At 51.6% G+C, this 57,671-nt stretch carries 46 protein-coding genes (1 of these 46 cut by a window edge); 27 read left to right on the top strand and 19 right to left on the bottom strand.

Features of this window, described 5'->3' with window-relative positions; all coding sequences use genetic code 11:
* Positions 1-848, top strand: partial view of an RNA-directed DNA polymerase gene (locus MKY12_RS23815; protein ID WP_339311185.1) — the end only. It extends 976 nt beyond the left edge of the window; 848 of the gene's 1,824 nt are visible here — the last part of the coding sequence; the start codon falls outside the window, past its left edge; the stop codon is at positions 846-848.
* A 621-nt stretch (positions 849-1,469) separates the two neighbouring features.
* Here MKY12_RS23815 and MKY12_RS23810 read toward each other — a convergent pair.
* Entirely contained in the window at positions 1,470-1,820 is a 351-nt protein-coding gene (locus MKY12_RS23810; protein ID WP_339311183.1) for a helix-turn-helix transcriptional regulator, read from the bottom strand.
* A gap of 142 nt (positions 1,821-1,962) precedes the next feature.
* On the opposite strand from MKY12_RS23810, the gene MKY12_RS23805 reads away from it, so the two are divergent.
* Positions 1,963-2,955 (top strand): DGQHR domain-containing protein, encoded by a 993-nt coding sequence (locus tag MKY12_RS23805; protein WP_339311182.1) that lies wholly within the window; start codon positions 1,963-1,965, stop codon positions 2,953-2,955.
* Between the two features lie 40 nt (positions 2,956-2,995).
* On the opposite strand, the gene MKY12_RS23800 is transcribed toward MKY12_RS23805, so the two are convergent.
* The 5 genes from MKY12_RS23800 to MKY12_RS23780 all read right to left on the bottom strand — a co-directional run bounded on the left by MKY12_RS23800 (position 2,996) and on the right by MKY12_RS23780 (position 8,953).
* Positions 2,996-4,144, bottom strand: coding sequence for an SAVED domain-containing protein (locus tag MKY12_RS23800; RefSeq protein ID WP_339311181.1), 1,149 nt, complete (start codon positions 4,142-4,144; stop codon positions 2,996-2,998).
* On the bottom strand, positions 4,137-4,817 hold the full coding sequence (locus tag MKY12_RS23795; RefSeq protein WP_339311180.1) for an SEC-C domain-containing protein: 681 nt from the start codon (positions 4,815-4,817) through the stop codon (positions 4,137-4,139). Before MKY12_RS23795 ends, MKY12_RS23800 begins: the two co-directional genes overlap by 8 nt.
* Positions 4,817-6,052 carry a nucleotidyltransferase gene (locus MKY12_RS23790; protein ID WP_339311179.1) on the bottom strand — a complete coding sequence of 412 codons (1,236 nt, stop codon included), beginning with the start codon at positions 6,050-6,052 and terminating at the stop codon, positions 4,817-4,819. The genes MKY12_RS23795 and MKY12_RS23790 overlap by 1 nt, the downstream gene beginning before the upstream one ends.
* Before the next feature lie 990 nt (positions 6,053-7,042).
* On the bottom strand, positions 7,043-8,134 hold the full coding sequence (locus MKY12_RS23785) for an SEC-C domain-containing protein (RefSeq protein ID WP_339311177.1): 1,092 nt from the start codon (positions 8,132-8,134) through the stop codon (positions 7,043-7,045).
* A 246-nt stretch (positions 8,135-8,380) separates the two neighbouring features.
* Positions 8,381-8,953 carry an AbiH family protein gene (locus MKY12_RS23780; RefSeq protein ID WP_339311175.1) on the bottom strand — a complete coding sequence of 191 codons (573 nt, stop codon included), beginning with the start codon at positions 8,951-8,953 and terminating at the stop codon, positions 8,381-8,383.
* 24 nt (positions 8,954-8,977) lie between these two features.
* Between MKY12_RS23780 and MKY12_RS23775 the strand changes: the two genes are divergently transcribed.
* A complete protein-coding gene (locus MKY12_RS23775) occupies positions 8,978-10,108 on the top strand; it encodes an IS4 family transposase (protein ID WP_339250465.1) in 1,131 nt (376 codons plus the stop codon).
* On the opposite strand, the gene MKY12_RS23770 is transcribed toward MKY12_RS23775, so the two are convergent.
* Positions 10,098-10,550: an AbiH family protein gene (locus MKY12_RS23770; protein WP_339311174.1), complete on the bottom strand. Its 453-nt coding sequence runs from the start codon at positions 10,548-10,550 to the stop codon at positions 10,098-10,100. The genes MKY12_RS23775 and MKY12_RS23770 overlap by 11 nt on opposite strands.
* A gap of 283 nt (positions 10,551-10,833) precedes the next feature.
* Between MKY12_RS23770 and MKY12_RS23765 the strand changes: the two genes are divergently transcribed.
* Positions 10,834-11,328: a hypothetical protein gene (locus MKY12_RS23765; protein ID WP_339311173.1), complete on the top strand. Its 495-nt coding sequence runs from the start codon at positions 10,834-10,836 to the stop codon at positions 11,326-11,328.
* Positions 11,325-11,804: a hypothetical protein gene (locus tag MKY12_RS23760; RefSeq protein WP_036732304.1), complete on the top strand. Its 480-nt coding sequence runs from the start codon at positions 11,325-11,327 to the stop codon at positions 11,802-11,804. Before MKY12_RS23765 ends, MKY12_RS23760 begins: the two co-directional genes overlap by 4 nt.
* Before the next feature lie 6 nt (positions 11,805-11,810).
* On the opposite strand, the gene MKY12_RS23755 is transcribed toward MKY12_RS23760, so the two are convergent.
* The 3 genes from MKY12_RS23755 to MKY12_RS23745 all read right to left on the bottom strand — a co-directional run bounded on the left by MKY12_RS23755 (position 11,811) and on the right by MKY12_RS23745 (position 15,232).
* Entirely contained in the window at positions 11,811-12,215 is a 405-nt protein-coding gene (locus MKY12_RS23755) for a GNAT family N-acetyltransferase (protein WP_339311171.1), read from the bottom strand.
* A 393-nt stretch (positions 12,216-12,608) separates the two neighbouring features.
* On the bottom strand, positions 12,609-14,423 hold the full coding sequence (locus MKY12_RS23750; RefSeq protein WP_339311170.1) for an alpha-glycosidase: 1,815 nt from the start codon (positions 14,421-14,423) through the stop codon (positions 12,609-12,611).
* A gap of 110 nt (positions 14,424-14,533) precedes the next feature.
* The gene (locus MKY12_RS23745; protein ID WP_339311168.1) at positions 14,534-15,232 is read right to left on the bottom strand and encodes an SOS response-associated peptidase; all 699 of its coding nucleotides are present in this window, start codon (positions 15,230-15,232) and stop codon (positions 14,534-14,536) included.
* A 113-nt stretch (positions 15,233-15,345) separates the two neighbouring features.
* Here MKY12_RS23745 and MKY12_RS23740 point away from each other — a divergent pair, with 113 nt between their 5' ends.
* From MKY12_RS23740 to MKY12_RS23710, 7 genes are all read left to right on the top strand, one after another.
* Complete coding sequence (locus tag MKY12_RS23740) at positions 15,346-15,816, top strand: DUF523 domain-containing protein (RefSeq protein WP_036732298.1); 471 nt, start codon at positions 15,346-15,348, stop codon at positions 15,814-15,816.
* 229 nt (positions 15,817-16,045) lie between these two features.
* On the top strand, positions 16,046-17,197 hold the full coding sequence (locus MKY12_RS23735) for a cysteine desulfurase family protein (RefSeq protein WP_339311166.1): 1,152 nt from the start codon (positions 16,046-16,048) through the stop codon (positions 17,195-17,197).
* An 87-nt stretch (positions 17,198-17,284) separates the two neighbouring features.
* Positions 17,285-17,806, top strand: a complete 522-nt coding sequence (locus MKY12_RS23730; protein ID WP_036732295.1) for a PRC-barrel domain-containing protein — start codon at positions 17,285-17,287, stop codon at positions 17,804-17,806.
* Positions 17,807-17,820: 14 nt separating this feature from the next.
* Complete coding sequence (locus MKY12_RS23725; RefSeq protein ID WP_036690502.1) at positions 17,821-18,030, top strand: hypothetical protein; 210 nt, start codon at positions 17,821-17,823, stop codon at positions 18,028-18,030.
* 314 nt (positions 18,031-18,344) lie between these two features.
* Positions 18,345-18,599 (top strand): hypothetical protein, encoded by a 255-nt coding sequence (locus tag MKY12_RS23720; protein ID WP_339311164.1) that lies wholly within the window; start codon positions 18,345-18,347, stop codon positions 18,597-18,599.
* 105 nt (positions 18,600-18,704) lie between these two features.
* Positions 18,705-23,258 carry a carbohydrate binding domain-containing protein gene (locus tag MKY12_RS23715; protein ID WP_339311163.1) on the top strand — a complete coding sequence of 1,518 codons (4,554 nt, stop codon included), beginning with the start codon at positions 18,705-18,707 and terminating at the stop codon, positions 23,256-23,258.
* Between the two features lie 208 nt (positions 23,259-23,466).
* Positions 23,467-26,439, top strand: coding sequence for a hypothetical protein (locus MKY12_RS23710; RefSeq protein ID WP_339311162.1), 2,973 nt, complete (start codon positions 23,467-23,469; stop codon positions 26,437-26,439).
* A 5-nt stretch (positions 26,440-26,444) separates the two neighbouring features.
* On the opposite strand, the gene MKY12_RS23705 is transcribed toward MKY12_RS23710, so the two are convergent.
* Together MKY12_RS23705 and MKY12_RS23700 are read right to left on the bottom strand one after the other, a co-directional pair.
* Positions 26,445-28,052: a response regulator gene (locus tag MKY12_RS23705; RefSeq protein ID WP_036732293.1), complete on the bottom strand. Its 1,608-nt coding sequence runs from the start codon at positions 28,050-28,052 to the stop codon at positions 26,445-26,447.
* Positions 28,030-29,778, bottom strand: coding sequence for a sensor histidine kinase (locus tag MKY12_RS23700; RefSeq protein ID WP_339311160.1), 1,749 nt, complete (start codon positions 29,776-29,778; stop codon positions 28,030-28,032). Before MKY12_RS23700 ends, MKY12_RS23705 begins: the two co-directional genes overlap by 23 nt.
* An 84-nt stretch (positions 29,779-29,862) precedes the next feature.
* Between MKY12_RS23700 and MKY12_RS23695 the strand changes: the two genes are divergently transcribed.
* Positions 29,863-31,452: an extracellular solute-binding protein gene (locus MKY12_RS23695; RefSeq protein WP_339311158.1), complete on the top strand. Its 1,590-nt coding sequence runs from the start codon at positions 29,863-29,865 to the stop codon at positions 31,450-31,452.
* 280 nt (positions 31,453-31,732) lie between these two features.
* Here the strand turns inward: MKY12_RS23695 and MKY12_RS23690 are convergent, their stop codons facing one another.
* Positions 31,733-32,422, bottom strand: coding sequence for a glycoside hydrolase family 16 protein (locus MKY12_RS23690; RefSeq protein ID WP_076082211.1), 690 nt, complete (start codon positions 32,420-32,422; stop codon positions 31,733-31,735).
* Positions 32,423-32,650: 228 nt separating this feature from the next.
* Between MKY12_RS23690 and MKY12_RS23685 the strand changes: the two genes are divergently transcribed.
* Positions 32,651-33,718, top strand: coding sequence for an AI-2E family transporter (locus MKY12_RS23685; protein WP_036732291.1), 1,068 nt, complete (start codon positions 32,651-32,653; stop codon positions 33,716-33,718).
* A gap of 783 nt (positions 33,719-34,501) precedes the next feature.
* Complete coding sequence (leuS, locus tag MKY12_RS23680) at positions 34,502-36,931, top strand: leucine--tRNA ligase (protein ID WP_036732290.1); 2,430 nt, start codon at positions 34,502-34,504, stop codon at positions 36,929-36,931.
* A 139-nt stretch (positions 36,932-37,070) separates the two neighbouring features.
* Here the strand turns inward: leuS and comER are convergent, their stop codons facing one another.
* On the bottom strand, positions 37,071-37,922 hold the full coding sequence (gene comER, locus MKY12_RS23675) for a late competence protein ComER (RefSeq protein WP_076082109.1): 852 nt from the start codon (positions 37,920-37,922) through the stop codon (positions 37,071-37,073).
* Positions 37,923-38,060: 138 nt separating this feature from the next.
* Between comER and MKY12_RS23670 the strand changes: the two genes are divergently transcribed.
* The 7 genes from MKY12_RS23670 to MKY12_RS23640 all read left to right on the top strand — a co-directional run bounded on the left by MKY12_RS23670 (position 38,061) and on the right by MKY12_RS23640 (position 46,567).
* Positions 38,061-39,041, top strand: coding sequence for a helix-hairpin-helix domain-containing protein (locus MKY12_RS23670; protein ID WP_339311155.1), 981 nt, complete (start codon positions 38,061-38,063; stop codon positions 39,039-39,041).
* 629 nt (positions 39,042-39,670) lie between these two features.
* The gene (locus MKY12_RS23665; protein WP_076082103.1) at positions 39,671-40,189 is read left to right on the top strand and encodes a dCMP deaminase family protein; all 519 of its coding nucleotides are present in this window, start codon (positions 39,671-39,673) and stop codon (positions 40,187-40,189) included.
* A gap of 159 nt (positions 40,190-40,348) precedes the next feature.
* Positions 40,349-43,147, top strand: a complete 2,799-nt coding sequence (locus MKY12_RS23660; RefSeq protein WP_339311153.1) for a ComEC/Rec2 family competence protein — start codon at positions 40,349-40,351, stop codon at positions 43,145-43,147.
* Positions 43,148-43,176: 29 nt separating this feature from the next.
* The gene (locus MKY12_RS23655; protein WP_339311151.1) at positions 43,177-44,124 is read left to right on the top strand and encodes a HAMP domain-containing sensor histidine kinase; all 948 of its coding nucleotides are present in this window, start codon (positions 43,177-43,179) and stop codon (positions 44,122-44,124) included.
* Positions 44,105-44,806 carry a response regulator transcription factor gene (locus tag MKY12_RS23650; protein WP_339311149.1) on the top strand — a complete coding sequence of 234 codons (702 nt, stop codon included), beginning with the start codon at positions 44,105-44,107 and terminating at the stop codon, positions 44,804-44,806. The genes MKY12_RS23655 and MKY12_RS23650 overlap by 20 nt, the downstream gene beginning before the upstream one ends.
* An 80-nt stretch (positions 44,807-44,886) precedes the next feature.
* Entirely contained in the window at positions 44,887-45,813 is a 927-nt protein-coding gene (locus MKY12_RS23645) for an ATP-binding cassette domain-containing protein (RefSeq protein ID WP_339311147.1), read from the top strand.
* Entirely contained in the window at positions 45,806-46,567 is a 762-nt protein-coding gene (locus tag MKY12_RS23640; RefSeq protein WP_339311146.1) for an ABC transporter permease, read from the top strand. The genes MKY12_RS23645 and MKY12_RS23640 overlap by 8 nt, the downstream gene beginning before the upstream one ends.
* A gap of 22 nt (positions 46,568-46,589) precedes the next feature.
* On the opposite strand, the gene MKY12_RS23635 is transcribed toward MKY12_RS23640, so the two are convergent.
* From MKY12_RS23635 to nrdI, 4 genes are all read right to left on the bottom strand, one after another.
* Positions 46,590-47,369, bottom strand: coding sequence for an alpha/beta hydrolase (locus MKY12_RS23635; RefSeq protein ID WP_339311145.1), 780 nt, complete (start codon positions 47,367-47,369; stop codon positions 46,590-46,592).
* Positions 47,370-47,819: 450 nt separating this feature from the next.
* A complete protein-coding gene (gene nrdF / locus MKY12_RS23630; RefSeq protein WP_339311144.1) occupies positions 47,820-48,779 on the bottom strand; it encodes a class 1b ribonucleoside-diphosphate reductase subunit beta in 960 nt (319 codons plus the stop codon).
* Positions 48,780-48,815: 36 nt separating this feature from the next.
* A complete protein-coding gene (nrdE, locus tag MKY12_RS23625; RefSeq protein WP_036732267.1) occupies positions 48,816-50,900 on the bottom strand; it encodes a class 1b ribonucleoside-diphosphate reductase subunit alpha in 2,085 nt (694 codons plus the stop codon).
* Positions 50,887-51,246, bottom strand: coding sequence for a class Ib ribonucleoside-diphosphate reductase assembly flavoprotein NrdI (gene nrdI, locus MKY12_RS23620; protein WP_036732265.1), 360 nt, complete (start codon positions 51,244-51,246; stop codon positions 50,887-50,889). The genes nrdE and nrdI overlap by 14 nt, the downstream gene beginning before the upstream one ends.
* Positions 51,247-51,861: 615 nt before the next feature.
* On the opposite strand from nrdI, the gene MKY12_RS23615 reads away from it, so the two are divergent.
* The 3 genes from MKY12_RS23615 to MKY12_RS23605 all read left to right on the top strand — a co-directional run bounded on the left by MKY12_RS23615 (position 51,862) and on the right by MKY12_RS23605 (position 54,712).
* A complete protein-coding gene (locus MKY12_RS23615) occupies positions 51,862-52,398 on the top strand; it encodes a sigma-70 family RNA polymerase sigma factor (RefSeq protein WP_051478639.1) in 537 nt (178 codons plus the stop codon).
* Positions 52,395-53,552, top strand: coding sequence for a hypothetical protein (locus MKY12_RS23610; RefSeq protein WP_339311141.1), 1,158 nt, complete (start codon positions 52,395-52,397; stop codon positions 53,550-53,552). Before MKY12_RS23615 ends, MKY12_RS23610 begins: the two co-directional genes overlap by 4 nt.
* Positions 53,553-53,686: 134 nt before the next feature.
* Positions 53,687-54,712 (top strand): LacI family DNA-binding transcriptional regulator, encoded by a 1,026-nt coding sequence (locus tag MKY12_RS23605; protein WP_036732257.1) that lies wholly within the window; start codon positions 53,687-53,689, stop codon positions 54,710-54,712.
* Between the two features lie 569 nt (positions 54,713-55,281).
* On the opposite strand, the gene MKY12_RS23600 is transcribed toward MKY12_RS23605, so the two are convergent.
* On the bottom strand, positions 55,282-56,235 hold the full coding sequence (locus tag MKY12_RS23600) for a sugar kinase (RefSeq protein ID WP_339250324.1): 954 nt from the start codon (positions 56,233-56,235) through the stop codon (positions 55,282-55,284).
* 339 nt (positions 56,236-56,574) lie between these two features.
* On the opposite strand from MKY12_RS23600, the gene MKY12_RS23595 reads away from it, so the two are divergent.
* Positions 56,575-57,216, top strand: coding sequence for a bifunctional 2-keto-4-hydroxyglutarate aldolase/2-keto-3-deoxy-6-phosphogluconate aldolase (locus MKY12_RS23595; RefSeq protein ID WP_036732253.1), 642 nt, complete (start codon positions 56,575-56,577; stop codon positions 57,214-57,216).
* A 168-nt stretch (positions 57,217-57,384) separates the two neighbouring features.
* Positions 57,385-57,645 carry a hypothetical protein gene (locus MKY12_RS23590; RefSeq protein WP_339311139.1) on the top strand — a complete coding sequence of 87 codons (261 nt, stop codon included), beginning with the start codon at positions 57,385-57,387 and terminating at the stop codon, positions 57,643-57,645.
* Positions 57,646-57,671: the final 26 nt, after the last annotated feature.

Here is a 57,671-nt window from a genome sequence, read left to right as displayed (position 1 = left end):
CGGGAAATTCAATTGATGATGAAAAAAGAAGAATTAGGAGAAGATTTAGAGACTTTAATAAAAAACAGAAGGTTGGACGTTGGGATAAAATCTTAGGTAGATACTTCTCATTATCATCAATCACCAATGATAATTTTTTGCAAAAACTTGTGCCTGATCTGTTATGTAATCAGCCAGGATTAAGAAATCAAATATTTAGATATTATAAGAGACTTGGTCCAGGTAAAAAAAGCTTTCAACATCTGTCGGAATTCTTAAGAAGCCAAGATTGCTTTGATGATCCATCTATTTTTGGAGTCGCTAAGGTCCTTGTTGATTGGAAGCTAACACCTGGTCATAGTATGAGAAGAGAATTTGTACATTTAGCTCAAAGCACTGCTGGAAAATCAGCAACTAATTTTATTGCAGGTCTTTGGATAATAGCCAAATACGGAAGTTCTCAAGAATTAGCCTCCTATATTAATAGATACTCAAACATATGGAAAAATTCAAGTTTTCTTTCACGTCAAGTTGCTGCAGTCTTACCAAGAATAAAAAGTATAGTTGGGCAATACGATATTTTTAAGAAGACAATAAGTGATTGTGGTCAATTAGATGCTTTAAGAGTATTAGATAATTTAAATGAACTTTGTTCGAATCAACCCTTAAGTAGCGCTGATAAACTTTTTATTTTGCATGGTCAAACTGATTACGAAGTCTATCCACTTTCAAAATACTTAATAGCGTATCAGATATTGAGTTTTGAAAATCTTGATCAAACATATCGTCAAGATTTAAGAAATGAGATAGTTGCCAGAATTAATGACCCAATATATAGAAGTGAATTAAACAAGATATTAATACAATGAGAAGAGGCCATAAGGTTAATCTGCTCCCTATAATATCCAGAATTATGCATAAACCCTCGGTTTGACAGGTGAATTTCGGAAGAGTAAAACCAGATACATTCGACTTCGTCGTATGTAGTGAATACAGAAATGTTATATTACATAATTTTACTATCTACGCCGTAGCGGACAATCCTGCACATCAAACTGCGAAAGAACAGCCGCCTCTTAGGATTAAGCCAGTGAGCATTTGTGAATGCGAGACGTTACTCATATGAGCATTTTGATAAGTCATTACGCCAACAGGAAACGTTAGTTTAAAGAAAACAGCGACAGTCTAGGATTTTATTTTCTTGTCCATGGCAGTCGCAGTTTCAATTTCAAGGATTAGTCTAAAACTAATAAGGAGACTGCCGGTACGGCAACTCGAAAATCCGAGTGGAATATAGAATTACTGAGTAGTGAAATTCGAAGAAGTCCAGAAAGAGAAGGAAGCTGCTGTACTTCAAGAGGCGCTTGAATACTGCTTAGTGAGGCAGAGGACTGTTGTTGCATGAAGCGGTCCTGGAGGTCTTTAGAATCGCTCTAGAAGCCTACAGGAGGTTTTGAGCGGAGTAAGAAGCAGCCCATTGAAGCTGCTTCTTATCTCAAATCAGAGTCGAGCATCTTAATCAGATTCCCAATTAATTTTGAGAGAGCCCTAATTTCATTTGTCGATCGTTTTTGAAGGGAAATACTAATCGATTCAATTAACTTGTCTTTTTCATTTTGCTCTACTGGAAAAGGGGCTTCCAGTAAATCACCAGGTTTAATCCCTAAAGCTAAACAGAACTTTTCAAGTGTATCTAAAGAAATGTTCTTTTCTCCTCTTTCAATCCCACCAATATAAGACTGCGGCTGTTGAACACGTTCCCCAAGTTGCTCCTGAGATAAACCTCTTTTTTTTCGATAGACTCTTACATTCGAACCTACATAAACGGCTAATTTAGGCAAGTGTTTATCACCTCTTTAAAAGATTAGGCAAATAAACACTAAAGTTGAATATACTTAAAGCATATATATTTCCATTTGTAATTAGATCTTAAAGGAACTATATTTATATACATGACCATTTTGTTGAGGAGATTTATACACCATGAATATGCTACCGAATCAAGTTGTTATTGAAAATGTACTCCAGTGCAAAATGCGCGGCCGAGTTGCCTATCAAAGTTATTTTCCGGCTTCTATCGGGGTGCAGCTAACTTATGTAAAGCCGTTTGATCTGCCCTCTGGAAAAGGATATCAGCGTCCAGTAGATTCCAAAAGATGCGACGACTTTGCATTGTATTTATCTAAAGGGCAAGATGCCCTATTTACTCCGATTTTGCTCAATGCAGCATCGCAGTGGGAGTTCGCCCCCTATGATAGTCAACGTCCTACATATGGGCGACTTCTTTGTAAAGGGAAGGCTTCATTAATGGATGGGCAACACCGGATGGGTGGAATCCAGAAGTATATCGGGGAGACTCAATCGGATCTCAATATTCCTTTCCTGGCATTTCATTCTTTGGATGAAGATGAAGAAATCAAGTTGTTTGATACAATTAATACAAAGGCTAAAGGGATTGGCCCATCCCTTAGTAAATTTTTGAGACGAGATTCTGATGATATAAGTTGGATTGCAACGGAACTAATGGTACGTAAAGAGAGCCCATTTTACAGCATCGGGACGATTATTGGTAAGCGGAGCAAAGGGCGACATGTGACGCTACAAAATCTATACCGAACTCTTCATTTGTTAACTGCTGACTACCGGATATCCAGTCTGTCAAAGGAAGAAAAACTCATTATTGCGTTAACCTATTACGAGGCAATCCAGAAGAGATTTTCAGATGAATGGTCGGATTATAAGGAATATCGATTGACGCATATTGTTTGTCTTGATGCACTTTCTATGGCTGGCCATGAAGTACTCCTCAAGTGCATGAAGGAAGGGAAAAAGCACGTTGATCTTTCAGCCATTCCAAAATATATTCAAAAGCTTTCTGTGGACTGGTCTGCGCAAGGAGCGTTGAGATATTTGAAAGGCATGAGTGGCTCCAGAACACTTGCCATTGATCTCAAAGAACAAATGCTTCCTCGATGAAAGGAAGCATTTGTTCTTTGTCACTCAAGGATTGTGGTTACTAAGGAACCAACGCAATTTCCTTTTTGATTTCAATTGTTTTAATAAACTTATTTGTTTTTTTACTTTGATCATATAGCACAAGCGGTAAATCGGCTTTTGGCATCCAAACTCTTCCTAATTCAACAGCAGTAGAAGCGGCTGTTACTGGAAAAACATGAATACAATTATCTTGTCCATGAGTCAGTTTAATTTGATCAAATAACCCTCTCAGCGTTTGCCGGAACAACATAAGCTGTTCTTTTGTCTTTATGAAGTCATTGTTGGGTATAGTCATTGTCACTGTCCAAATAGATGTTTCTTCGCCCAGAATTTCAATGATCCTGGAGGGCTCAATAGAACCACTTAAAGACAAGTTTAACGCAACAGTCGGGTATATTTTTTGCGGTGGATATATATTGAAATCAAGTAAAGTATCATCGGCCACCCAGCCCCACCTTTGTTCAGGTTCCCTTTGAAGTTGGTAAACATCCATAGGAAATATATCCGATAACATAGTTCCCAAGAAGGTTAACAAAGGCTGAGGAGCGAGTGCGAAAAGTGAGGCATGTTTGTATTTTCCGGAACTTAGATGAGGCATGAGTTGCAACTTTACTTGCCGCTTGAGATTCTCATGTTCCATTTTCCAAAAGTCCTCTTCGTAATCGTAAAATGAACTGTTCTTCCAACTCAATTCAATAGCCCTCGATTCAGCCGGATAGCGATGTGGAAATAGCGCAGGAACTACCTGTTCAAAGGAAATAGGATAATTGTGCTCACCAATATTGGAACCGTATAGCACCACCAAGCTTTGCTGTTCGGGTTGTATACTTGTAACCAGTTCTATGCGTTCTTCATGTTCTTTTTTCATTTTTTGAAGGAGCGAGGTAGGGTGGCCGGCGACATCCGTCACGTCAATCATTCGATGATGTGCATCGCATAATAGCATTAAGTTTTCAATCGCTTTTGCTAATTTTGGCGAAAGTTCTTCATCCCCTCTCGGTCCATTCGGACTATCTGCAATGATATGCGCGACGTAAGAACGGTTCATCAGCTTTTTTGTTGTGAGGTCAATATGCAGGGGCTCATTGCAGCCTCTGTATTGGCAACGGCCGGCTGTTTTTCCCCAAAGCATATGAATGATATGTGGAGGAACTGAGGTTTTAGACATGAAATCTTCGCTCCTTAATATGGTTTTTGTAAAATAGATGACAATCAATTAAATCAGATTGAAATTCTTCTGGAGTTTGATACCCTTGTATTTCCAAGAGAGAAGAACCGTGGCAGCTTCTTAATTTATTGCCACTTCCACATGGGCATGGTATGTGTCCGCGGTATTTTCGAAAAGCCAAGATTTTCAAAAAATTTAGAACTGCTACTGGTTGGCTGGTTTCAAATAGCCCCATGTAATAATTCATGAGGCCACTTCCACCATGTGAGAGTTCTCCGTACGGCAAATTTCCTTGATGAGTTATTTTAAAGGAGAAGGTGTATAAATAAGGAATTAGAAGTGAGTTAACAAACCCCAATAAGGTGGGATTGTTTGCAAATGTCATCTTCACTGCAAGTGGTGCTCCAAGACAAAAACTTCCGTCTACGAAAGTGTGAAATGATTGAGGAATCCGTTCCCCCAGATCTCTTGCAACGGGAGGAACAGATGGGTAAGTTTCGGGTATCTCAATTTCGATATGAAATATATCTTCGATGGATTCATGTCCAGAGTATTGGGCTCGAAAATGTATATTCCCTCGAATAAAGAACTTATTTTCTTCAGGGGTCAGTATAAGATCCGGAAAATCATCGGACAGCTCGTAAAAATGTTCCCATATCAGAGAGCTTTCCATTATAGAGAGCCCCATGGCCGATTTGGATTAGATAACTGAACGGTTGGAACAACAATAGACGCAGGTGCCGTGGCAAACCCCAAAGATTTTGCCGCTGTATTGGAAATTTGACCAAGCGTGGATTCGAAGGACTTGACGACTTTCCCAATATCGTTTGTTCCTGTAATTTGAATAAGATCTTTCTTGACCCATTGTGTCCACTGAAAAAAGAGCATGGCTTTGCGGTGATCATTTTCATGCCAGCGATCTGCAAAGTTTTCTTCTGGATTTACAGGATTTAAGATTGACCAAGTTCCATCATCATTTCGTGAGATTAGGTCTTGTTGCATAAGAGAAATATTTTGTTTGTAGCTAGGCTGTAAGAGTCCACCAAGCGCATCTAATTGATCTACAATATTAGATAGTGCAGCATAGACGTTGTTTTCGCCATTGTAAAGTTGGGCAGCAAGAGTGGTAATAATCATGGAGATGGGTTTATCAAAAGGAAACTTGTGGTTGATAAAACGAACATCACGATGCCGTTTCAGGATTTGAATAGCTCGTTGCAAGGGGGTCTTGATGAGGGCATCAGGAACTTCTTCAATGCGTGCATAAATGTCCTGATTGTTTTCGAAGATACTGCGTTGTTGGGTTGACTTCACTTGCTCAAACGCAGTTTTATTTGTGTCGCTGAACCACTGAGCATATCCGCTTGGATTGCTGGAACACCATTTGTAGGTCCGATCCTCATTTTTGTGGGTAATCGCAATCGCTGTTTGTTTATATTCCGGACGGGCTGGGGGATTGGTCGCCGAGAACTCTTCAGGTACGGCGGGCAGAACATCTAAATGAAATCCTACCCCGTCCTCTTCTGCGTACAGTAAAGTCCAGCATCGTCTTCCTTCCTCATCGAGCATTTTAAGATATTTTTTATTCTCCATAATTTGGTGTCCGATTGCCTGCTTAATTACTTGAGGTGTGGTGTCTGACTTTCTAATCTGGGCTTCACACACTAAATCAATATCGTATTCCGCATCCTTTCCACCGCGGATCGGTCGAATTACCGTTCCAAATCTGAAGGATCCCTGAGGATAAAAATTAATCTCCTCAATGCCCTCTATTTGGCCTTCAGCAATCCAACTGCTTACAGCCGTATACCGTTCAACAGCTTGTTTGTATTTGGAAGGTGAAAGGTCTAGTCTAGATGCAATTTCGTCTAATAGCGCTGATACGTTTAACAATAAATGAGAGTTCATAGGATCATCCTTCTTTTAAAATTTTTTTGGAAAATAGAAGGATATACATCGCTGATGACGTATCTTATATAATATAGTTATGGAGCTATACATATATCTTGAGTTGTGATCCCCACGATCACAACTCAAACCTTCTTTTTCGGGTTTGAATGAAAGTTAGGCCGACTTTGATATGATAGGTCCCCAATGAGTTATCTTTTTATATAATTCCTCCTTTCATAAAGGTTGTTAGCACTTGCGTTCCTTGAGTGCCAACTATATCCATTATACCCATTTGGTGCTCCACATTTCAATAGATTTTGAGATCGTTTGTTCTGATTTTTTTTGAATTGGAATATGTATAACAATAATAGTCATGAAACTGGAAACCGAGAAAAACAACAGCGACCAACTTGGGGAAGTATCCTAAGTTAGTCGCTGTTTTCTTTCTTTATGCTACTTTATCAACGCCAAGGAATTAAGTAAGATCAAGTAGATAATTGCCAGAAGAAAAAATGAAGCAAATTGAGAAAATAAAGTTGTAGGATGTTGTGTCAGATAAAGTAGCAACTGTGCATACTCTTGGTGTTGAAAATGCATTTTGGCAGTCAAATGAATCTCTAGCGTCAGGGTTACTATTTTTTTTCACAGAACCGTAGCGGTGACACCTAAAACTTTTGAACTAATTCATATCCATTCTTACCTCGCTGAAGCTTTGGTGAATTAAAATAATGTTGATTCACAGCCGCACAGAACTCTAACTTAGTAGACGCTTTGAAAGCAGTCACTAAGCTACACGGTTTTAAGCTGGGGTAGGAGCATTAATAGAGAATTGTAACCAATTTTATAAGGAGTGGGAGCGATTTGAGTCTACTACTTTATTATTCAGTCTAACACTCTATTTTTTCATAATAATGGAAGCGCCTTCTCGCAATGTGGCCTCTCTTCTCATCTATAAAACAAACGAACAGCGGCAAATGAAGATATCAATTCTTCTTTGCCGCTGTTCGTTTAAGTTTGAAGGTCTGGGAAAAGATTATATCTCGTCTTATTTAGTAAAGATGCTCTTATATGTGTATCAGAGATAAGTCCTGTTGCCGAGCCTTCAAATATCCACAAGTATTGTCGCTTTTCTCGTTCGCTCCAAGCATCTATAAATGATGGATTATAGACGGTGTTTTCCGAATAGACGGGTATCATATTATTGAGAACCTGTAATTGTGCAATTTTGGAAAGGGAAAGCAACTGATACTTGAACCCTTGATATGTTGGTGCATCTTCTCTAAGCCAACTGAATAATACATACAACTTATCGTCTTGTGGAAATAAATTCAACAAAAGGATTTTCATGATTATCGCTGGATCATCAATTGGATTCACTTGATTTCCTTCAATATCGTATTCAAGAAAGAAACCGGAACATAATGCGATATTAGCCTGTCCGTCAAATGACAATTCAACGGTTTCAATTATGTCATAATTATTGGTAAGGAGTGCATCATCCAGGATTGCTTTATGTCGTGTAATATCGTTCAATCCGAGTTCGTATCCTTCCCCGCGTTCTAAGTGTTGGTTACTCTTTAGTAAACTTGGTTTGACATCAGCGAGTTTCTTATAGACATTTTGAGCCTCAAGTTTTTTGTGGTATTCAAAAGAAAAGGCCCGATAAGCAAACATGAATTTCTGTTGATCCGTTCCGTTGTAGCTTACAGTTTCAATTGGCAAGAACAGGTTGGTGTCATGTGTACCACAGAAGCCGGTAAATGTTGTTGCAGCTGCTCGTCCGACACGTTTAAAGATGTACTGCAGTCTTGTTTTGTTTCCTATAGATTTTACCATGTACACTACACCATTATCACTAATGTGGCTTAAGATTCTATTATTTTGGATCGCATGAGCTTTGATTATCTTGCCGGAACACTCCGCTTGATTGGGATGGATACAATGTTTTATTCGTGCTTCATTCATTCTCTTGTTCATTGCTGATTCTAAGGGGATTTGTGGATCAAGAATCGGTGTATCCTTCATTGTTCCATGGCAATTTTTATATTTCTGTCCGGATTTACAGGGGCAAGGTTCGTTTCTGCCGATTTTTTTACTCATCTGACAACCTCCTTTACAGTTGCACTTTTAGGGTCAACATGAATATTACTATAGTGAGTAGATTATTTACTTGAAATGAACATCAATTTTTGTGTGCCTAAACTCCGTCAGTCGCAAAGTCGTTCGAAACGCTCGGCAAATTTGGAATCACTAGCTGTTGCAACAGTCTATTATTTCTGGTTTAAATAGGAGAGAAAAGAACAATTAGAAGAGCAGACGTGGTATTGAACTAACTTCATGGAGATTTTATTTATTGTAGAACTCAGGTGCATGAATCATTTCAATTCTTTCAGAATCAATTTCACAGCTAACTAATCTTTCTAACATTGGTTGCAACTCGTATTTATTGAAATAATATACCTTCCATTTCGCATTTCCCTTTGTAAGAGTATCAATACTTTGGAAATAAGGAATATCAACGCCTGCAAGAGAGTGACCCAAGATAATAATTTCATCGATCTCTTTTTCCATCAAACGGCGCAGTTTATACATATATAAATTTATATCTTTAAAGGTTTGGTTGTAATATTGTTCCACAACCCTGCAAATACTAATTCCTTTTTCATCAAATACCCGTTCTGCTTCCTCGCGTTTTTCCTGGATATCATTAATTCTCATTTTATTACCATGCCCTAATACAGGTTCATCATCATGTTGTCGTAAAGATCCGTGGATATGTATTATTTTATGGTTGCTCACCTTGTAAACCGTTTCTAATACAGCTGTGTAGTTGAATGTTATATACATTGTAAGCGTGTTGATTTCCCAAAAAAAGGGACAAGAAAGGCCGCCATTTCGGGTAATGGTAAGTACGACCAAACCAAACCGAAATGAGGCGACCTCATGAATAATAATACCCCATTCCTGGCCGTGTTCAAACAAGTATTAACTCCGGAAGAAGTCGAAATGGTGACTGGGCAAACCAAGAACTACGAGGATACAGGAATCAAAATGACTGTCGGTGTGTTGTTCGACTACTTTATCCAAGCCTGCTACCACAAATGGGATGGCTTTCGTCAAAGTGCTCGGGTGGGCTCGAACTACGATTTGCCCAAGGTTCATTACTCCACTCTTTCGGGCAAAGCCGGTGAAGTGCCTTACGATATCTTCAAGCGTTTGTTTCAAATGCTCGTCCAGAAATGTAACCGGCAAACCCGGCGGCACCTGAATCTGCCTAAAGATCTTCTGCTTATTGACTCTACGACGGTTACGGCGGCAAACTCCCGTATGTCTTGGGCTCCGTATAAAAAATTCAGAGGAGGTATCAAGCTGCATGTGGCCTTCTCGCATGGACAGCATTCACCCGTGAAGGTGGTCGAATCGATTGCCCGGCGCAATGACGCTCCATTTGGAGAAGTCTTGGCCGATAAGGACTACCTTCTAGTCCAGGATCGGGCATATGGAAAAATCGGTCGATTGGATCAATATGTGCAGCAAGGTCAGTCCTTTGTGATTCGTTTGAAAGACAATCTCCACTTGGTGTTGCCGCGAAAACGTCAGCGACCGGCAGAGGGAGACAGCAAAATTGTACGCGATATCACCTGTTATATCGGTCAAGGGAAACACCGATCCGCCCAGCGCCACCGCGTCGTTGAATTTGAAAATGACCGGGGCGAAGTCGTACGGGTCGTCACTGATTTGAGAAAAGAGTCCGCTCACGTGATTGCTGAAATTTACAAAGCACGCTGGGAGATTGAAGTCTTTTTCCGCTGGGTGAAACAGCATTTGAATGTCCCTTGTCTGTTTGGAACCACCGAAAATGCAGTGTATAGCCAATTGTTTGTGGCCCTTACCGCGTATGTGCTTCTGAAATACATTTTTGATGAAATTCATCCGAAGGTACCGGTCTTTGCTAAGCTGACTCTATGGGAATTTATGCAGTACTGGCGTATATTTAATCTTCCGCTGGAGTGGCAGGTTCAGCTTAATCAGCTCAGGCGTAAAGAACATTTAGGTGTTTTTGTCATCCCATAATATGGGTAATCAACACGCCTGTATACATTGCGTCATTGTCTTTTTCAATAAAAGTAGTTCTAGGTTGAACATCTCTGATTCGAATAGTTCTTACCCACCGCTTTAAATGTGTCGCTAACTGATCAATGTATTGATATTGGTTTGTAAAGTAGTCATGCAAGGTGTCTTCAATGCCCACATCACCGCTTTCCAAACCCATCTCTATATTGACAGCATTGTCAATTATGTCATCCTGGTCAATGTTAGCAAGGTTTGTCTCAAGTTCATTCCAAAGCATTTCCTGCTTTGCGTTTATATCATTTCTTGGATAAATGTAGTAATGCTCCTCAAATGAATGAAGGAAATGAGGTTCTACATTCTCTAAATAAGTTCTGAAATCCCAATAATTTGTGGGTAATCCATGTCCTCTGTCAAACCCATTTCCCAATATAAAAAGCTTCACTTATATTCACCCTCACATCGATTTCCTTATGATAATTAAGTAAATTCAAAGTTGATTATAACATGATTCGAAGGGTGAATTCTTCATCTCACCTGTTAAAAGATACTCCTAAGGATTTGCTGCTGAGTTGCCTACCGCCGATCCCTACAAAATTGCAAAAGTTATACAGCAACGATGCTGAATATAAAATATCCAGTGAATTAAATATGTACAATTTAATTATGCACACTATTTTGCTGATACCATCGATCCCAGCCCGGTGGTGACCGGGATACGCCATGAGATGAAGTCCGTCGGCCACGGGAAGGCGCTGCGCTGGAATCTGTATACCCGGCTGCCAGAGATTGAGGTGGTGCTGCTGGAGCTGGTGATTGAGGTCTGCCGGCGGGCGCGGAAGTACCGATACATGGGAGCTGTGGTGTCCGTTGCGGTAGTGGAGACAGACGGCAACACCTCGAATGCCTACAGCCGGCAGACGACACTGCCGGAGCCTTCGTCGTTAACCCATGAGGTGGCAGCGGCTGCCTACCGTCTATTCGTAGATCATTGGAGCGGCTTGCCGATTAGCCGGTTGGCTATCTCTATATCCCAGCTCACGGATGACAGCGTGATGCAGCTGACCTTGTTCGACGACCGGATACGAAGCAGTAGCAGAGAACGGGCTATTGATCAGATCAAGAACCGGTACGGAAGCGGGGCGCTGATCCGCGCGTCTTCTTTGCTGGAGTCTGGGGTTGCTCTGGAACGGGCGCAGCAGATTGGGGGGCACTATAAATGAGCAAGCTAGACGGAAACGAGCGGTGGAAATCCAAAATGTTAATGACAGAGCATGTCCAGCAGTATGAGCAGAAGCAGGGGACAGAGGGCAGGAAAATGATTACGGTAGAGGAGCGGACAATGGTGCGTGACCTCATTCTGCTTCCTTACCTCGATACGATGGTCAGCAAAAGTCTGAAGGAGCTTGAGCTGTCCAATAGTATTCTTAAGCGGGCTTTCATGCTCGCCGGCCAGGCGATTCAGCAGCGTATTATGCAGGATACCTACCAGCTCCAGAAGGAGCTGAAGCAGCATAATATCCGGGTGCTGGCCGATGAGCAGGAGGAGTTCCTTGTGTATTACAAAATCTTTTGCCGGGGCTATCAGGAACGCTTCGGACTTACCCGGGATGTGATGCGCACCGAGATCAGCCTGCGGCTGACCAGGTACACGGCGGAGCTTGGAGCCGGTCTGAAAAACCAGCATTTGAGCAGTTAGTATCAGCTACAGTGCTTTGGTGAAGAAAATCTCTAGCGGCTCATTATCCGGCAGCAGGCAGCCTGAGTCCCGGTAGCCCAGTTTCCGGTAGAAATGCTGTGCCTCTTCACTCGCCATCGAGGAGGTCATAACCTGCTTATGGCCCATGGCATGCATCGCTTGCTCCCAGTGCTGCACCGCCTGTCTGCCGAAGCCTGCGCCGCGATAAGGCTCATCAATCCACAGCAGATTCATGAAGGGGATCTGGTCCCAGAAATACCCGTACCGCAGCCAGCCAATGTCCAGGCTACCCTCGCTCAGAATGTAAATCTCCTGCTGGTTTATTTTAGAGAGAAGAAGTGAGTTCAGGATATGGCGGTCACGGCTTGCGAGATAATCATAATCGGCTTCAGTTGCGGTTCTGATGTTCATAGGGCGATTCTCCTGTCATTGTATAGTGTGTGAAGAACGATTGTCCTTACAAAAGTCTACCACCTCTGGTTGTCTGGTTCGGTGTAACAAACAGCTATAAACAAACAAGCCCCTTCCCGGGGCTTGTCTTTGATTGGCCCGAATGTATGCCAAAAACAGCATACATTGTGCCGGTGCGCAGGCACATGGCCCAAATGTATGCCAAAAACAGCATACATTCTGCTGGTGCGCAGGCGCATGGCCCGAATGTATGCCAAAAATAGCATACATTGTGCTGGTGCGCAGGCGCATGGCTCGAATGTATGCCAAAAACAGCATACATTGTGGTGGTGCGCAGGCGCATGGCCCGAATGTATGCCAAAAACAGCATACATTGTGGTGGTGCGCAGGTAATCAGGCTTCGCCGCCAGCTTGTCCACTATACAGTATGCGGTATCCTAGCGGCTCCAGCGTCATGCGGATTTTCTCCCCATCCTGCTCCACAGGCTCGCCGCTCAAGGCATCCTGCCAAGTGCCCTCACCCAGGGATTGCGTAAGCGTCAGCGGTTCAGCGGAATTATTCATCCAGACTGTGAAGCGGGTGTGCTCATTCCAGCGTTCATACACTAGGGCCCGGCTGCCCGGATCACTCCGCAGGAAGCGGAACTGGCCGGTGCGCAGCACCTCGTGCTCTTTGCGCAGGGCAATGAGGCTCTGATAAAAGCGCAGCAGCTCACGGTCCTGCCGGTCCTCTTCCCAGATCATACATTTGCGGCAGTCCGGGTCGTCTCCGCCGGTAATCCCGATCTCATCTCCATAGAAAATACACGGCGTACCGGTGAATGTGAACAGGAAGGTGATGGCCAGCTTCAGCCGCCCCTTGTCTCCGCCCAGCCGGGTGAGCACTCTCGGGGTATCATGGCTTGCCAGAAGATTGAACAGCACCTCATTCGCCTGCCGGGGATAACGCATGAGCAGCCCGTAGATTTGAGCAGCGAAGGTTCCGGGATCAACCTCCTCGTCGGTCCCGAAGAACTTCAGCAGCCGGTCAGAGAAGGGATAGTTCATTACCGAATCGAACTGGTCGCCCTGCAGCCAGCTGAGGGAGTCGCTCCACACCTCGCCGATGATGAACGCTTCCGGGTTAATTTCTTTGACCGCCTTGCGGAAATCCCGCCAGAATACATGGTCCACCTCATTGGCTACATCCAGCCGCCAGCCGTCGATGTGTACCTCCTTGAGCCAGAATTTGGTGATATCCAGCAGATAATCTCTGGCTTCCGGATGGGCAGTGTTGAGCTTGGGCATTCCGCTGAAGAAGCCGAAGGTATCATAGTTGGCCTTGCCGTCCAGCACCTGAACGGGATAATCATGGACATGGAACCAGCCTGCGTATTTGGAATCCGCTCCATGCTCCAGCACATCCTTGAACGGTGCGAACTCGGAGCTGGTATGATTGAAGACGGCATCGAGGACCACCTTAAGCCCTTTGGAATGGGCGAGATCAACCAGTTGCTTGAGCTTATCAAGATCCCCGAAGCTGGCGTCAATCGTTCCGTAGTCAACGGTGTCATATTTATGGTTGCTGGGAGCCTTGAAGATCGGGGTCAGATACAGCGCCGTTACGCCAAGCTCGGCAATATAATCCAGATGGTCAATCATCCCCTGCAAGTCTCCGCCAAAATAGCTGTCGTGGGTGGGCGGTGCCCCCCATTCGAGCGTCCCTTCGGGGTCATTCGCCCGATCTCCGTTAGCGAACCGGTCCGGCATAATCTGATAGAAGACCGCAGATTTCGCCCATTCGGGAACCTGGAGCAGGTCGGCCTCATGAAGGTAAGGCATTTCGTAGTAGCCTCCGGCAGGCTCGGGCAGTCCGTCTGTAAAGAAGCCGGATTCTAGCATCCATACGGTTTCCTGATCGGTTTCCAGCCGGAAGCCGTAGGAGAAGCGTTTGAACTCAGGGAAGATTTCTGCTTCCCAGTAATCGAAGAAGCTGTCGGTAGCCACCTTGCGCATGCTCAGCTCCTGATGATGCTGCTCCCAGTCGTATTTATCGCCGATCAGGGCAAATACCCGGTCTACATTGTTTTTTTTGCTGCGGATTCTTAAGTGGTAGGTGTCCTTGTTATAGGCATACGCCCATCGCCCCTGCGTTGAATGATAGAGACATTCCAGCTCGATGGAGGCGCCGGATGCGCTTAAGGACACTGCTTGTCTGCTGGGAGCCATATGAAATTCCTCCTGGGATACGTATTGTGGATGGATATTATGAGGTATGAGCTTTAGTTAATACCCTGGGACCGGAGGTTTCAAACAGCAGATATTTCACCAGGCAGCAGTCAAAATAGGGTGCCCTGCACCGGCTCCGGCCCGGCTCTGCGGATCAGCTCCGGGTAGTCACTCCGAGCATTGCCTACGGCTGGGGAGACGGGATAAGCCATCATCTGTTCCGCATCGTAAGGCCGCAGCAGCTTCATCAGGCCGGGAATATTCCGGTTGCTGCGCTCCAGCCACTGCGCTTCCCCGTCTGCATCCAGAATGACCGGCATCCGGTCATGGATGTCTTTCATGAGAGTGTTCGGAGCGGTGGTGATGATCGTGCAGGTGGAGATTCTGCCGCCGTCCGGACTGGTCCAGATATCATACAGTGCAGCCATGGAGAACAGCTTACCGTCCCGCATCGTGATCCGCATCGGCTGCTTGCCGCCTTCCAGGGTCTTCCAGTCATAGAAGCCGTCTGCGGGAATTACACAGCGGCGGGAGGCCACCAGCCCTTTGAATGAAGCCTTCTCCAGCAGCGTCTCACTGCGTGCATTGATTAGCTTGGCAGCGTTCTTGTCCTCCTTGGACCAGGAAGGGAGCAGCCCCCAGCGGAGTTCTCCGAGCTTATTCTGTGTGCCGTCATGAATAACCGCAGCAATATGCTGCATCGGAGCCGCGTTATACCTTGGCGCATATTGGATGAGCGGATGCTCCCGGATGAAATACTTGGCGATCAGCTCCTCCAGCGTTACCGTAATCGTATATCTTCCGCACATTTTATCTATGCCTCCCTGGGTAGTTAACGGTTTACAGACCGAACAGCTTGTCTTAGCATTATATTAGAATTATATAAGATGAGACTGAAGATTGCGAAGGGGGACGGCAGCACATGATTATCGTAAGCTCCTGCCTGGCAGGAATGAAGGTCAGATATAATGGAACCGATTGTCTGGAGCAGGGCATCCGGCAATTGCTGGACAGCCGGCAGGCGGTTGCAGTATGCCCCGAGCTGCTGGGCGGCTTCTCTACCCCGAGAGAACCGGCAGAGATTATAGGCGGCAGCGGCAGAGATGTGCTGGAGGGGCAGGCCCGGGTGGTTGACAGAACAGGGAATGATGTAACCGCAATGTATATAGAAGGCGCGCATGCCGCGCTGGAGCAGGCACGCAGCTTAGCTGCCACGCTTGTTGTCCTTAAGGAGAACAGCCCTTCCTGCGGCAGCTCAAGGATCTATAACGGAGAATTTGCGGGCGGGAAAATCCCCGGAGAAGGGGTGACCACAGCCCTCTTGCGGCTGCATGGTATTGAAGTGATCTCCGAGGAGCAGCTTGCCGCGCGGTTGCCGGAATTAGAGGGCTGATCGGGAGCGCCAACCATGGACAAATGTTACAATATTGTGTTTATTAACAGGTGGTAAAACAGGCAGTTCAGCAGTATAATCTAGTAGTCCTGTAAGTGGAAACGGCATTGCCGTCCTTTCAAGGACGGTACCGTTTCAGCGAGAAATAGAAGGATAAATTATCGTGTGAAACAAATAAATTCTTATATTTTAAGAAAATCCTGAATTTCAAGAAGTGGAGAATTTCGTTATGAAACCCATCTATTTGGACCACGCCGCCTCAACACCGGTTCATCCGGAGGTGGCAGCGGTTATGTATCATATGCTGTTGAACGAGTACGGCAATGCGTCCAGTGTGCACCAGTTCGGACGGTCTGCCAAGAGAATTATAAATGGGGCGCGCGATAGAATCGCGGGCTTTTTGGGCTGTTCCCCTGAGGAGTGGGTGTTCACAAGCGGAGGCACGGAGAGCGATAATCTCGCCCTGTTCGGGGCGGCCTATGCTTCTGCTTCCAAGGGTAGACATATCATTACTACAGCGGTTGAGCATCATGCAGTGCTGCATACCTGCGCGGAACTGGAAGGGCAGGGCTTCGAGGTCACCTATCTTCCTGTCGATTCTACCGGCCGTGTCTCTTTGGAGGATGTAGAATCGGCTCTGCGCGAGGATACAGTACTGATTAGCATAATGTATGTGAATAATGAAGTGGGAACTGTACAGCCTATAGAAGAGATTGGCAGATTAGCGGCCGAACGGGGTGTGCTTGTGCATGTAGATGCTGTACAAGCTCTGGGAACGCTGCCCCTGGTGCTCCGCGATCTGCCGGTAGACTATATGAGCTTCTCGGCCCACAAGATCGGAGGTCCTCAGGGGATTGGAGGCTTGTACGTCCGGCGGGGGGCGCCGCTAATGCCAAGACAGCATGGCGGACTTCAGGAGCGCGGCCGGCGGGCGGGCACGGAGAGTCTGGCTCATACCGCCGGGTTCGCCAGAGCCGTTGAACTGGTTGTACAAGGGCTGCCGGGTCATCATGAGCAGGCTCTGGAGCTCCGCAGAACACTGCTGAAAGAGCTGGACAAGCAGGTCGGAGCAGAGAGATATGTCGTCAACGGAAATGAACAGCATACGGTGCCTGGAATTCTGAATATCAGCTTCCCCGGGGCCAAGACAGATGTGCTGCTGATGAACCTGGACATGGAACGGATTGCGGCAGCCAGCGGCTCAGCCTGTACATCAGGATCTCTGGAAATCTCGCATGTTCTGCAGGCGATGAAGCTTCCGGAAGAACTTTTGAACTCTGCGATTCGCTTTAGTACAGGTTTGGGTAATACTAATGAAGAAATGCAGGTTGTGGCCCAGAAAGTTGGAACCGTTTTGAACCGGCTGCGTACAAAAGACTAGGTTTTCGTGCAGTCTGGCAGACGTTCGGGAGGTCTTTGGCCCATGGGACCCGTATGCAATACTTAAGGTGAGGGGACTTTGGATACCATGAAGCTTCAAGATATGATTGGCCTCACTGTATATGAAGTTGAAGAAGGTACGGAAGTCGGTGAAATAATCGACATTGGACTGGATTCAAACTGGAATATTACGGGTATTGAACTGGAAAGTAAATCTTTTTTTGGAAGGCTTGTGAAAGTTGTGGCATGGGATAATATTGCCGCTTATGGCGAAGATGCTGTCATGATCCGCAATAAAGAGTCGATTGTTAAGGTTGACGCTGACCATATATCCTACACTTTCCTCTTGGGAAAGAACAAATTGAAGGACAGGCAGGTGCTTACAGCATCGGGAACGGTGCTTGGGCGAATATCGGATGTTTATTTTGACCAAAAGTTGGGAAACACAATAGTAGCGCTGGAAATCAGTGACGGGCTTGTAACTGATTTGATCGAAGGCCGCAAATGGCTGCCTTGTTCTGAAGAGATGACTATCGGAGAGGATTCTGTACTGGTTCCCGCGATGAGTGAAGAACGGCTCCAAAATGCCATTAATATTGTTAACGGATAGGTGGAATGTATTATATGAAGTGTCCAAACTGCAACTCCAAGGATATCGGCAAGATCGGCTCCCACCAGTTCTATTGCTGGGGCTGTTTCATCGAACTAACGGTCAACGGCGAGAAAATGTCGGTGTATCAGGTTGAAGAGGATGGCACGCTCAGCTCGCTTGACGATCTGTTCTCGGGTGAAGAGGTTGCACAGGATTTCCCGCAAATCCACGCCTCCTCTTGAGCATTGCCTGATTCATAACCGGCTAACAGTTACATAGATTCGCCGTGCCCAAATACCGGGCGGCTCTTGAAGCCGCCTGGTATTTGGGCTTTTTTGAAATATAAGAATTTATATGTTTTACGCTATAAACTATCCTTCTATTTCTCGCTGAAACGGTGTGAATAAGGAGGCGAAGTTGAATTTATGTGAAAAAAAGAACATACTGAGCGGGCGAACGGATGTGTGGGCCGGATGTATGTAGAAAACCGACTACAAAGGGCAGGTGTGGGGTGTGCGGGCGAAATGTAATCGAAAAACCGATTACATTTCGCCAAGTGAGGTCGTGCGAGCTGGATGTAATCGAAAAACCGATTACATTTCGCCAAGTGAGGTCGTGCGGGCTGAATGTAATCGAAAAACCGATTACATTTCGCCAAGTGAGGTCGTGCGGGCTGGATGTAATCGAAAAACCGATTACATTTCGCCAAGTGAGGTCGTGCGGGCTGGATGTAATCGAAAAACCGATTACATTGGACTGGCGCGAGCGGCGTTTACAGGGAGCTCCGGACAAAGTTGCATCTTTGTTATAAGGGCTAAGGAATTGGTATGTCGTCTCCGGGACACGGACCCTATACTGAAATCGACTGGCACGGGGCCAGAATTCAACAAGGTTCTACACGAGGGGGAATGTTCAGATGTACCGCAAAGGAATATCGAAGCTTCTGATTGCCGGATTGCTGCTGTCAGGAATTCAGCTTCCGGGAACTACAGGAATAGCGCAGGCAGATAACGGGAAAGACGCAGACAGGCTGTCTGCAAGTACAGGACAGGCAGATGCAGCCCGGGCGGCAGGGTTCACCGATATGAAGCAGCACTGGGCGTCGGCTGCAGTGAACAGGCTGTCAGCCGCAGGAATTCTGCAAGGGGACGAGGCAGGACAGTTCAGACCGGGACAAGCGGTCTCACGGGCAGAGATGGCCGCCATCATCAGCCGCGTGTTCCGTTATTCGGATTCGGGCAGCACTGTATTCAGTGATGTAAGCGCTTCTTCCTGGTATGGCAAGGATGTAAGCCGCGTGAATGCCGCAGGCGTTATTCAAGGCTACGCGGACGGCCGGTTCCAGCCGGGATCGGCGGTCACCCGCCAGGAAGCTGTAACCATGCTGAGCCGGGCATTCACGCTGGAGGCGGGCTCCCCGGGTGCGCTGGCTGCACAGTCAGATGCGGCAGTGGTCAGCGGCTATGCCCGGGAAGCCGTGAGTGCGATGCTGGACGCCGGTTACCTGCGCGGCGATGCGGACGGCAAGCTGAATCCCAAGGCGCAGATGACCCGGGCCGAGCTGGCCGAGCTGCTGAGCCGGATGGTCGGGTGGATCAGCTCAGGCGAGGGAAGCCAGAAGCTTGGAGCCGTGTCCGGCAATGTGATTGTCAACCGGGCGAATGTGCAGCTCGAAGGCGGCCCGGTCAGCGGCAATCTCTACGTCACAGCCGGAGCAGGGGAAGGGGAAGTCTCGTTCTCGGGCATTAAGGTGCAGGGAACGGCACATATCTCAGGAGGCGGTGACCATTCGGTGGTGTTCCGCCAATCTACCCTGGGACAGATCAAGCTGAATAAGCTTACCACCCTGGTAAGGATGGTACTGGAGGATGGCAGCACCGCAGCGCGCATTGAATTGCTTAAGCCGGCGAAGGTGGAGATCGGAGCGGGCTCACGCGCAGAGACTGTGCTCATCGGCGCAGGCGCTGCAGGATCAGAGATCGTGAGCCGGGGGCAGATCGGCCGGCTTGAGAACCAGGCAGATCGTGTGCTGCTCAACGGCCAGGCATTCAAGTCCGGCGAGACGCTTCGGGACTTGTCCGGCACGGGAGCTACAGCGCAGGCAAGTGCCAAGGCTACCACTGCCCCGGCCCAAGCGGGCGGCGGAAGTGCAGGCGGTGTCACACCAGCGCCAAGCTCAACACCTTCACCAGCGACGCCGGTGCCGACAGCGGCGCCTGCTGCCACACCAACCCCAACGCCGGCCCCGACTCCGCCAACCCAGAACAATCCATGGGAGCTGGTGTGGAATGACGAATTCGACGGCCAGGCCATTGATGAGGGCAAATGGAATGTACAGGATACCGGCACGGTGTACAATAACGAGCTGGAATATTATCACCCGGACAACGCTTCGCTTACGACAGAGAGCGGGCAGAGCGTACTGGAGCTGGAGGCCCGGAAGCAGGCTTACGGCGGGAAGAATTATACTTCAGCCAAGCTGACCTCGAAGATGAAGGGCGACTGGACCTACGGCAAATTTACCGTGCGGGCCAAGCTGCCGGTTCAGCAGGGCATGTGGCCAGCCATCTGGATGATGCCGACCGATGACGAGACGCAGTATGGACCTTGGCCGGGAAGCGGCGAGATGGACATTATGGAATTGACGGGACCGGTTGCCGGCAAGGCAGAGGCGGATCTCTATCCAAGAACGGTCCATGGCTCGATTCACTACGACATTCCGCACGCATCCCAGACCAAAACCTATGTACTGCCGGAGGGCCAGACCTTCGCGGATGATTATCACGACTTCACGCTGGAATGGCTTCCGGGCCTGATCCGGTATTATGTGGACGATGAAATGTATTTTGAAACCAAAGACTGGGGAACGATGGCCAAAGGCCAGCCGGATTACTATACGTATCCTGCTCCGTTTGACCGGCCGTTCTATATGATTCTGAATCTGGCCGTGGGCGGCGACTGGCCGGGTGATCCGAAGGCCGACTTCAAGTCGGATAAGATGTATGTGGACTATGTAAGGGTCTACAAGTACAAGAACCTGGACCAATGGCCGGATGTAACAGGCAAGCGGCCGATCGATCCGGGGCACTCGGCCCCGCAGCGTCCTGCCCTGGCAGACGGGAATCAGATCTACAACGGGGACTTCAAGGGTACTGTAGCAGCCCAGGGTCAGCCGGAATATTGGGAATTAATTGAGAATGAAGGCGGGAGCGGAACAGCCTCCGTTATTGATGATCAGGATAAGGGCAAGGCGGTGAAGGTTGCCGTCCATGAGGCCGGCAAACAGAATTATTCCATTCAGCTTGCGCAGAAGCCGCTGCTGCTGGAGCGGGGCAAAGCCTATAAGGTAACCTTCGATGCCAAAGCGGATGCAGCCCGGCCGCTGATGAGCAAGCTGACCGAATTCGGCGGCGGATGGACGGCGTACTCCGGGGAGCGCAATTTCCAGCTTACACCGGACTGGCAGCCGTATGAGTACAGCTTCACGATGGCCAAGGCTTCGGACAATAATGCCCGCTTTGAATTCAATCTGGGTCTGAACAACATTTCCGCCTACTTCGCGAATGTAAGAGTGGTAGAGACAGAAGCACCGCCGGTAGTACGCACCCCGCTTGCTGACGGCAACCTGATCTATAACGGAGGCTTCGATCTGGGAGAAGCGCGGCTCGGATACTGGAGCTTTGCCGTTAGGCAGGGCTCGGAAGCAGCGGCGAAGGCTAGTGTAACCAATACACTTGCCCTGCCGATGATGAAGCGGGAATTCCGGGCGGACGTGCAGAAGGCCGGAGGATCGCCGGAGGATGTGACGCTGACCCAGGCAGGAATTCCTGTGTCGGCGGCAGCCGTCTACCAGCTTGCCTTCGATGCGAGATCGGCCGAGGCGCAGCCGCTTGGCATTAAGCTCGCAAGCAGCGGTGGACAGACGGTCTATCCTGACGGAACCACCTTCACGTTGACACCGGAGTGGAAGAGCTATACAGCAGAAATTGAGCTGTCCGGCGGGTCCGGCACGGAAGCTGCGTTATCGTTCCTTCTGGGCGCGGCTGCGGGACAGACCGAGCTTGACAATGTGCGTCTGGTACGGATGACCGATCCGCCAATGCTCACTAACTACCTGCATCTGCGCGGAGACCAGTTCTGGAGAGCCTCAGGAACCGGCCTGATTCCGAGCGGTGAAGGCGGCAAGGATATTACGGACATGGATAAGGGCGACTATGTGGAATACAAAGTGGTACTGCCACAGGCAGGCAGCATTGTTCCGGTAACCCGTGTATCCAGTGTGCGCGCGGATTCGGAGCTAACGCTGTCAGTACTGGATGCCGGCAAGCAGAAGGTGGTGACGGAATCTGTCTACAGCACGGCAGTAGGCGATACCGGAGGGCTTCAGTCCTACCGGGCGATCGTGGGAGCACCACTGGAGTTGCCTGCGGGAAGCTATTACATCCGTCTTGGCGGCAGCGGCTACAATCTGGCCTGGCTGGATCTGTCCCGCGAGCTGGTGGTGAACGGCAGCTTCAAGGACGCTTCCACCGACAACTGGACGCTATACAAGAAGGACTGGGATGACAATGACCCGGGGAAGAGCACTGTAATGAAGGCTGTGTATGGAGAACTGCAGGTTAGCCTCGGCGGAACTGGAACGGAGGCTTGGCATGCACAGGTGAAGCAAGCGGGCATCCCGGTAGAGCAGGGCAAGAAATATCTGCTGCGCTTCGATGCGGATGCTTCGGTAGGCCGGGATATTAAAGCGCTGGTTCAGCATGACGGGACTGATGATGGCAACTGGACTCCTTATCTGGAACAGGAAGTGAGACTCAGCGAAGCCGGGGGACATTATGAATATCTGTTCACTGCCCCGGCAACCGATCCTGCAGCCGTGCTCCAGTTCAGTCTGGGCAAGATCACCGAAGAGCTGGGAGCGCACACGGTCAACCTGAGCAATATCTCCTTGCTTCAGGTAAGCCCGGTGCTGGACGGTGAGGCTTACGGGGAGAATCTGATTCCGAATGGAGATTTCTCAGAGCCGCTTAAGGGCTGGAGCAGCTACTCCTCCGACAGCGGGGAGTTAGCCATTGACAATGTGGATGGAGCGCTGCAGATCAAGGTGGGCTCCACCGGCACGAACACCTGGGACCGGCAGGTCTTTTATGAGGGAGTCGCTTACAACGAAGGCAATCATTATACACTTACCTTCAAGGCCAAGGCATCGTCTGAACGCAAAATGAATATCAGCATCGGCTGGCTGGATGTAGCAGACAATTACAACTGGCACGGGTATACGAGCAAAATTGTTGATCTGGGCAGTGAATATCAGGAATATACCGTAGAATTCGATGTTGCCGGGGGCAGCACCTCCATCGGCCGCATTTCCTTCGAGCTGGGGGATATCAAGGATGGCGGCACCGGACATTTGACGGTGGACGTGGATGATATTGTGCTCACGAATAACGGGACAGCAGCTGCACCTTAAGCACCTTGAACATGCTTTGGATTTTGTTATTCAGGCTTACGATTTGGTATTTAGACTGGCCGCATACACTTCTATAATCATTACATGGAGAACGGGCAACCGTTCTTCATGCTTGTCCAGAACCTTCCCCAATTCTTCGGCCCAATGAGTATACATAACAGGGAATGAGTATCATCCAATAGAAAACAGGAAAAGAGGAGAACCATTCATGATGCTGAAATTCAATACCGCAAGAGCAGCGGCTGCTTCGCCTGAAGATATCCTGAGACAGGCATTCGCAGACCGGATAGACGAGGGCGGCCAGCTAAGCGCCGTCTTCACGGATTCCAGGTGCATCGGGGCTGTTGGCGTAGCGGGCCTTCCGCTTCGGCTGCCTGCCATTCAGGAGCTGCTTAAGCTCCCGGAGGTGGCAGCGCTGCTGCCGAAGGAGACTGGCGCATCGGCGCTGTTCACCGTGAATGATACAGGTACGGAGCTATCCCTGCATATCCGCCATGCCGGAAGACAGGAACAGGCAATAGCTATACCGGAGGCGGCTGCAAACGCGGCACTGGCGCAGCTTCAGGCTGCACCGGGCTGGGCTGGTGCCCTTAACGCTGAAGGCGAGCATGTGATTGACCTGCGTTCCCCCGTTCCGGGTCCGCACTTCGCGGTCAATCTGCTGCTGGGCAACCGGCTGGAGTTCCCTCATCCGCTCCAGACTACACCGAAGAGCGTGGTAGACCGCCTTGGCGGCGGCAGCTTCCGTTCCCATGCGGCTACCCAGGTGCTGGCGACCCGCTGGGATATGCGCCAGGAGGAGAACGGCTTCCCGGCCAACCGTCAATTCTATCTGTTTGAGGACGGGAAGCAGATCTTCTATTCCGCTGATCCGGGCGGAGAAGGTATTGAATCGGCGGTCTGCCGCCATTCACAGAATGTAACCATCATCACGTACCGCCTGTCCGGCGGACTTGAGATTACGCGCACCATCTTCATTCTGCCGCATGCTGAGGGTCTGCCGCTGGCGACCGAGATGCAGCGCGTTACGATTACGAACCATGGAGAGAGCAGCCGCCAGCTTCGTCTGGTGTACACTGGCATGTTCGGTTCGGCAGCACCGGGCGCTCTGTTCGAGGATGTGCTGTATAGCAATGTTATTATGCAAGGCGGCGTATTGCAGGACGCTGATGGTGCCGTGGCTGCAATCAGCCCTGACTATTACCCGGAAGGCGGGCGTCATGATCTGCGCTTCCACACGATGATCATCCACGTGGAAGACGGACCCGTGCTGCCCCGCGAATATTGCGTCAGCTACAATGAGTTCGTCGGCACCGGCTCGCTTCACCGCCCATCCGGCGCGTTGAAGCTAAGCAGCATTCTGCACCGCAAGGGGCCGGGCTTCTTCGCGGTAGCGGGGGAGATTCAGGTTGCTGCCGGAGCCACGGCAGCAGTTGACCAGCTGACGGGCCTTGTCTCCGACAAGAGCGGTGCATCCTGGAGCGATACGGTACTGGAGGAAGAGGTAGGTGCGCTGATCGCCCGCTTCACAAGCCGCAGCTCGGCGGAAGAAGCCTTGGCACAATCCCTGAAGTTCGTGCGGAATTACTCCAGGTTCCTGCAGGTATCCTCCGGGGACGCGGATTTCGACCAGTTCGTGAACCGTAATCTGCCTTTTCAGGTGCTCTACCAGAGCTTTGTCTCCCGTTCCTTCTGTCAGACCCAGAAGGGCTACCGGGAGATCGGCTTCCGTGAAATTCAGGATATGTATGCCTCGATGTATTATTTCGTCGGGATGGGCCGGGGCGGCCTCGTCAAGAGCTTGCTGAAAGAATGGACCAGCATGGTCTTCGAGCTGGGGTATGCGTATCACAATTTCTTCTGGGCCGGCAAAGAGCCGGGCAAATGGTCCGATGATGCGCTATGGCTGATCCAGGCTGTCTACCGTTATGTCATGCTGACCGGAGATTCGGAGTTCCTCGATGAGTCTTGTCCGGTAGCAGGCACGGACACAGAACGGCCGGTATTCGAGACCCTGAAGGCCATTATTGTCTATTCCGGACAGATCTCGATCGGACGCCACGGCCTGCCGCTGCTCGACTTCGCAGACTGGAACGACTGTCTGAAGCTCGATGACACCTACCTGAACGGCCCGGCCAAGGAAGCACTCTACCGGAAGCAGCTGGAGGCCGGCGGTGTCTTCGGGGATTCGCTGGAGAGTGATTATTCGGAGAGCGTCATGAACGCCTTCCTGCTGAAGGTGGCGGTCGTTGAATTGTCCGCCCTGGCCGCCCGCAAAGGCGAGCAGACGTATGCAGATGAGCTGACCGGCTTCGGAGCCAAGCTGCGTCAACGCATCCAGGAGCATGCCTGGAAGGGGGATTTCTTCGCCCGTGTGCTGTTCAACCGCTATGCGAACGGAGAATACACGTATCTCGGCGCTGCCGGGGACGGGATGTCCTCCGATCCGGCGAAGGACGGCTCGTACTTCCTGAATTCATTCAGCTGGAGCATTCTGGCGGGCTGTGCGGATGAGGATCAGATCGCGGTGATGCTGGACACCATGAAGGCGCATCTGATGACGCCTTACGGCATGAAGCTGGTCTCGCCGGTGGCGCTGGGCCGGGTATCCACGCACACGGCATCGGATGAATACTTCCCGGGTGACCGTGAGAACGGCGGCGTATTCAAGCATGCCTGTATGATGGCTGCTGCGGCTATGTTCAAGGGGGCCAAGGAAGTATCCAGCCCGGATCTGGCAGCAGAGCTCTGCCGCCTGGGTTACTGGCTGCTGGACCGGATTATGCCGTTCAAGACGATGGATGATCCGTTTGCCGTCTGCGGGAATCCGCGGTTCTGCACCCAATACAACAACAGCGAGACTGGTGAGAACATCGGTCCGATGCTTAGCGGCACCTCGACCTGGCTCACCCTCTCGCTGATGGAAGCGCTGGGTATTGAATATACGGAGCAGGGCATAGCCCTGAGTCCGGTGCTGCGGGAAGAGCAGACGGAGCTTACCTACACCTTGAAGCTTGGCAGCTCCTCCTACCGGATTCAGGTCCGTAAGCCGGAGGGCTTCCACCGCATGCAGGATGGGGCAACCCGCCTGATGCTGGACGGCCGGGTACTGGAGGACGGCTTGGTACCGGCCGTAGATGATGGCTTCGCCCATGAGGTAGAGCTTACCTTCGCAGGCTGACGGAATTACAGCGCCCGGTCACGGTATTCATGCGGGGTCATCCCCGCATATTCCTTGAAGAGCTTGATGAAATAATGGGCGTTGGAGTACCCGAGCTCCGAGGAAACTTCATAAATTTTGAGCGGCGTATGGATAAGCAGATACGCCGCTTTTTCCATCTTTACCTGACTGATGTAGTCGCTGATCCGCTTGCCGGTCTCCAGCTTGTACATTTTGGAGAGATAGACCGGATGCATCTGGACATGGTCGGCGATGGCCTGTAGGGAGACATAGTGCAGATTGCGGTTGATGTACTCATGTACCTTGCGGATCAGCACGGTCCGGCTGTTCCGCCGTTCGGAATCCGTATGCTCTCTCAGCAGAAGGATAACCTCCATGGCCCACTCCCGCAGCTTGTCCGGCGTCTGAAAGGGAGCCTGCTCCAGCAGCGGATTGCCGACAATCTCGCTCAGCAGCTTGTTATTCTTGTGGGCGAAGTAATAGAAGGCCGTCTCCAAGTGCAGACGGGCTTCCTGGATATGCTCCAGTGACCGCTCGGGACTGTGGATCAGCTCCGATACGATAGCGTTCAGCTTATCTTCAATCCCCTGCCAGTTATTCGCTTCGAACATGTGGAACAGCAGCGGAGGCTCATACAGCGGCTGGAGAATCTCCACGGGCTGGGAGCTGCTGTTATCCGTAGTATCGAGATAGATGCCGGTCTCGCTGCCGATATGCTGGCGGATGGCTGAGATGGCGGATTGATAGAGAGTGTAGACCTGATCCGGGAAGTCTCCCCAGCCGGTGGTCACCACGGACAGGCCGCCTCCCATCAGGGTACTGACATGATTCTGCAGCTGATAGGCAGCCTGGGCCACCTCATTTCCCGGATTGCCGCCATGTTCAAGATCCTCCCTGGGCTGCAGCAGGAATACGAGATAGTCATGTACATCCTTGCAGGACCAGATCAGGAACCGGTCCTGGAACAGCTCCTGGGCGATATTAATGATTGCATATTCAAACAGCAGCATGCTGTGCATATCCTGGCGGCGGAAGAACTCCTCGGGACGGACCACGGCCAGACAGACCGGCTGTCCGGCCCTGAACGGCAGGTCGAACTGGTCCAGGCGCTCCTGAAGCTGCGGCCCGGGCAGCTTCCGTCCCTGCAGCAGCTCCCCAAGCAGGCGGTCCCGCAGAATGGGCAGATGCTCGCGGAAGGTCTGCATCGTCCGCTGGTGGGAGGACCAGGCCTCCCAGTCACTGCGCAGCTTCTCCTGCAGCTTACCGATGACGGCGATCAGCTGGTCATTGGCTATCGGCTTAAGCAGATAGGCACTGGCCTGCTCCTCAATGGCCTTGCGGGCATATTCAAACTCCGCATAGCCGGTCAGCATGACCACCCGGATATGCTTCCAGCGCTTGCGGATGGCGGCAATCAGCTCGGTGCCGGACAGCTCCGGCATATTGATATCTGTGACTACAATATCGATGGGATGACGCTGGAGCAGCTCCAGCGCCTCATACCCGGAATAAGCCTTGTGGACCTGTCCGAAGCCCATCTCCGCCCAGGGAATCGAAATGGACAGATCATCGACCACATAGGGTTCATCGTCAACCAATAGAATTTGGTGCATCAGGTTCCTCTTTCTTCTCCATACGGAGAGTTGTTATTAGACCGCCTTCCGGTGAAGGGGCAATCATCAGGCCGGAAGCCTCGCCGTAATGTAATTTGAGACGCTGCTGGACATTCCATAGCCCGCAGCCTCCATCCTCACGCGTAGTTTCGTTGATACGCGCCTGAAGTGCGGCAATGGCTTCCTCTGTCATCCCGGCGCCGTTGTCCTCGACGGTAATGAGAATGGCTTCCTCGGTATGGCGGCCGGTGATCCGGATGGAGCCCGGGCCGATTTTTCGCTCAATGCCATGAATGATACTATTCTCTACTAGCGGCTGAATCAGCAGCCGGGGAATGTGCAGGTCCAGCAGCTCGCTCTCCATATCCATCTCGTAGCAGATACGCTGCTTCCGCAGGTTCTGGATCTTCAGGTAATTCTCCAGCAGCTTCAGCTCATCCTGAAGGGTGGTGAGGGAATGATCGACCCTGGTGATATAGCGGTAATATTCGCCTAAGCTGAGTGCCATCGCCTCCACGGACTCGGTATCTCCTATGGCGGCCTTGCTCTTGATGAAGAACAGGCAGTTGTACAGGAAATGCGGATTGATCTGTGATTGAAGCTGCTTCAGATGGGCATCCTTGGCCCGGAGCTGCTCCAGATAGACCTGCTCGATCAGCGACTGAATTTTCTCGGCCATGTCATTAAATTCTTCATTAAGCAGCGTGAACTCCGGGTTGGTCCGGGTATGGATACGGGTAGACCAGCGCCCTTCCTTCATCCGGTTGAGCGAACGCAGCAGAAGGCTCACCGGACGCTGCACCTGGCGGTAGAGCTGCAAGGAGAAAAGCAGGCTCATCACCAGCAGGATAGCCGATCCTGTCAGGAAGGAAGAGCGGCTGCTGCGGATCGGCTCAAGAATCTCCTTCAGCGGTGAATAATGCACGACCTGCCAGTCGATGGCCGAGGAGGGCACCGAGCTGACCAGGAAGCTGCCCTGCTTAAGATCGAAGATGTCGGAGGTACTCTTCCCGGCCGTGATATTCAGTGCCGCGGTGACCTGCTCCGCCATCTGCCGGTCCGAACTCCGCGAGAGGATGACGCCGAATGACGGATGGTACAGGAAGGTGTCCCCCGTGTTCTGCGACTGGTAGGCATCGAACATCCGTTCAATATTGGAGACCGGTAAATACATGGACATCAGCAGCTGCGCCTCGCGCGGCCGGCTTGTTGCCTCGGCAGGGTCCGATAAGAGCAGCCGGAAGCCTGCCTCCGCACCGGCCCTATCCTCCGAGATATACTCCCAGCCCGCCGGGAGCGGCTTGTGCAGGACAGAGACATCGAAGGACAGCGAGGAATCCGAGCCCAAGGTCTCCCCGCTGAAGGGCTTGTACAAGACAATCCGGTTCTCCCACGTACTGGAGCTGGTCTGGAGGGACAGCTTCTCAAGCACCGTCATAATCGTCTGGGCGGGATCAATAAGATGGCCCAGCTGCGTAATCTGCTCATAATCGCGGATGGTGGGGTCTCGCTGCAGGGCATACATGCTGCCCGCCAGCTGGTTGATGTTGTTATCCATCTGCTGGGTCAGAAATTCCAGATGATTCAGGTCGGTGGTTTTGATCTGACTTGTAATGACTCCGACATCCTTACGGTAGGATGATCCGTAGAATAAGAGTGTGGCGGCAATCAGCGAGAGCAGGATTGCCACCATTTTAATGAACAGGTTGGGACGCCATGCCACCATAAAGATCATCCTTTGCAAGACATTTGCTGTAATATGGAGAAGTGTATCATAAGATTATGAACTCTACGAAAAGCAGGTGGTTACATGAAAGTCCGTTCACCGCTGTTCCTGCTGCTCCTGATGCTCCTGATGTTGTCAGGCTGCTCCTGGGACAGCACCGAATATAGTCAGCCGCCCGCTTCACCGCAGAGTACAGCCCCTTACTTCGATGTTAAGGAAGGCAAATATGATCCTCCGGTAGACCTGTATACCGTAGGCTCCGTGAACCCCAATCTGAACTTTATCAAAGGGGAGAGCCTGGAGCATAACGTACATACGGCCTGGGCCGAGAAGCGGCTTGGCATCCGCATCCGTTATCTCTGGACGATCTCCGGGACCTCAGAGACTTACGCCAACAAGCTGAGGCTGGAGCTGGCCAAGGGCAATATGCCCGACATCGTAACGACCAGAGATGCCGCTATTATCCAGGAGCTGATTGATTCAGGGCAATTCATGGAAGTCGGCGACCTGTTCGAGCAGCATGCGTCCGAGGTGTGGAAGAAGGCTGTTGCCGAGGATGCTTCGGCATGGAACCCCTTCATGCGCGGCGCGCACCGGTATGCCATTCCCATTATGGATTATGAATATAACTCCGATCCGCTGCTCTGGGTCCGCCAGGATTGGCTGGACAAGCTTCATCTGAAAGCCCCGCAGACCCTGGATGAGCTGGAGCAGGTCATGGATGCCTTCGTCAACCGGGACCCGGACGGCAACGGAATCAAGGATACCTACGGCCTGTCGGTCGGATTCCGCAACGGCCCCAGCACTTGGATGGGAGACAGCAGCTGGGTGTTCGGCGCCTACGGTACGGTTCCTGAGCAGTGGAACCGCCGGAGTGACGGCACTCTGGAATACGGCTCCATCCAGCCCGGGGCAAGGAAGGCTGTCCAGCTCATGAAGCAATGGGTACAGCGCGGTTATCTGAGCGCTGACAGCGCTTGGCTGGACGAAGAGGGAGCAGCGAACCAGTTCATCTCCGGCAAGGCAGGCATCATTGCCGGACCCTACTGGATGCGCGGCTGGCCGCTGTCCTCCCTGACCAATAGTGACGCTGAGGCGCACATCCGGGCAATTGCCATCCCTTCGGGGCCAGGTGGGCTCACCATGAGAAGAGGGACCCTGCCTGTCAATGGTGCCATTCTGATTAATAAGCAGATGAAGCACCCTGAAATCTTTTTTACGTATCAGAATTATTTGTTCGATTCATACGCTACCTCGACCGGCGAGTTCGCCCATGGCCTTGCAGAGGGCTATGACTGGTCCATGGCGGGCGGCCAGCCGAGCGCCCAATCTTCGGCGCTGCCGCTGGGCGGCATCCGGGTAGCCTCGTACACGCTAACCTTCGACGGGGCCCGGATTCCCTCCGGGGTCATCCGGGAGATTCCGAAGGACATTGCCCCTGTGCTGCTGGGCCAGAAGGAGGCTTCCCGGAAGGAGCAGTTCACGGGACCTCCGACAGCGACGATGAAGCGCGACGGCGAGCTGCTGAAGAAGCTGGAGCAGAAAAGCTTCATCAAAATCATCTTCGCGGACAGCCCGCTTGAAGAATTCGACGAATTCGTGCACAAGTGGAACACCTACGGCGGACTTACCGAAACCATGGAAGTCAATGCCTGGGACCGCAGCAGCCGCTAAATACCGCAGGGACAAGAAACCGCCTCTATAATAAGGCGGTTTCTTGTCGTAGATAGGCTTGGGTGCTTCTGCCTATTTGCCTAACGGCGGCCCCACCCGAATCTGTTCCTCCTGTGCTGTATTCTTGCTATATATCGTACAGAAGGACGGCAGCAGCCGCCATACCAATGTGGCGATTGGAATAACAAATATTGAAGATGGGCCGCCATGATCCGCATAGACAAAAGGACCCCGGCGGATGCCGCTTGCGCACCGCCGGGGTCCATCTCCTGCCTGCAAGTTAGTTGCCTGTGAATTTCAGCCAATCGTAATAGGCGTACAGCGGGTTTGCCCCGTTATAGGAACCGAGCCAGGAATCCACACCGATTCCGTTCCAGAGGTTCATCATGATTTTACCGGGCCGGGAGGGGATGTTGCTGGTGGCCGTATGCTTCAAGACCCCGTCTACATACCATTTAATATAACCCGGCTGCCAGTCGAAGGCGTACGTATGATAGCTCTGGGAAGCATCGAAGCCGAGATTGACAATCTTCTCGTGACCGCCAACGCCGTTCGTGTAATAGTTGAATTGGACCTTGGTGGTATCCTTGCCGAGGAACTCAATATCAATCTCATCCCAAGGCGTGCCGTCTGAAGGCCCGGTGTAGGTGAAGAAGGAGGAGACAATCCCGCTGTTCTTGGCCGGCTTCATACTGACCTCGTATTTGCCGTAGCCGTACTTGTACACAGAGCGGTACTCCGCGCCGTCAAATTTATTATTGCTGGGACTGGTCAGGGCCAGACGAAGCTGTCCGCCACTGGTGAAAGAGATGTTATTCGCACGCCAGGTACAGTTGAACATGGAGCCATTCGAGTAGCCGTCTGCTTTTTGCCAGGTTGCTGGGTTGAAGTAGGTCAGTGGCTCATCAAAGACGGTGGCCGCCGAAACGGACGGAGCTCCTGTCAGCAGACCGGCAAGCAGCAGGGTCATCCCTGCACCGAATAGCTTGTGTAGCGTTCTCCTCATATACAATACCCTCCTCAATAATGTAAGCGCTTTACACTATGATTGTAGCGAACCTTGAACCCGGCCACTATACCAACCTGCGAACTAAAATAACAAAAAACCAATTTTTTGCAGAGCGGAGTATTTCATTCCCCTCCCACACATACTAATATGCATGATGGTTAAGGGCTGTACACGTTCAGGAGGGAGATTATGGAGGAGTGGTTCCGCAGTAAATGGCTCCGCTGGATGATCGGCGTGCTGCTCTCACTGATTATTCTATATTTCGTCTGGCTGCTCCGTCCGATGCTGAATGGGGTATTCCTGTTTCTAAAAGCGATTCTGGCCCCGTTCCTGGCCGCCATGATTATCTCATATGTATTGAATCCGGTGGTCACTATGCTCTCCCGGAGAAAAATGCCGCGCAGCGTAGCCGTCCTGCTGATCTATGCGGTGTTCCTGACCTCGCTTGCGGTGATTCTGATCAATCTGATCCCGATGTTCATTGAACAGCTGGAGGAGCTTAACGAGCATTTGCCGGAGATGACCCTGCACGCGCAGGGGCTGATGAAGGGCATGAATTCCAGACTGATTCCGCCCGGGGTGGAGACGGGAATGAATAACTGGTTCTATCAGCTGGAGAACCGCCTGGCCGAAGGCATCTCCCACTTCCTTAATAATATCGCTTCGACCATTGGCGTGCTGTTCAACGCATTCATTGTGCCTTTTCTCGTGTTCTATATTCTGAAGGACTTCGAGGTATTCGAACGGATGGTGGTATCCTGTCTGCCCCGTTCGCGCCGCAAGTCGATTGTGATGCTGTTAAAAGACATTGATGAAGCGCTCGGCAACTATATCCGCGGACAGTTTCTCGTCTGCATCATCATCGGCGTGCTCGCTTATATCGGCTACGCGATTATCGGCATGCCTTATGCGCTGTTGTTCGCCTGTGTTGTCGCGGTATTCAACATTATTCCTTATATGGGTCCGTTTCTGGGGGCGGCCCCGGCCATTATAATGGCCACAACCTTGTCATGGCGCCTTGTCCTGCTGGTGGCGGTGGTGAATACCCTGTGCCAAATGCTGGAGAGCAACGTGATCTCTCCGCAGGTTGTAGGACGGAAGCTGCATCTGCATCCGCTGCTGATCATCTTCGCGCTGCTGGTCGGCGGGGAGATTGCCGGAATGATCGGACTGATTCTGGCCGTTCCTTTCTTCGCTGCCGCCAAGGTGGTCATTCAGCATATCATCGGCTATTATATCCGCAGAAGACCGGCATAAAGCAGCCGTAATTCATCCCGTCACATGCAGGAACAAGGGGACCTGCGGCTACTTCGGGTGAAAGGATTGACGGTACATGTATCTTTTGGTTATAATGTGGTGAATATTACGATAAGAAGAGTCATTCATAGCAGTGCGATGAAGAGGAGTATTAATTCGTGAGACCGTTATTGCAGAGAGCCGGCACCCCAGGTGCGAGCCGGTTAACGGACCGCAGTGAACTCACCTCCGAGTAATGGCGCGAGCCGCAGGTTCCTTAGAGGGACCGGCGAGTGAACCGCCGTCGCCTCACCCCCGATACAGGGTGTCAAAGTGAGTGCCGGACAAAGAATGTCCGCCGCTAACTAGGGTGGTACCACGGGAATTCATACCTCTCGTCCCTAGCGATTATACGCTAGGGATGGGAGGTTTTTTTGTGGTTAACCTGGGGGAATGGTGGAACGGAAGCGGGTCTGCCGGCCCGGCAAAGCATGGCCGATAGCCTTGCCGTGGCTTTTACGGCCCGGCGAATCATGGGCGGCTCTTGGGCTTTGCTGTTGCACTAGGCAAGTGAATTGGTTATTACAGATTTTATGTAAATATAAAGGAACGGAAAGAAATTTTGGAGCTGTAGCAACGTTAGTGGCCGCCTTTATACTCGGATTTCTACCTGGAAGCTTATAATTCAGAAATCCGAGTATAACAGCGGGCGGAAGCCCAAAACTTTCTGCAGTGACCCTTATTTACAGTATTTTTTTACAATAGAGTTACCTAATACAGCAACACTCCAAGGAGGAGCACAAGATGAGCGACAATATTGGTTACCGCGCCCAGACCATCGAGCCGAAATGGCAGAAATTCTGGGACGAGAACAAGACCTTTAAGACAAGTGAAGAATCAGGCAAGCCGAAATTCTACGCCCTGGATATGTTCCCGTATCCTTCCGGCGCAGGGCTGCACGTAGGCCATCCGGAAGGCTATACCGCCACCGACATCGTGTCCCGCTTCAAACGGATGCGCGGCTACAACGTGCTGCACCCGATGGGCTGGGATGCCTTCGGACTTCCGGCAGAGCAGTATGCAATGGATACCGGCCAGCATCCGCGTGACATTACCTTCAAGAACATTGACAATTTCCGCCGCCAGATCAAGTCGCTGGGCTTCTCCTACGACTGGGACCGCGAGATCAGTACGACAGATCCGGGGTACTACAAGTGGACGCAGTGGATTTTCATCCAGCTGTACAACCGTGGACTGGCTTATGTGGCCGAAGTATCGGTGAACTGGTGCGAGGCGCTGGGAACCGTTCTGGCGAATGAAGAAGTCATCGACGGCAAAAGCGAGCGCGGCGGCCATCCCGTGGTCCGCAGACCGATGCGCCAGTGGATTCTGAAGATTACGGAATACGCCGACCGCCTGCTGGAGGATCTGGAGGAGCTGGACTGGGAAGAGAGCATCAAGGATATGCAGCGCAACTGGATCGGCAAATCGACCGGTGCTGAGGTGACCTTTGCGATTGAGGGGCATGAGGCTGTGCTTGAAGTGTTCACTACCCGTCCCGATACCCTGTTCGGAGCAAGCTATTGCGTACTGGCACCGGAGCATAAGCTGGTGGATGCCATCACCACGGATGAGCAGAAGGCAGCCGTTGCCGAATACCGCGACAAGGCTTCCCGCAAGAGCGATCTGGAACGTACGGATCTGGCTAAGGAGAAAAGCGGTGTATTCACCGGCGCGTATGCGATTAATCCGGTGAACGGTGCGCAGGTGCCGATCTGGATTGCCGACTACGTGCTGGCCGGCTACGGAACCGGAGCAATTATGGCCGTTCCGGGCCATGATGCCCGCGACTGGGAATTCGCCAAGCAGTTCGGCCTGAACATCATCGAAGTGGTGCAGGGCGGCAATATCGAAGAAGAAGCCTACTCCGGCGACGGTCCGCATGTCAATTCGGGATTCCTCGACGGTCTGTCCAATACTGAAGCGATGGCTCAGATGATCGCCTGGCTGGAAGAGAAGGGCAGCGGTAAGGGCAAAGTAACCTACCGCCTGCGGGACTGGCTGTTCAGCCGCCAGCGTTATTGGGGCGAGCCGATTCCGATTCTGCACCTGGAAGACGGCACGATGAAGACGGTGCCTGTGGATCAGCTGCCGCTGGTTCTGCCGGATGTGGATGCTATCAAGCCTTCGGGCACCGGGGAATCTCCGCTGGCGAATGTGACCGAGTGGGTCGAGACGGTTGATCCCGAGACCGGCATGAAAGCCCGCCGCGAGACCAACACCATGCCGCAATGGGCCGGCAGCTGCTGGTACTACCTGCGTTATATCGATCCGCACAACGATCAGGAGCTGTGTTCACCGGAGAAGCAGAAGGAATGGCTGCCGGTTGACCTGTACATCGGCGGAGCCGAGCATGCGGTGCTTCACCTGCTGTATGCCCGCTTCTGGCATAAGGTACTCTATGATATCGGCGTAGTCGATACCAAGGAGCCGTTCCACAAGCTGGTCAACCAGGGAATGATCCTGGGGAACAACAACGAGAAGATGAGTAAATCGCGCGGTAATGTCATTAACCCGGATGAGATCGTGGAAGCTTACGGGGCAGATACCCTGCGCGTCTATGAGATGTTCATGGGGCCGCTGGAGGCCACCAAGCCTTGGAACGAGAAGGGTGTCGAAGGCATTCACCGCTTCCTCTCCCGCGTATGGCGCCTGTTCGTGAATGAAGACGGCAGCCTCAGCGCGAAGATTACAGAGGGCGGGGGTACGGATGAATTCAAACGCACCTGGCACAAGACACTGAAGAAGGTCACGGAGGATTTCGAGCTGCTGCGCTTCAATACGGCGATCAGCCAGCTGATGATCTTCATCAATGATGCCTACAAGCAGGAGAGCCTGTCCAAGGAAGCAGCTGAACATTTCGTGCAGATGCTGTCCCCGCTGGCACCGCATATTGCCGAAGAGCTGTGGGAGCTGCTGGGCCATGAAGGAAGCATCAGCTATGTCGCTTGGCCGGCCTATGATGAAGCCTTGACTGTAGATGCTGAGGTTGAAATCGTGGTGCAGGTGAACGGCAAAATCGTCCAGCGCGCGCTGATTCCGGCGGATATGGGCCAGCAAGAAATGCAGGACCACGCCCTGGCCCTGCCGAATGTGAAGGCGGCCGTCGAAGGCAAAACCGTACGCAAAATCATTGCCGTTCCCGGCAAGCTGGTAAATATCGTAGTGGGTTAAGCGAAGAACGCAATTCTGCCCGCAGCAACGGAGGTTTCCGTGCTGCGGGCTTTCTTGGTTTCAGGGCGCTCTCTGCGGAGGTGGAGGGGACCGCTGATTGCCCTATGGAGGAAATGGCCTTGATAATGGATACATTTCGCTAGCGGTCGAGTCGGCTCTGGGCGATGCTGCCGAGGCCGAACAGCTCGTCGAGCTTTTCCACATCCTCATCATACTTGTCATGTGTGGTGGTAATCAGCCGTTCAAACACCCCTTCAAGACTCGTCTGCAGATGGTTCAGCGCTTGCGCGGTAATGCCTCCACGGACGGCTACCCGTTCCTGCAGCTCCTGCGGGGTGAACGAGCCTTCGGTCAGCAGCTTGCCCGTACCCAGCAGCATCTCACCCGCCAGCCGGGTGACCAGGGCTTCATCGATGCCGGTTGCTTCTACAGCCGCTTCAATCCACCGCTCCAGGAAATAGCTCAGAAAGGCCGGACCGCAGCTGGAGAAATCTGAGGCAATCCGCGTATGACCCTCAGGAATCTCCTCCGGAACACCAATGCAGGAGAATAACTGGAGCAGCAGCAGCCTGTCTTTTTTATTTAATCGGCTACCGAAGATGCACAGCGAACTCCCGCCTCGAACGGAATGGGTGATGCTGGGAATGATTTTGGCGACCTTGGAGGGCAGGGCCGATTCCAGATGGTAGAGCTGCACAGGGCTTGTAATCGATACAACGATCTGGTCGCTGCGCAGATAAGGGGCGATCTCATCGGTTACCCGCTTGAACTGCAAAGGCTTGACACACAGGAACACCAGGTCGCTCTCCGAGGCGGCTTCGATGTTGCCGGAGCATATCGTAATTCCGGGATGAAGCTTCTTCAGCTCCATCAGCCTGCCCGGGCTGCGGTTGCTGGCCATCACATCACATGGCTCAAGGGCTCCCGACCGAAGGAAGGTGTCGATCAGCAGACTTCCCATGCTGCCTGTTCCGATAAATCCCACTTTCATCCTGTGGTACCTCCTTTCTTATGCTGCTGGCTTACAGTGATACTCTTCGTTATATGTATGCAGGCCAGACTTGGACACATGACAGGTATTCATCGCAGTTTTGAATAAAATTCCAATTTATTGAGGGAGGACAACCTGATGGATAAAAGATTGATCATCTGCGCCATTACCGCCGCGCTGCTGGGCGGCGGCCTGGTATGGGCCGCAGACCATAGAGCACAGGACGCCGGCATCGCCGGATGGTCTACACTGAACGCCGGAATGGCGCAGGCGCTGGGTGTAGCGGCTGAAGGTGAGGGTGGCAGTGCAGCCGCCGGGGGTGATGGCGGGAGTGTGGCTGGTGCAGCAGGGAGCAGAGCGGAAGGTGGCGAGGTAGCTGGTGGCGGTACGGCGGGGAGTGGAGTAACTGGAGGGAGTGCGGCGGGGGACGGGGCAGTTGGCTGGAGTGTTGCAGGTGCGGTGGGTAGTGGAGAGGCAGGTGGCGAGATAGCTGGTGGCGGTACGGCGGGTAGTGGAGTGGCTAGCGGGAGTGCGGCGGGGGACGGGGCAGTTGGCTGGAGTGTTGCAGGTGCGGCAGGTAGCGGAGAGGCAGGTGGCGAGTTAGCTGGTGGCGGTACGGTGGGTAGTGGAGTAACTGGCAACGCAGCCACGGGTGGTGCAACAGTGGACACAGGAGCTGGCGGGAGTGTGACTGGTAATGGAGTTGCTGGCGCGAATGTTGTAGGCGAGGCGGGTAGCGGAGTTGTTGGCGGTGCGGCCACCGGTGATGGAACAGCTGGCGCTGGAGCGGCGAGTGCCGGGATAGGGGGTGCGGCGGACTCAGGAGGACCCGAAGGAGCGGCGGGAAGCGGCGGTGCAAGTGGAACGGCGGCTGCAACAGCTGGAACTGGTGGAGCCGCTGGCACTGCAGCCCCGGCAGCGGCTGACGGCCGGATCAATGTGAATACAGCCGATGCCAAAGCCCTTATGGATCTGCCGGGCATCGGAGAGAAGAAAGCACAGGCGATTATCGACTACCGCACCAGTAAGGGAGCCTTCCGCAGCGTGAAGGAGCTGGGCAAGGTGAAGGGCATCGGCCCCAAGCTGCTGGAGAAGCTGAAGCCGCTGGTGGCATTTTAAGGCCGCCGTCCTGAATGTCTCCGTCTCCGAACAACACGTCTGTCGGGGAAGCAGTTGGATTTCCTCCACTTTATAAATCTTAAATGCTACCTTGACGAACAGTAAGTGGATTTAGGGCATCTAAATTAGCCTGAATGCGCTGAATCAGCAATTTGCAATAAATTAAGTGTCATTTTTCCAACTACTAGCTTACATTCGGCGCTTTTACCAGTAACGGTTGTAGTTTTTCCACTTAGCGGGCTCCATACTGAGCATGGACAGAGGCACAGTAAGCTGCAATTGCACTCTGTACATTAGATTAGCTCAAAAACCGCCTGAAAACTGAATCTGCTGCACTTCGTACATTAGAATTTTGCAAAAGAGGTTCTTTGGAGACTAAATGAAAGAATCAATTGTATGAAGTGCAGCAGAACGTTACTTAGGCGCTGAGAATGCAATTTCTACTGTATGAAGTGCAATCACACCCCACTCTACGGAAGAGCAAATGTGGTGTAGAAGTGGCGGGACGGGAGATCTAAGCGAGGGATAGGCGAAATGTAGGTTGTTGCGGGCTATCAATATCCTAGTGAAAACGCAGACAGGTATGCTACAATAATGAACAACTATTGAAGAGAAAGTGGAGATTGCTGATGACTGTGGCTTACCGCAAGAACTGGGATACATACTTCATGGATATTGCCTGCATGGTCTCCACCCGTTCGCGCTGTCCCCGCCGCCATGTCGGCGCGGTGCTGGTGCAGGGGAAGAAGCTGCTGGGTACGGCCTATAACGGTGCGCCGATGGGCGTTCCTGACTGCTCGGAAGCAGGCTGCATGGTCTCTGAGCAATACGAGCGTGAGATGATAGACGGTGTAGAGACAATGGTCAAAAAGCAGCGCTGCATCCGTACGATCCATGCCGAGCAGAATCTGCTGCTGTTCACAGACCGGAGCGACCGGGAAGGCAGTACAGTCTATGTGACGGATGAACCCTGCTGGACCTGTGCCAATATGCTGGCTAACAGCGGGATCGTGGAGATTGTCTACCTGCGTCCTTACAAGAAAGACATGGAGAAGGTACAGGCGATGCTCTCCTCCAAAGGCATCGTGTTCCGTCAACTGGAGAACTATGAGCCGCCTAAAGAAACGATGATTTCAGTATCTGAATAAGCAGCACCTACGGATGGGCTGACGGGCTTAACATAGTTGGCTGAACGAGACGCGAAAAGAATAGTGACGGGCTTCAGGGGAAGAACCTCTGTACACGCATTTGTATGCGTATGCAGGGGTTCTTTGGCGTCTAGTGCTAATTAGGAAGGAGAGATGATTATGAACAGAAGGCCGCTCTTAAGCTTTACGGTCTGCTGGGTAGCGGGAAGTGCCGCAGGATGTTTGTTCTCTGGCCGCAGTCTGCTGTTCTGCCTCACAGGGCTATTGTTGCTGCCTGTAGTCTGGGCGGTGTGCGGCGGAATACGCTGGAGGACGGCTGGGGTGTTGGTGACAGCACTGATTGTGGCAGCCTTATACTGGGAATACAGCGAGGTACGCAATGTGAGTCTGCTGCCTGAGGTGTTGGGGCAACCGGTGAGCGAACTGAATGAAGCATATATAACAGCCGCAGGCGTTATCGCTTCTCCGGTGGAGCGGGACGGGGACCGGGTTGATTTTGTCGTGAAGCTGTCCGGGATCAGGCTGCATCAGGGGGAGCTGGCCGCCGCAGCGGGAACGGAAGGCGAAGTGAAGGCGGAAGTCAATCCGGGTGTTGCCGCAGAGACAGACGCAGAGATAGATGCAGCGGGAGCGGGAATGAGAGGTGCTGAAGGTGAACGTGTAACTGTACAAATCAAGCTCCAGGAGGAGAGTGAGATCGCTGAGGCTGCCTTGTGGCAGCGGGGAGACCGGGTGGTCATTGAGGGGGAATTGATACAACCGCAGATAGCGCGCAACTTCGGCGGATTCGACTACCGTGCCTATCTGCTCACCCAAAAGATTCACTGGCTGCTCAAAGGAACGGGAACAGCCAGTGTAACGGTTAACCCCCAAGTCTCGTGGGAGCCGTCCACTATTCTGCGCTGGAATGATAAGGCAAGATCCGTGCTCGGTGCAGAAATGAGCCGCTTATTTCAGGAGCCTCATGCGGGTTATATGAAGGGCCTCGTCATTGGTATCCAAAAGGAACTGGACCCGGAGACCTTCAGACAGTTCTCTCAGCTCGGGCTCACTCATATCCTGGCTATCTCGGGGATGCATGTGGCGGTGTACGTCGGAGTAATCCTGGTTCTCTTGCGCCGCTGCCGCTTAACCAGAGAAACCGCACTGACGGTGACCCTGCTGCTGGTTCCGGTCTATGTGCTGCTGTCCGGGACCGGACCGTCCGTGATCCGCGCCGGGATCATGAGCATGATTGCCCTGCTGGCGGCAAGGCTGGGCATGCTCAAGGATGGACTGAACATTCTGGCGGCATCCGCTCTGATGATGCTGGTCTGGAACCCTTATCTGCTGCTTAGTGTCAGTTTTCAGCTGTCTTTTCTGGTGACGGCAGGACTCATGGTGTACACACCGCTTGCTGCGCCGCTATTCAGGCGGTTACCGGGCTGGCTGGGCAGCAGTCTCTCTGTAACGATTATTGCTCAGCTGGTCTCGTTTCCGCTGACGATTTATTATTTTAACCAATTCTCATTGTTGTCCGTTGCTGCCAATCTGCTGCTGGTTCCCTTCATCACCTTCCTGGTACTGCCCCTGGGAACACTGGCACTGCTCCTTGGGCGGATCTGGAATACAGCAGCACTTTTGCTGGCACAGCTTGCAGAGATACTGAATAATATCACTTTTGCGGCAGTGGAGTGGGTGAACGGATTCACCGCCGGGGTGCTGATCTGGGCTTCCCCTTCCTTTCTGTGGATTTGTCTCTACTACGGGCTACTGTACGGTCTGTTACTTGCGTTGAAGCGGAGGACTGAAGCTAGGCTTGTTCCCCAGTTCATGGATGATGAGACCCGTCCGCTGGCGGAACTGGAAAGGCCGGAACCGCAGGGAAACGGCCGGTGGAAGATCGGCAGAAACGCCAATAGTAAAAGTGGAAACACCACCAACCAGCCAGATTTGCTATCCATTGCGAACAGCAGAAGAGCCGCGCCGGCCTTTCAAGCCTATCCGCCGACTGGAGCTACGCGCTGGAGCAATCCCGCAGCGATACTGTGCGCTATAGGCCTGACCATTCTGCTCTATAAGGGCTATAACGCTGAGGCTATACGCGACGGCTCCGGTTCCATCAGCTTCCTGGATATAGGCCAGGGGGACAGCAGTCTGATTACCACGCCAGGTGGAACGCATATCCTGGTGGACGGCGGGGGTACTGTAAGCTTCGGCAACCGGGAGGAATGGCGCATCCGCCGCAGCCCGTTCGAGGTCGGGGCGAAGACGCTGCTGCCGCTCCTGAAGCAGCGGGGTATCCACCGGCTGGACGCGGTTATTCTGACGCATGGCGATCAGGACCATGCCGGAGGGCTCCAGGCGGTGCTGGAAGGGATACCGGTATCGGCGCTGCTGTTCAACGGAACATTAGCCGACACAGAGCCGTACACCAAGCTGATGACGACCGCATTGGACGCGGGTGTCCGGCTGTATCCGGTGCAGCAGGGCATGTCGCTGGCTCCGGACGAGGCCACGCGGCTGAACTTCCTCTGGCCGGAGCCGCGAGCGGATGGACAGATCCTGCCAGAGGAAGTGGAGGATCAGAACCACGAATCGGTGGTGTTCCGGCTGGAGATGAACGGCCGGAGCTTTCTTTTCACAGGAGATATGGATCAGGCTGCAGAGGAGGCCATCCTACATTCCGCAAGTCAATCCGGGATTCGGCAAGGCAGACCCATCGACGTCCTCAAGGTCGCCCATCACGGCAGCAAAACCGCCACCAGCGCAGATTGGCTCGCTTTCTGGAACCCCGGGGCCGCTGTAATCTCAGCCGGTGTGAATAACATGTACGGGCATCCCAATGGCGGTGTACTGGACCGGTTGGCTGACGCAAATACTGAGATCTACCGGACCGACCAGCAGGGCGAAATTCAGCTCAGAGTGGTCAAGGAGGGAATCTCTATACGCCACAAGCTCGCCCCCACCCCGGACTAAGACTCTGTAATCGTATATAATAAAACCATATGAGAGGAGTTGATCGTATCCTTATTGTTCTGGCAGGACTCCTGCTGCTGCTGATTGCCCAGACTGTGTACCTGCTGAACTACCGGAGACAGGTTGGTCAGATTGGCAGCCAGCTGTCTTTTATTATGGAGCATCAATCCCGTAAGCTGGTAGCGACCCAGTTGAAGCCAAGGGAGATCGGCAGGCTGGTGCGGGAGTGCAATAACCTGTTACGCCGCCAGCGAGCGATGGGAGAACAGTTCAGCCGCAAGAATCAGGAGATGAATCTGGCGATTACCAGTCTGTCGCATGATATCCGCACGCCGCTCACTTCGCTGGATGGTTACCTTCAGCTGGCGCTGCAGACAGAGGCGGAGCAGGAGAAGGGGCGGTACGTAGCGCTTGCCCAGTCGAGAATACAGCAGATTATTAAGCTGGTGGACGAGCTGTTCCTCTATACCAAGCTGCAGAATCCCGAATACAGTCTGGAGCTGCAGCACTTGGACGTTATGGAGGTGTTGAAGCGGAACCTGTTTACGTTCATTGATGATTTTACCCGGTCCGGGAATGAGCCTGAGCTTCGGCTGCCGGAGCGTTCTCCCCGGGTGATGGGGGATATCCATGCGCTGGAACGAATCTTTACCAATATCATCGGCAACTATTTCATCCACGGCGAAGGCCCGTTGACCGTAGAGGTTGAAGACAGGCAGGAGATGCTGTGTATACGCTTCACCAATCGGCTTAAGCCAGGCAGCAGTGTGGATACGGAGAAGATCTTTACCCGCTTTTACAGAGAAGATCCGTCGCGTACCCGACATTCCTCAGGTCTTGGACTCTCGATTGTGAAGGCGCTGATGGAGAAAATGAACGGCGACGCATCGGCCAATTCCGCCAGCCGCATCTTCAGCATTGATATCGAATTCGCAAAAGCGGGAAAGGAGCACCCCCATGGGCATCCCTCTCAATAGTAACAGCAAAAGAATTCTCATCGTTGAGGATGACGAGCATATTAACGCAATTCTGCATGACGGGCTTACCGCCGCAGGCTTTCAGTGTACCCGGGCCTATTCGGGCAGTGAAGGGATGCTGAATCTGGCAGAGCAGGAGTACCACCTCATTGTCCTGGACCTGATGCTGCCCGGATTGTCCGGCGAGGCGTTTATGCACCGTTTGCGTGAGGAGTTGAAGTCCCGGATTCCGGTTATTGTCCTCTCGGCAAAGGATCAGCTGGATCATAAGCTGGATCTGTTCACGCTGGGCGCTGATGATTATGTGACCAAGCCCTTTGAGCTGGAGGAGCTGATTGCCCGCATCCATGTCCATATCCAGCGGACAGCTGCCGGTGAGCCGTTGAAGGAGTTCAGGCATAAAAATCTGGTACTGGACTGCACGGCCTACAGTGTCAGAATTCATGGCAGCGTGCTTGCTCTGACCCGCCAGGAATACCGGATTGTCGAGCTGCTGGTCAGGAATCCCTCACGCGTGTTCACGAAGCAGGATCTCTATGAGCTGGCCTGGGAGGAGATCTATCTGGGCGAGGACAAGACGATAACGGTACATGTCAGCAATATCCGCAATAAAATCAAAGCGCACGACAGCGAAGCCTATATCGATACGGTCTGGGGCATCGGCTTCCGGCTGAGTCCATGATGAACTTTGAACTTTCTTAACCTTTTGTTGGCGAACTATTAGTCTTCATCCTGTTAACTTAGGGTAAGGAGGTGGCAGACATGACAGATTGCATCATTGAACTATGCGGAGTGACCAAGATGTACCGATCGAAAGCAGCGGTGAGGAATGCCAATCTCAAAATCTACAGAGGAGAGATTGTCGGCATCATCGGCAAGAACGGTGCGGGCAAATCCACGCTGCTTAAAATGATCAGCGGACACGTATATCCGACCTCGGGAGAGCTGCATTTTTTCAACCGTGCGGCGGCGGGGGACCAGTCTTTTTTCGAGCGGATGGGGGTACTGATTGAGCAGCCCGGGTTATATCCGAACATCTCGGCCTATGAGAACCTGAAACTGCTCGCCATCGCATATGGTCTAAGTGACAGGGATACCACGATAGAGAAATTGCTGAGGCTCGTAGGATTGGATCCTAAGAATACCACCAAAGTCAAAAGCTATTCCATGGGTATGAAGCAGCGGCTGGGAATCGCGGTGGCCTTGCTTGGAAGTCCCGATGTGCTGATTCTGGATGAGCCGATTAACGGGCTTGATCCGCAAGGGATTGTAGAGATTAGGGAGCTCATTCTGGAGCTGAACGCAACGGGTCTGACGATTCTGATCTCCAGCCACATTCTGGAGGAGCTCTCCAAAATCGCCACCAAGTATGCCATTATCCATCAGGGGGAATTCGCCGAGGTAATCTCCAAGGAAGAATTACAGCAGCGCTGTGAGGAACGGATCGAGATTAGCGTGGAGGAAGCCCGGGAGGCTCTCCCGGTGCTGGAGCGCGAGCTGAAGATTACACAATATAAAGTGGTGGACAGCCGTACGGTGTATGTATACGACGAGCATATCCGCATCCGGCAGATCGTCCAGGAGCTGGCGCAGCATGGGATAATGGTAGATTCCATCTCAAGACATAAGCAGAGCCTGGAGCAGTATTTCCTGGAACGCACGGAAAGTGCAGGTGAACGCCATGATTAATCTGTTGCGGATGGACCTGTACCGCTTCACGCGAAACAAGATTATGTACTTGCTGCTGCTTTTGTTCTGTGCCTTTCAGATCTTCGGCATCTATATGATGAAGCAATACGCGCAGCCAGTGGGGGGCCGTCCGCTGCTCAGCAGCTTAACGGAGAGTGAGTTCATCCAGCTTGTGATCTCACAGCCGCCTTCCTGGATGCTGATCTATATCGCCGTGTTCACGATTTATTTCTATATGAGCGAATGGAACTCCGGCTTCCATAAGAATTATATCTCCATGAGACAGGCAAGAATCCACTCCGTCTTCTCCAAAATGGCGATTCTCGCCCTATTCGTGGCAATGCTGTTCCTGATCCTGTTAATTGCAGACGGAATCGGCAGGAGACTGTTTATGGGTCAGACGGATCTGGGAGACTTGGGCATGCTCATTACTCTGCTGGCCAGCCAATTCCTGCTGCACTGGGCGTTCTCACTGCTTGTTCTCTGCATTTCTATGATGACTAAGAACCTGCTCATCAGCTTGAGCGCCGGCTTCGTTCTGGCTCTGAATGTGATTGGGATGGTACTGGGGGCGCTGGAGAATCAGTTCACAGGCACTCATCTGACGCAATATCTGCTGATCAACACGCTCGTACGGGTCAAGGATCTAGGCAGCACGGCTGACCTGATTCATACATTCGGAGTAGCGGTTGCAGCGATTCTAATACTAAGTTATCTTGCTGTCCGCTACAAAATCAGGGAGGATCTGAACTAGCGTCATTTCGCGCCTGAGGGAATCAGATTCTTCTGCATTCCCCGGGCAGCTCCCCGCCCTGAATCCAGGCCTCGACCAGCTTATTGAACAGCTCCGGCTGCGCCAGAGAGAGGCCATGTCCAATCTTGGGAATCACCACGCCCATGCAGCGGGGATTTGCGGCAACCAGATCCCGGGCGGATTGCTTCATGACAGATTTCTCACGTTCACCTACAGTAACCAGTATCTTGCCTGTGGCCTCACTGAACCCGGCTGGAATGCGGAATGACATATTCTCTTCCAGCACCAGGATCAGCGTCTTCAGCTCCATCTGCCGGCTCTCTTCAACATACCGTTCCAGGTACTCCTCGCCCAGATAGAGCGTCTTAGCCTGTAGCTTCGCGAACCATCTGTACTTAATCAGCGGAAAAGACAGTCTGACCGCCGGCCCGATCAGCTTGCTGGCGGAGGGAATGGGCCGCACTAACGCGCTGTTGATGATGGCATAATCGATCAGCTCCGGTCTTAAACCCAGCATCTGAACCAACACCTGTGCGCCCAGCGAGAAGCCGGTGACAACGATCTTTCGTCCCTGAGCCCGCTCCTCAATGAGCAACAGAAGCTCCTCCGCACTGCTGCGGATCGTGAACTCCGTATCCTCCCGGCTGAACCCGTGCCCCGGCAGGTCCGGGACCAGACAATGATACCCGGCGAACGCCGCCACCTGCTTCTCCCACATCCACCCGCTCACGCCCCCGCCATGCAGGAAGACCATCAGACAAGCCCCATCCGGGTCTCCGTACTCCTGAATATGTATCGCCATCCCGTTACACCTCTTTCTTGTAAAATAGCCACTCCTACTCCTACGTCCCAGTAACAATATGGTCTCATAAGTAGAACCGGCTTTGCCTTCCTTTTCGGGATGGTACCGTTTCAGTGAAAAGTGAAGCTTGGGTTTCGATGATTTATTCAGAACCTTTGAGGGAACTGAAAAGGTGTATCACAAAAAAAAGCCCCGGCAGCTTGTCCAAGCGACCGGGTGCTCTATCTATAATACAACCTCTATAAGTTGAATCAAAGAATATAACGAAAAGCAAGAAGGATCGGAGGGGGATTTTGGAACTGTAGGAGCGGTAGCGTCCGCCTTTGTATACGGATTTCTACCGCGAACAGCGGTCTAATCAGGAAATCTGTATACAACAGCGGCCGGAAGTCCAAATATCCTCCGTAGTGACGGCTGAGCTGAGAGCCGGGTTCTTAGATTCAGCTTATCTTAAAACTTAAAATCCTCATCCCGCAAAGGCTCCACATTCATAGCCCGCACATACCCATTACCCTTCTTCGAGAAGAAGTCATGCTGCTTCGTGTGGGTGCTGATCCCGTTCTGGACGATTGGGTTAATCTCTTCCTCATCGAACAGCGGATCATGGCCGAGGTTCATCATCGCCTTGTTGGCATTGTAGCGCAGGAAGGTCTTCACTTCCTCCACCAGACCGATCGGTGCGTAGATCTGCTCGGTGTATTGCTCCTCGTTCGCGTGGAGCAGACGAAGCAGGCCAACCAGGGTCTCGTAGACATCGCTCTGGTCTTCTTCGGACAGCTCCTCAAAAATCTCCTGGGCCAGCACGCCGACATAGACGCCGTGGATGCTCTCATCACGCAGGATCAGGTCGATGATCTCGCCGCTGCAGGTCATTTTGCCTTGTCCGGCCAGATAGAGCGGGTAGAAGAAGCCGCTATAGAACAGGTAGCTCTCCAGTAGAACCGATGCGGACATCGCCAGATAGAGGTCTTTCTTGGTCTCAATCTTTTGATAATACTCCGAGATCGTCTGGGCCTTGAACTGCAGGAACGTATTGTCCTCCACCCAGCGGAAAATCCCGTCAATCTGCTCGGTGGAAGCCAGTGTGGTGAAAATGCTGCTGTACGACTTCGCATGAATCTGCTCCATCATGCCCATGAAGCCGAGGACCGCCTTGCGCTGCAAGCCGTCCACATGCTCCATAATCTGTGGCATCCCTACACCGCCCTGGATCGTATCCAGCAGGGTCAGTCCGCCCAGCACCTTCATATAAGAGTCCTTTTCAATCTCACTCAGCGTGAGCCAGGACATTTTGTCATCGGATAATGGAATTTCGTCGTCGGTCCAGAACTGCATAATATTCTGGTTCCAGAACATCAGCGAGAAATCGTCGTCGGGACGGTTCCAGTTCACGGCTTGGATTGCGCTCATAATCGTATATTCTCCCTTTCTGTACCTGTGCCCCTCTTAGATGGAGCAGGCCAGGCATTCCTCGACAGACAATTTGTTGGTCCGGGTGTAGTACAGGGATTTCAGCCCTTTGTGCGCCGCATACAGGTAAGAGCGGGCCAGCTCACGGGTTGTAACATCACTGTTCACATGCAGAACCGTTGAGATACCCTGGTCGATATGAGGCTGAATCTCCGCAATCAGATCAATCACCTTGAACTGGTCCATCTGGTAGGCGGATTTATAATAGAACACATTGTCCGGACGCAGGTAAGGCATCGGATAGTAGGTGGTCGAGTTAGCATACGTGCGGGTCTCGATCTGCTCTACAATCGGCATGACGCTGGAGGTCGCATTCTGGATGTACGAGATGCTTGCGGTCGGCGCAATTGCCAGACGGTAAGCATGGTACAGGCCGTGCTTCATCACCTTGTCACGCAGCTGCTTCCAGTCCTCAGTTGTAGGAATGTAGATCCCTTCGAACAGTTCCTGTGCTTTTGTCGTAACCGGACGGTAGTCTGTAGTTATATAACGGTCGAAATACACGCCACTCGCATAGTCCGACTGCTCGAAGCCATAGAAGGTCTCGTCGGTCTCAGCGGCAATCTCCATACTTTTCTCAATCGAGTGATAGTTCATAGTCATGAAGAAGGTGCGTGCGAAATCACGGGCCTGCTCACTCTCATAAGCCACCTTGTTCTTGGCGAAATAGCCGTGCAGGTTCATTACACCCAGACCTACGGAGTGCATTTCCTTGTTCGCTTTAGCTACGCCCGGAGCGTTGGAGACAGTAGTCATATCGCTGACAGCCGTCAGTGCCAGCATGCCCTCATGTACGGATTCACGGATCTTGCCGTGCTCCATCACGTTCACGATGTTGAGGGAAGCCAGGTTGCAGCTGATATCGCGGCGGATCTCGTCCTGCTGACCGTAGTCGTTAATCTCTGAAGTCTCCTGCAACTGGAAAATCTCGGTGCACAGGTTGGACATCTTGATCTGGCCCACATTACGCAGGGCATGCGCGTTATTGGCATTACTCTTATTCATAATATACGGATAGCCCGATTCAAGCTGGATCATGGCGATCTTGGTCAGCATGTCGCGTGCGCTCATGGCGATTCTTTTCTTCACGCGCGGATCAGCAAGGAGGGTGTCATACATGACGTCCAGATCCATGTCATCCAAGTGCGTACCGTACGCCTGATAGACTGTGTAAGGAGCGAACACATGCAGCGGCTGATTGTCCTGCGCGAGCTTGTAGAAGCGGTTAGGCACGATCAGGCCGATAGACAACGTCTTCAGGCGTGTCCGTTCGTCGGCGTTAATCTTCTTGCTGTCCAGGAATTCAAGTACGTCCCAGCCAAAAATATTATAATAAGCCGCACCCGAACCCTTACGCTGGCCCATCTGGTCCGCATAGGAGAAGCCGTCTTCCATGAGCTTCAGGACAGGCATAATGCCTTTGGCCGCATCCTCTACACCCTTAATGGTCTCGCCGCGCGAGCGCAGCTTGGACAGATTGACCGCAACGCCGCCCCCGATTTTCGACAGCTGCATGCAGGTATTCAGCACATAGTTGATTGAATTGAGCGAGTCGTCCATCTCCAGCAGGAAGCAGGAGACCATCTCGCCGCGGCGGCTTTTACCGGCATTGAGGAAGGTTGGTGTCGCCGGCTGCAGGCGCTGTTCCATCATCGAGCGGGCCAGTGTACGGGCAGTCTCTACGTTACCCCGTCCCAGATGCAGAGCCACTACCGCTACGCGGTCCGGATAATGCTCCAGGTACTGCTTACGGTCATTGGTTTTGACGGCATAGTCGGTATAGAACTTGGAAGCCGCCATATAGGAAGGGAAGCGGAAATTATATTCATGGGCGATCCGGTAGACATCCTCCATCTCAGCAGCGGAGTAGCGGTCGTACAGGTCCTCGTAGTAGTCATTGGCAATCATATAATCAATCTTGGCTTTCGTATCCGTGAAGGTCAGGCTACGCCGCTCCACATCCTGCATGAACTCGGCTACTGCTTCCTGGTCCTTATCCAATTGGAAAAAGCCGCTTTCGTCTCTCTTCATCAACATGTTGTTCAATTCAATATGCCGCAACCCGGTCCACCTCCTGTTTTATGCGCTGTACATCTCCGAAGGTTCCCGACAATTCAAACTTGCCGACCACCGGTACGTTGTAACGCTGTGCAATTAAGTCTGCGCTGTGCGCGTATAGCTCGCCCCAGTTTTTGTTGCCGCTCGCGGCGATGCCCTTGAGCCTGGAATGGTTTCGTTCAAGGAATGTTGACACCTTCTCTGGAATCTGTCCAAATCCGGTAGTGTATGTAACAAGCACGTAAGGCTCGTCGATCGTCATATGCTCTTCGATTTGAACCGCCGGAAGCTTCAGTTTGTTAATGAATCTTCTGACGTTGCCGGTCTTGGAATCGTAAGCAATCAACATGGCTCCTAACCTCCTATAACATGTAGCCCATTCTACAGCTCTTTCTACTTGACAAATGAACTTGGGCGAAATCACTAGATTTATGGGCTTAGCTCTTATATACACTATATTTAGTAATGCTTAATCATTTTATATACCATATATTGAAAAGTCAAGAGACAGACAGACCTCTACGGCCCCTCCAAACAGAGCTTGAAACCGCCAATCCCACGCCCCGCCTGCATTCTATTCTCTTATAATTTATTAGTATTTTTTTTAAGCAATTTTCGGGGCTGCGGAATGGTGCAGACAGGGGCTTGCGGGAAGGGAAGACGGCTGTGATTTTTGAAAGCGTTTAGCCTTCGGGGGATCTGGATTTCATTGCACTTCGTACATTAGATGCTCCTTAAATTTAGGAGGAAGTCAGATCTGTTGTATTTTGTACACTTGATTTCAGCTAACAGGGGCTAATTGAGCAGATTCTTCAAATTCTAATGCAGGAAATACAATAGAATGGAGATTAACGGCAAATATCGGCAATTCTATTGCAGAAAGTGCAATCCGCATATTCAGTTTTACAATAACAGGGAACCATATCCGCCGGCAGGAGTCTTATTAGGTGAGAGGGGAGAGAACATGCAGAGTAAAGAACTAACGTATAGCATGACCTGTGCCTCATCGGTATCGCTTCGCGAGATGATGGAGACTTACGGACAGGATGTATGGAATTATGCTTTTTTCTTAACCCGCAGCCGGGAGCAGGCCAGCGATATCAGCCAGGAAGTATTTCTTAAGGCCTACAAGAGCATCGGCAAGTACCGGGGACAGGCTACTCTAAAAACCTGGCTGCTGACCATCACACGCAATACAGCATTCAGCTTAAGGCGTAACAGCTTCTGGCGGAGGTTCGCTCCGCTGGGCAAACATGAGGACACCCGGGCCTCCCTGTCTGCGGAGAAAGAGGCCATCGGCAATCAATACGCTAACCGCATCTGGGAGATTATCATGGAGCTGCCGGACAAGTACCGGGAGGTGCTGGTGCTGGATATTCAGCAGGACCTGCCGGTGGCAGAGATGTCCGCTCTGCTCGGGATCGCGCAGGGAACAGTCAAATCCCGGCTCGGACGGGCCAGAGAGAAAGTGAGAACGGCGATAAAGGAGGAAGACCTGTGAAGACAAAACAAGAGCAGGAGCAAGTGAAGGTGATGAGCGGGGAGAAGGACTGGTATAAGCAAGCCGGGCGGAACCCGCTTGCAGAGCCGGGATTCACGCCACAGCTCATGGCGCGGATTGAAGAGGCTGCGGCAGAAGGCTCATCGGGCAAAAGCGGACTACGCCGCCCGTTCGGGCGGGTGGCCGCCCTTGGCGGATTGGCAGCCATCCTGCTGCTCGTCACGCTGATCTGGCCGTTTGGCCCAGGGTCCAGGCTCGATCCGGCAGGGAGGCTGGCAGCGGTCTTTAAGCCTGGTTCGGGAGCGGCTGTGGTCCAGCCTTCGGCATCTCCTTCGGCTTCGCAGAACGCAGCTTCTTCAGCGTCACCGCAATCCTACAGCCCGCCGGTTGGTTCTGCGGAGTTCGAGTTTGGCGGAATGAAGTATTACATGCCCCTGCCGATGAACAGAGACAAGACGCGCGCGCGTGCTGTTGAGACTAACGCCGGGATTGTTTGGTCGCCGCCGCCGCCGATGGTCAATTACAGCAAGCCCAAATACACCCATCCTACGGAGCCTTACACATTGTATCTGTCTCCAATAGGCCAGTCTGAGCTATCTGAAGCTACTGCTAAACGGATTTATACCTTACCGCTATATGCCGGCGGCTCGCAGCGTTATTATGAACTTACGGGGATCTGTGACGGAGGTAACTATGTAGTGCTGGCTATCGGAACGATCACTTTGGGTAAAGGGTTAGGAAGGACACCTGAAAAGTTATCCGTTTTAAATTTAAAATCAGCCGCAGCTGGAGAAACAGTAACCCCGCAGGAACTGCTGGATTTAAGCAGCCTGAGCACCGAATTTTCCAATTACAGATCCTTTGTAGCTTTTGATAAATTGAACAGTGAAATGCTGCTTGTTTATTACAGCAAAAATAATAACAATGGATACGATGTTCATAGCAGCCTGTATGACATTGCTACAGGGGCAACAATGGATGTAGGAAGCAAGATCGGCATTGATGTACAGGGTCTGAAATATACGGCTAATTATGAAGTGAACGGGAAGAAACGTAGTGCGGAACTCATACTGTATCTCGGCCAGCAGTGGTACTATGAATGGTACTATAACCAATACGGACAGCAGATTGATCCTGCTAAGACAGGGAAGTGACGGGCTCCTAATTATTTTACGTGGATCATATAGATAATTTACTAAAAAAAAGCTATACTTTTTGATAATATCTCTAAGTAAACGTTATTTGTGTTTACTTCTGGAGTTCGATATCGAAGAGTGGAGCGGGATCAATGAAGAAGCTGACTATTGAGGATGTGGCTAAGAAAGCGGGCGTATCGAAAAGCACAGTCTCGCAATTTTTGAATAAACGGTTCAAGTATATGAGTGAGGCGACCAAAAACCGCATTGCCGAGGTTATCGATGAGCTGAATTACCAGCCCAACGGGCTTGCCCGCAGTCTCAAGCAGAACCGCACGCATATGGTTGGCATTATTGTAGCCAATATTGATTATTCGCTATCCATCCAGTGTATCCGGGCGATCGAGAATGAGCTGCAGCGCCATGGGATTCAGGTGATCATCTGCAACTCGGACGAGAATGCCGATAAGGAGAATACTTATGTGGAGACGCTGGTCGCCCGTCAGGTGGATGGCCTGATTATTTTTCCGGCGGGAGATCAGCCTGCGCCTTACACCAGATTAATTGAAGCGGAATATCCGCTGGTCTTCATGGACCGGCTGGTTGACGGGATCACGACCCAGAGCCTGCTGCTGGATAACGAGATGGCGGTGAAGACCGCTATCCGGGAGCTGACCGGCCACGGCCATGAAGCGATTGCTATTCTATCCCTGCCGCTTGGCGTACATGCGATTACCCCGCGCAAGGAGCGAATGAGCGGGTACAAAAAAGCGATGGAGGAAGCGGGTCTGCCGCTGCTGGGTTCGTATATGCGAAGTGTGTCACGCGAAGACATCGCATCTGCACTGGACGAGCTGCTGCAGCTTCCCGAGCCTCCAACAGCGCTGCTTGCCGCCAATGATCTGGTACTGGGCGAAATTCTTAAATATGCGAACCGCAATGCCATTGCGATCCCCGGCCAGTTGTCGGTCATCGGCATCGACGATGCCGAATTCGCCCGGATCTATAATCCTGATATTACAACGATCCGCCAGCCGGCTTACGAGATGGGGATGCAGGCGGCCAAGATCATGCTCTCTTTGATCAACGATGCGGACAGCGCGATGCCCATCACCTACAGGTTCCCGCCTTCCTTGCAGCAGGGGGAGTCGGTGCAGCCGCCGGCTAAGCCGGAATAGAGCAGGTCGGGGCGGCGAAAGGTCCATCGTGGTGACAACTTATAGGAAATCTGCTCAGGAATCCACGGCTTTACGGACCCAGGGGCCGTTATTGTGCGGAAAAGAAGGGTTTTGTTAGTTTTACGGACTCAGGAGCCGTTAAATTGCTGTTTAGGGCGCTAGATGCCCGCGAAGTGCGGCTTAACGTCATCTGAGTCCGTTAGGCTTGCTATAGTGCAGCAATTCCCCAAATAACGGCTCTCCGGTCCGTAAGTCTATAGTTTGAGAGCAGGATTATGTACATTGAGCAAGACTATGTACTTTGCCGCGCGAACTGCTGGGAATGACGACTTGCCGGTTCGCAGGAAAAATGCTCGGATGAAACTGACTTATCGTAACTGAGCTGTAACTGAGCCATAAGTGAGCCATAACCATGCTGTACTACCTGCAATTCAGCCACACCTCTCTCACGCTACATATACAAAAGGGTGTCCCAGCCGTCTGTCGGCTCAGGGACACCCTTTTTGCTGTGCTAATGTGTGTTCATGCTGAAGCCTGGCGCTGCCGGCAGCAGAGCACCTGTTCTTTGGCTATACGCCTGCGCTCATGAACTCCTCCAGCCGGGCGCGGGTGGGAAGGCCGTCCATATCGCCAGGCGACATCACGGCGAGTGCGCCGATCGCATTGCCGCGCTTCACGGCTTCTGCTACGCTGAGCTTCTCCAGCATGGCGCTGATCACCCCAACCGCGAAGCCGTCTCCGGCGCCGACTGTATCGACAACCTGCTCGACCTTGAAGCCGTCCACATAACCCTCTTCACCAGCAGAGGTCTTGTAGTAAGCGCCCTCAGGACCAAGCTTGATCACTACAAGGGATACGCCGCGCTCCAGATAGTACCCGGCAATCTCCTCCGGAGTCTCAAGACCGGTGAGAATCTTGCCTTCTCCGTGTCCGGGCAGGAACCAGTCGCAGCGGGTAGCCAGATCGTTGATCGTATTAACCATAGTTTCGGTGTCTGGCCACAGGGTCGGGCGCAGATTCGGGTCCAGTGATACGGTCTTGCCGCGCTGCTTCATGAACTCCATGGCATGCAGCGAGAACTCGTGACACGAAGCCGAGAGTGCGGAAGAGATGCTGGTCACATGCAGATGGCCTGCGGAAGCGAAGTAATCTTCATCGAAGTCGGCGAGACTCAGCTTGGAGGCGGCGGAATTTTTGCGGAAATATTCCACCTTGGGATCTCCAGTGAGTACCTTGGATTTGATCAGCATGCCCGTGGAGAATTCCTTGGTCGTTGTGATGCTTGCGGTATCGATCTTCTCCTTGTTCAGCGCCGAGGTGATGAACTGGCCAAAGTTGTCTTCGCCAAGCTTGGTCACATAACCGGTCAGATGCTCCAGGCGTGATAATCCGGTGGCTACATTGCTCTCCGCACCTGCCAGCGCCTTGGAGAAGGAAGTGACCTCATGCAGGGGGCCGGCTTCATTGGCGTAGAACATGGCCATCGGCTCCCCGAAGGTGACTGCATCCAGCTGTTTATTCATGAATAGTTCCTCCTAAAATGAACACGTTATTATGGTTTGGAATAGAATATAAGTTGAAATTATCACATAAAACGGTTTTGTACAATATAGCAATGCTCATTCTGCGGGCTTATTTTGTACAGGAACAGGGGAAGACATTCGTTTTTCCTTGATAAATAAGCGTTTTTGAATATTTTCGAAGGATTGATAACGCTTCCTGAATAAATATATATTGACTGTTAGCGGCAATGTTATTACTATTTTCTTAGAAGGATAAAGCCTGATGTTAGTAAAATAGATAAATTAGTTTATCTAAATTATTATTCTTATGAATATATAACCAGAGAGGAAGTAACAATCATGAAGAAAATTAAAGTATTACAGAATATTACCTCTGTTGGCGTAGTAGCCGTTATCCGCGCGGATAATGCCGATGATGCTTATGCCATGTCGGTGGCTTGTATCGAGGGCGGACTGAACAATATCGAAGTGACCTTCACGACTCCGGGAGCCGAAGTGGCGATCAAGCGCTTGGTGGAAGAATACGGGGGCCGCGCCGTGATTGGTGCCGGTACTGTGCTTGATCCGCTGACGGCAAGAATAGCTATTCTGGCTGGTTCGGAATTTGTGGTCAGCCCGTCTTTTGAAGAGGATACTGCTAAGATGTGTAATCTGTACGGCATTCCTTACATGCCGGGCTGCATGACGCTGAATGAGATGAAGGAAGCCCTGAAGCTGGGTGTGGATGTGCTGAAGCTGTTCCCTGGCAGTGCGTTCGGACCGGACTATGTCAAGGCGGTTAAGGGGCCAATGCCGCATGTCAACATTATGCCTACCGGCGGCGTGGATCTGAACAATATGGAGAAATGGATCAAGAACGGCTGCATCGCTGTCGGCATCGGCGGCAACCTGACCGCACCGGCCAAGGAAGGCCGCTATGACCAGATCACAGAGCTGGCTGCTCAGTATGTAGCGAAGTTCAAGGAGATTCAAGGCAAGTGAAATACATGTACAACAGGAATGTCTTGCCTCTATGGGGCAGGGCATTTTTTTGTTGAATGTAGATATGCCTAAATGATGGAATTGCTGCCGCTTCGGGCAATACTTATAATAGAGGCAGAGTGCAGAGGCGCCTGCGGACATTGAGAAGTATACCTGAAAGGTGATGCCATGACTGGCGACGATCTTCGCAGCAAGCTGTACCCGACACTGGTAGTGGAAGAAGCCGATTATGTGGAGATTCTAACTGCAGTCCACGGCTGCAGGGTGAGCGCGGGAGCCATCTATAAGCTGTATCGTAACTATAATCATCCGCAACTTTTTGAGCAGGGGGAAGTATATGTGCTTGATGATGACTCCAGGGAGAATTATGCGGTGCTCCTGGTGTGCGCAACTATATTATATACATTAGAGGAGCCGTCTCGGTCGTAGCGTAAGTCAGGTACGGGACGGTCTGC

Origin of the sequence: Paenibacillus sp. FSL M7-0896, from assembly GCF_037975415.1 — a bacterium.
Lineage (GTDB): Bacteria > Bacillota > Bacilli > Paenibacillales > Paenibacillaceae > Paenibacillus_AQ > Paenibacillus_AQ silagei.
The sequence above is the reverse complement of the archived record's forward strand: the minus strand, read 5'-3'. Positions and strand labels throughout refer to the sequence as shown.

What these genes read in the sequence shown, in the direction of transcription:
- MKY12_RS23805 (WP_339311182.1), top strand. Translation starts at nt 1,963, where the DNA reads ATGAATATGCTACCGAATCAAGTTGTTATTGAAAATGTACTCCAGTGC.
- MKY12_RS23800 (WP_339311181.1), bottom strand. Translation starts at nt 4,144, where the DNA reads ATGTCTAAAACCTCAGTTCCTCCACATATCATTCATATGCTTTGGGGA.
- MKY12_RS23795 (WP_339311180.1), bottom strand. Translation starts at nt 4,817, where the DNA reads ATGGAAAGCTCTCTGATATGGGAACATTTTTACGAGCTGTCCGATGAT.
- MKY12_RS23790 (WP_339311179.1), bottom strand. Translation starts at nt 6,052, where the DNA reads ATGAACTCTCATTTATTGTTAAACGTATCAGCGCTATTAGACGAAATT.
- MKY12_RS23785 (WP_339311177.1), bottom strand. Translation starts at nt 8,134, where the DNA reads ATGAGTAAAAAAATCGGCAGAAACGAACCTTGCCCCTGTAAATCCGGA.
- MKY12_RS23775 (WP_339250465.1), top strand. Translation starts at nt 8,978, where the DNA reads ATGAATAATAATACCCCATTCCTGGCCGTGTTCAAACAAGTATTAACT.
- MKY12_RS23765 (WP_339311173.1), top strand. Translation starts at nt 10,834, where the DNA reads ATGAAGTCCGTCGGCCACGGGAAGGCGCTGCGCTGGAATCTGTATACC.
- MKY12_RS23760 (WP_036732304.1), top strand. Translation starts at nt 11,325, where the DNA reads ATGAGCAAGCTAGACGGAAACGAGCGGTGGAAATCCAAAATGTTAATG.
- MKY12_RS23755 (WP_339311171.1), bottom strand. Translation starts at nt 12,215, where the DNA reads ATGAACATCAGAACCGCAACTGAAGCCGATTATGATTATCTCGCAAGC.
- MKY12_RS23750 (WP_339311170.1), bottom strand. Translation starts at nt 14,423, where the DNA reads ATGGCTCCCAGCAGACAAGCAGTGTCCTTAAGCGCATCCGGCGCCTCC.
- MKY12_RS23745 (WP_339311168.1), bottom strand. Translation starts at nt 15,232, where the DNA reads ATGTGCGGAAGATATACGATTACGGTAACGCTGGAGGAGCTGATCGCC.
- MKY12_RS23740 (WP_036732298.1), top strand. Translation starts at nt 15,346, where the DNA reads ATGATTATCGTAAGCTCCTGCCTGGCAGGAATGAAGGTCAGATATAAT.
- MKY12_RS23735 (WP_339311166.1), top strand. Translation starts at nt 16,046, where the DNA reads ATGAAACCCATCTATTTGGACCACGCCGCCTCAACACCGGTTCATCCG.
- MKY12_RS23730 (WP_036732295.1), top strand. Translation starts at nt 17,285, where the DNA reads ATGAAGCTTCAAGATATGATTGGCCTCACTGTATATGAAGTTGAAGAA.
- MKY12_RS23725 (WP_036690502.1), top strand. Translation starts at nt 17,821, where the DNA reads ATGAAGTGTCCAAACTGCAACTCCAAGGATATCGGCAAGATCGGCTCC.
- MKY12_RS23715 (WP_339311163.1), top strand. Translation starts at nt 18,705, where the DNA reads ATGTACCGCAAAGGAATATCGAAGCTTCTGATTGCCGGATTGCTGCTG.
- MKY12_RS23710 (WP_339311162.1), top strand. Translation starts at nt 23,467, where the DNA reads ATGATGCTGAAATTCAATACCGCAAGAGCAGCGGCTGCTTCGCCTGAA.
- MKY12_RS23705 (WP_036732293.1), bottom strand. Translation starts at nt 28,052, where the DNA reads ATGCACCAAATTCTATTGGTTGACGATGAACCCTATGTGGTCGATGAT.
- MKY12_RS23700 (WP_339311160.1), bottom strand. Translation starts at nt 29,778, where the DNA reads ATGGTGGCATGGCGTCCCAACCTGTTCATTAAAATGGTGGCAATCCTG.
- MKY12_RS23695 (WP_339311158.1), top strand. Translation starts at nt 29,863, where the DNA reads ATGAAAGTCCGTTCACCGCTGTTCCTGCTGCTCCTGATGCTCCTGATG.
- MKY12_RS23690 (WP_076082211.1), bottom strand. Translation starts at nt 32,422, where the DNA reads ATGACCCTGCTGCTTGCCGGTCTGCTGACAGGAGCTCCGTCCGTTTCG.
- MKY12_RS23685 (WP_036732291.1), top strand. Translation starts at nt 32,651, where the DNA reads ATGGAGGAGTGGTTCCGCAGTAAATGGCTCCGCTGGATGATCGGCGTG.
- leuS (WP_036732290.1), top strand. Translation starts at nt 34,502, where the DNA reads ATGAGCGACAATATTGGTTACCGCGCCCAGACCATCGAGCCGAAATGG.
- comER (WP_076082109.1), bottom strand. Translation starts at nt 37,922, where the DNA reads ATGAAAGTGGGATTTATCGGAACAGGCAGCATGGGAAGTCTGCTGATC.
- MKY12_RS23670 (WP_339311155.1), top strand. Translation starts at nt 38,061, where the DNA reads ATGGATAAAAGATTGATCATCTGCGCCATTACCGCCGCGCTGCTGGGC.
- MKY12_RS23665 (WP_076082103.1), top strand. Translation starts at nt 39,671, where the DNA reads ATGACTGTGGCTTACCGCAAGAACTGGGATACATACTTCATGGATATT.
- MKY12_RS23660 (WP_339311153.1), top strand. Translation starts at nt 40,349, where the DNA reads ATGAACAGAAGGCCGCTCTTAAGCTTTACGGTCTGCTGGGTAGCGGGA.
- MKY12_RS23655 (WP_339311151.1), top strand. Translation starts at nt 43,177, where the DNA reads ATGAGAGGAGTTGATCGTATCCTTATTGTTCTGGCAGGACTCCTGCTG.
- MKY12_RS23650 (WP_339311149.1), top strand. Translation starts at nt 44,105, where the DNA reads ATGGGCATCCCTCTCAATAGTAACAGCAAAAGAATTCTCATCGTTGAG.
- MKY12_RS23645 (WP_339311147.1), top strand. Translation starts at nt 44,887, where the DNA reads ATGACAGATTGCATCATTGAACTATGCGGAGTGACCAAGATGTACCGA.
- MKY12_RS23640 (WP_339311146.1), top strand. Translation starts at nt 45,806, where the DNA reads ATGATTAATCTGTTGCGGATGGACCTGTACCGCTTCACGCGAAACAAG.
- MKY12_RS23635 (WP_339311145.1), bottom strand. Translation starts at nt 47,369, where the DNA reads ATGGCGATACATATTCAGGAGTACGGAGACCCGGATGGGGCTTGTCTG.
- nrdF (WP_339311144.1), bottom strand. Translation starts at nt 48,779, where the DNA reads ATGAGCGCAATCCAAGCCGTGAACTGGAACCGTCCCGACGACGATTTC.
- nrdI (WP_036732265.1), bottom strand. Translation starts at nt 51,246, where the DNA reads ATGTTGATTGCTTACGATTCCAAGACCGGCAACGTCAGAAGATTCATT.
- MKY12_RS23615 (WP_051478639.1), top strand. Translation starts at nt 51,862, where the DNA reads ATGCAGAGTAAAGAACTAACGTATAGCATGACCTGTGCCTCATCGGTA.
- MKY12_RS23605 (WP_036732257.1), top strand. Translation starts at nt 53,687, where the DNA reads ATGAAGAAGCTGACTATTGAGGATGTGGCTAAGAAAGCGGGCGTATCG.
- MKY12_RS23600 (WP_339250324.1), bottom strand. Translation starts at nt 56,235, where the DNA reads ATGAATAAACAGCTGGATGCAGTCACCTTCGGGGAGCCGATGGCCATG.
- MKY12_RS23595 (WP_036732253.1), top strand. Translation starts at nt 56,575, where the DNA reads ATGAAGAAAATTAAAGTATTACAGAATATTACCTCTGTTGGCGTAGTA.
- MKY12_RS23590 (WP_339311139.1), top strand. Translation starts at nt 57,385, where the DNA reads ATGACTGGCGACGATCTTCGCAGCAAGCTGTACCCGACACTGGTAGTG.